General features: G+C 68.4%; 49 protein-coding genes and 7 pseudogenes (2 of these 56 running past the window's edge). 30 read left to right on the top strand and 26 right to left on the bottom strand.

The features are described from left to right. Positions 1–2,751 carry the 3' portion of a S8 family serine peptidase gene (locus tag OHS17_RS32600; protein WP_330315107.1) on the top strand. Its footprint begins 948 nt before the window's first position, so 2,751 of the gene's 3,699 nt are visible here — the last part of the coding sequence; its start codon lies beyond the left edge, outside the window; the stop codon is at positions 2,749–2,751. 37 nt (positions 2,752–2,788) lie between these two features. On the opposite strand, the gene OHS17_RS32595 is transcribed toward OHS17_RS32600, so the two are convergent. The 3 genes and pseudogenes from OHS17_RS32595 to OHS17_RS33960 all read right to left on the bottom strand — a co-directional run. After that, positions 2,789–3,736 carry a helix-turn-helix domain-containing protein gene (locus tag OHS17_RS32595; RefSeq protein ID WP_330315106.1) on the bottom strand — a complete coding sequence of 316 codons (948 nt, stop codon included), beginning with the start codon at positions 3,734–3,736 and terminating at the stop codon, positions 2,789–2,791. A 138-nt stretch (positions 3,737–3,874) separates the two neighbouring features. After that, positions 3,875–4,147 carry a hypothetical protein gene (locus tag OHS17_RS32590; protein WP_266540267.1) on the bottom strand — a complete coding sequence of 91 codons (273 nt, stop codon included), beginning with the start codon at positions 4,145–4,147 and terminating at the stop codon, positions 3,875–3,877. A gap of 54 nt (positions 4,148–4,201) precedes the next feature. Further along, a pseudogene (locus OHS17_RS33960) lies at positions 4,202–4,267 on the bottom strand (WapI family immunity protein); the annotation flags it as partial. Between the two features lie 298 nt (positions 4,268–4,565). Here OHS17_RS33960 and OHS17_RS32585 point away from each other — a divergent pair. Further along, positions 4,566–5,324, top strand: a complete 759-nt coding sequence (locus tag OHS17_RS32585; protein ID WP_330315105.1) for an alpha/beta fold hydrolase — start codon at positions 4,566–4,568, stop codon at positions 5,322–5,324. 561 nt (positions 5,325–5,885) lie between these two features. Continuing rightward, positions 5,886–6,059: pseudogene (locus tag OHS17_RS33955) on the top strand (hypothetical protein); the annotation flags it as partial. Positions 6,060–6,441: 382 nt separating this feature from the next. Here the strand turns inward: OHS17_RS33955 and OHS17_RS32575 are convergent. Beyond that, positions 6,442–7,683, bottom strand: a complete 1,242-nt coding sequence (locus OHS17_RS32575; RefSeq protein ID WP_330315104.1) for a PP2C family protein-serine/threonine phosphatase — start codon at positions 7,681–7,683, stop codon at positions 6,442–6,444. 306 nt (positions 7,684–7,989) lie between these two features. On the opposite strand from OHS17_RS32575, the gene OHS17_RS32570 reads away from it, so the two are divergent. The 6 genes from OHS17_RS32570 (at position 7,990) to OHS17_RS32545 (ending at position 12,641) form a co-directional block, all read left to right on the top strand. Beyond that, complete coding sequence (locus OHS17_RS32570) at positions 7,990–9,483, top strand: NF041680 family putative transposase (RefSeq protein WP_330315103.1); 1,494 nt, start codon at positions 7,990–7,992, stop codon at positions 9,481–9,483. Positions 9,484–9,528: 45 nt separating this feature from the next. Further along, on the top strand, positions 9,529–9,846 hold the full coding sequence (locus tag OHS17_RS32565) for a hypothetical protein (protein ID WP_330315102.1): 318 nt from the start codon (positions 9,529–9,531) through the stop codon (positions 9,844–9,846). A 288-nt stretch (positions 9,847–10,134) separates the two neighbouring features. Next, positions 10,135–11,004 carry an IS5 family transposase gene (locus tag OHS17_RS32560; protein WP_330315101.1) on the top strand — a complete coding sequence of 290 codons (870 nt, stop codon included), beginning with the start codon at positions 10,135–10,137 and terminating at the stop codon, positions 11,002–11,004. A gap of 62 nt (positions 11,005–11,066) precedes the next feature. Continuing rightward, positions 11,067–11,303, top strand: coding sequence for a hypothetical protein (locus OHS17_RS32555; protein WP_266540243.1), 237 nt, complete (start codon positions 11,067–11,069; stop codon positions 11,301–11,303). Between the two features lie 378 nt (positions 11,304–11,681). Further along, the gene (locus OHS17_RS32550; protein ID WP_330315100.1) at positions 11,682–12,059 is read left to right on the top strand and encodes a nuclear transport factor 2 family protein; all 378 of its coding nucleotides are present in this window, start codon (positions 11,682–11,684) and stop codon (positions 12,057–12,059) included. Positions 12,060–12,248: 189 nt separating this feature from the next. Next, the gene (locus OHS17_RS32545) at positions 12,249–12,641 is read left to right on the top strand and encodes a hypothetical protein (RefSeq protein ID WP_330315099.1); all 393 of its coding nucleotides are present in this window, start codon (positions 12,249–12,251) and stop codon (positions 12,639–12,641) included. A gap of 349 nt (positions 12,642–12,990) precedes the next feature. On the opposite strand, the gene OHS17_RS32540 is transcribed toward OHS17_RS32545, so the two are convergent. The 3 genes from OHS17_RS32540 to OHS17_RS32530 are packed head-to-tail and all read right to left on the bottom strand — an operon-like array spanning position 12,991 to position 14,572. Then, positions 12,991–13,440 (bottom strand): hypothetical protein, encoded by a 450-nt coding sequence (locus OHS17_RS32540; protein ID WP_330315098.1) that lies wholly within the window; start codon positions 13,438–13,440, stop codon positions 12,991–12,993. Positions 13,441–13,484: 44 nt separating this feature from the next. Further along, positions 13,485–13,889, bottom strand: coding sequence for a cupredoxin domain-containing protein (locus OHS17_RS32535; protein WP_330315097.1), 405 nt, complete (start codon positions 13,887–13,889; stop codon positions 13,485–13,487). Positions 13,890–13,927: 38 nt separating this feature from the next. Further along, the gene (locus OHS17_RS32530; protein WP_330315096.1) at positions 13,928–14,572 is read right to left on the bottom strand and encodes a COG4315 family predicted lipoprotein; all 645 of its coding nucleotides are present in this window, start codon (positions 14,570–14,572) and stop codon (positions 13,928–13,930) included. Positions 14,573–15,096: 524 nt separating this feature from the next. Here OHS17_RS32530 and OHS17_RS32525 point away from each other — a divergent pair. Both OHS17_RS32525 and OHS17_RS33950 read left to right on the top strand, forming a co-directional pair. After that, positions 15,097–17,013: pseudogene (locus OHS17_RS32525) on the top strand (APC family permease); the annotation flags it as partial. Then, positions 17,008–17,283: pseudogene (locus tag OHS17_RS33950) on the top strand (transposase); the annotation flags it as partial. The pseudogenes OHS17_RS32525 and OHS17_RS33950, both read left to right, overlap by 6 nt. Positions 17,284–17,483: 200 nt before the next feature. Here OHS17_RS33950 and OHS17_RS32515 read toward each other — a convergent pair. Both OHS17_RS32515 and OHS17_RS32510 read right to left on the bottom strand, forming a co-directional pair. After that, positions 17,484–18,236 (bottom strand): DUF6071 family protein, encoded by a 753-nt coding sequence (locus OHS17_RS32515; protein ID WP_330315095.1) that lies wholly within the window; start codon positions 18,234–18,236, stop codon positions 17,484–17,486. Continuing rightward, on the bottom strand, positions 18,233–19,648 hold the full coding sequence (locus OHS17_RS32510) for a carbamoyltransferase C-terminal domain-containing protein (protein WP_330315094.1): 1,416 nt from the start codon (positions 19,646–19,648) through the stop codon (positions 18,233–18,235). Before OHS17_RS32510 ends, OHS17_RS32515 begins: the two co-directional genes overlap by 4 nt. Before the next feature lie 155 nt (positions 19,649–19,803). Between OHS17_RS32510 and OHS17_RS32505 the strand changes: the two genes are divergently transcribed. From OHS17_RS32505 to OHS17_RS32475, 8 genes and pseudogenes are all read left to right on the top strand, one after another. Further along, entirely contained in the window at positions 19,804–21,615 is a 1,812-nt protein-coding gene (locus tag OHS17_RS32505) for an alpha-amylase family glycosyl hydrolase (RefSeq protein ID WP_330315093.1), read from the top strand. A 125-nt stretch (positions 21,616–21,740) separates the two neighbouring features. Continuing rightward, positions 21,741–21,875, top strand: coding sequence for a transposase (locus OHS17_RS32500; RefSeq protein ID WP_330315092.1), 135 nt, complete (start codon positions 21,741–21,743; stop codon positions 21,873–21,875). Between the two features lie 41 nt (positions 21,876–21,916). Beyond that, positions 21,917–22,039: a hypothetical protein gene (locus OHS17_RS32495; protein WP_330315091.1), complete on the top strand. Its 123-nt coding sequence runs from the start codon at positions 21,917–21,919 to the stop codon at positions 22,037–22,039. Continuing rightward, positions 22,036–22,683: an IS3 family transposase gene (locus OHS17_RS32490; RefSeq protein WP_330315090.1), complete on the top strand. Its 648-nt coding sequence runs from the start codon at positions 22,036–22,038 to the stop codon at positions 22,681–22,683. The genes OHS17_RS32495 and OHS17_RS32490 overlap by 4 nt, the downstream gene beginning before the upstream one ends. Next, positions 22,590–23,324: an IS3 family transposase gene (locus OHS17_RS32485; protein WP_330315089.1), complete on the top strand. Its 735-nt coding sequence runs from the start codon at positions 22,590–22,592 to the stop codon at positions 23,322–23,324. The genes OHS17_RS32490 and OHS17_RS32485 overlap by 94 nt, the downstream gene beginning before the upstream one ends. Beyond that, a pseudogene (locus OHS17_RS33945) lies at positions 23,321–23,515 on the top strand (transposase); the annotation flags it as partial. The gene OHS17_RS32485 and the pseudogene OHS17_RS33945, both read left to right, overlap by 4 nt. Beyond that, on the top strand, positions 23,428–24,480 hold the full coding sequence (locus tag OHS17_RS32480) for an IS3 family transposase (RefSeq protein ID WP_443066179.1): 1,053 nt from the start codon (positions 23,428–23,430) through the stop codon (positions 24,478–24,480). The pseudogene OHS17_RS33945 and the gene OHS17_RS32480, both read left to right, overlap by 88 nt. 168 nt (positions 24,481–24,648) lie before the next feature. Next, a complete protein-coding gene (locus tag OHS17_RS32475) occupies positions 24,649–25,278 on the top strand; it encodes an NUDIX hydrolase (protein WP_330315087.1) in 630 nt (209 codons plus the stop codon). Between the two features lie 419 nt (positions 25,279–25,697). Here the strand turns inward: OHS17_RS32475 and OHS17_RS32470 are convergent, their stop codons facing one another. The 4 genes from OHS17_RS32470 to OHS17_RS32455 are packed head-to-tail and all read right to left on the bottom strand — an operon-like array spanning position 25,698 to position 28,844. Next, positions 25,698–26,438: a coenzyme F420-0:L-glutamate ligase gene (locus tag OHS17_RS32470; protein ID WP_330315086.1), complete on the bottom strand. Its 741-nt coding sequence runs from the start codon at positions 26,436–26,438 to the stop codon at positions 25,698–25,700. Then, on the bottom strand, positions 26,435–27,493 hold the full coding sequence (locus tag OHS17_RS32465; RefSeq protein ID WP_330315085.1) for a hypothetical protein: 1,059 nt from the start codon (positions 27,491–27,493) through the stop codon (positions 26,435–26,437). Before OHS17_RS32465 ends, OHS17_RS32470 begins: the two co-directional genes overlap by 4 nt. Next, positions 27,490–28,380 carry a hypothetical protein gene (locus OHS17_RS32460; protein WP_330315084.1) on the bottom strand — a complete coding sequence of 297 codons (891 nt, stop codon included), beginning with the start codon at positions 28,378–28,380 and terminating at the stop codon, positions 27,490–27,492. Before OHS17_RS32460 ends, OHS17_RS32465 begins: the two co-directional genes overlap by 4 nt. Next, positions 28,377–28,844, bottom strand: coding sequence for a methionine adenosyltransferase (locus OHS17_RS32455; RefSeq protein ID WP_330315083.1), 468 nt, complete (start codon positions 28,842–28,844; stop codon positions 28,377–28,379). The genes OHS17_RS32460 and OHS17_RS32455 overlap by 4 nt, the downstream gene beginning before the upstream one ends. Here OHS17_RS32455 and OHS17_RS32450 point away from each other — a divergent pair. After that, entirely contained in the window at positions 28,831–29,469 is a 639-nt protein-coding gene (locus tag OHS17_RS32450; RefSeq protein WP_330315082.1) for a hypothetical protein, read from the top strand. The two genes, OHS17_RS32455 and OHS17_RS32450, sit on opposite strands and share 14 nt — an antisense overlap. Positions 29,470–29,593: 124 nt before the next feature. Here OHS17_RS32450 and OHS17_RS32445 read toward each other — a convergent pair. After that, positions 29,594–30,051, bottom strand: a pseudogene (locus OHS17_RS32445) (lamin tail domain-containing protein). A gap of 738 nt (positions 30,052–30,789) precedes the next feature. Further along, entirely contained in the window at positions 30,790–34,251 is a 3,462-nt protein-coding gene (locus tag OHS17_RS32440) for a DNA polymerase III subunit alpha (RefSeq protein WP_330315081.1), read from the bottom strand. Between the two features lie 408 nt (positions 34,252–34,659). Here OHS17_RS32440 and OHS17_RS32435 point away from each other — a divergent pair, with 408 nt between their 5' ends. After that, entirely contained in the window at positions 34,660–35,190 is a 531-nt protein-coding gene (locus tag OHS17_RS32435) for an EF-hand domain-containing protein (protein ID WP_330315080.1), read from the top strand. A 174-nt stretch (positions 35,191–35,364) separates the two neighbouring features. Here the strand turns inward: OHS17_RS32435 and ku are convergent, their stop codons facing one another. After that, positions 35,365–36,285: a non-homologous end joining protein Ku gene (gene ku, locus OHS17_RS32430; protein ID WP_330315079.1), complete on the bottom strand. Its 921-nt coding sequence runs from the start codon at positions 36,283–36,285 to the stop codon at positions 35,365–35,367. Positions 36,286–37,026: 741 nt separating this feature from the next. Here ku and OHS17_RS32425 point away from each other — a divergent pair. Together OHS17_RS32425 and OHS17_RS32420 are read left to right on the top strand one after the other, a co-directional pair. Further along, the gene (locus tag OHS17_RS32425) at positions 37,027–37,752 is read left to right on the top strand and encodes a helix-turn-helix domain-containing protein (RefSeq protein WP_330315078.1); all 726 of its coding nucleotides are present in this window, start codon (positions 37,027–37,029) and stop codon (positions 37,750–37,752) included. A gap of 338 nt (positions 37,753–38,090) precedes the next feature. Then, positions 38,091–39,194 (top strand): DUF4158 domain-containing protein, encoded by a 1,104-nt coding sequence (locus tag OHS17_RS32420; protein WP_330315077.1) that lies wholly within the window; start codon positions 38,091–38,093, stop codon positions 39,192–39,194. Here the strand turns inward: OHS17_RS32420 and OHS17_RS32415 are convergent. Both OHS17_RS32415 and OHS17_RS32410 read right to left on the bottom strand, forming a co-directional pair. Further along, positions 39,175–40,019: pseudogene (locus OHS17_RS32415) on the bottom strand (IS5 family transposase). The gene OHS17_RS32420 and the pseudogene OHS17_RS32415 sit on opposite strands and share 20 nt — an antisense overlap. A 36-nt stretch (positions 40,020–40,055) precedes the next feature. After that, complete coding sequence (locus OHS17_RS32410; protein WP_330315076.1) at positions 40,056–40,526, bottom strand: hypothetical protein; 471 nt, start codon at positions 40,524–40,526, stop codon at positions 40,056–40,058. Positions 40,527–40,665: 139 nt separating this feature from the next. On the opposite strand from OHS17_RS32410, the gene OHS17_RS32405 reads away from it, so the two are divergent. Then, complete coding sequence (locus OHS17_RS32405) at positions 40,666–42,204, top strand: transposase (protein ID WP_330315075.1); 1,539 nt, start codon at positions 40,666–40,668, stop codon at positions 42,202–42,204. Between the two features lie 110 nt (positions 42,205–42,314). Here OHS17_RS32405 and OHS17_RS32400 read toward each other — a convergent pair whose 3' ends face one another. Both OHS17_RS32400 and OHS17_RS32395 read right to left on the bottom strand, forming a co-directional pair. Beyond that, complete coding sequence (locus tag OHS17_RS32400) at positions 42,315–44,045, bottom strand: TCP-1/cpn60 chaperonin family protein (RefSeq protein ID WP_330315074.1); 1,731 nt, start codon at positions 44,043–44,045, stop codon at positions 42,315–42,317. Positions 44,046–44,056: 11 nt separating this feature from the next. Next, positions 44,057–44,476 carry a hypothetical protein gene (locus OHS17_RS32395; protein ID WP_330315073.1) on the bottom strand — a complete coding sequence of 140 codons (420 nt, stop codon included), beginning with the start codon at positions 44,474–44,476 and terminating at the stop codon, positions 44,057–44,059. Between the two features lie 267 nt (positions 44,477–44,743). On the opposite strand from OHS17_RS32395, the gene OHS17_RS32390 reads away from it, so the two are divergent. Both OHS17_RS32390 and OHS17_RS32385 read left to right on the top strand, forming a co-directional pair. After that, the gene (locus OHS17_RS32390) at positions 44,744–45,811 is read left to right on the top strand and encodes a tyrosine-type recombinase/integrase (RefSeq protein ID WP_330315072.1); all 1,068 of its coding nucleotides are present in this window, start codon (positions 44,744–44,746) and stop codon (positions 45,809–45,811) included. Positions 45,812–45,902: 91 nt separating this feature from the next. After that, positions 45,903–46,310 carry a hypothetical protein gene (locus OHS17_RS32385; RefSeq protein WP_330315071.1) on the top strand — a complete coding sequence of 136 codons (408 nt, stop codon included), beginning with the start codon at positions 45,903–45,905 and terminating at the stop codon, positions 46,308–46,310. A 291-nt stretch (positions 46,311–46,601) separates the two neighbouring features. On the opposite strand, the gene OHS17_RS32380 is transcribed toward OHS17_RS32385, so the two are convergent. The 3 genes from OHS17_RS32380 to OHS17_RS32370 all read right to left on the bottom strand — a co-directional run bounded on the left by OHS17_RS32380 (position 46,602) and on the right by OHS17_RS32370 (position 48,304). After that, positions 46,602–46,955: a hypothetical protein gene (locus OHS17_RS32380; RefSeq protein WP_330315070.1), complete on the bottom strand. Its 354-nt coding sequence runs from the start codon at positions 46,953–46,955 to the stop codon at positions 46,602–46,604. 388 nt (positions 46,956–47,343) lie between these two features. After that, on the bottom strand, positions 47,344–48,072 hold the full coding sequence (locus OHS17_RS32375) for a restriction endonuclease (RefSeq protein ID WP_443066160.1): 729 nt from the start codon (positions 48,070–48,072) through the stop codon (positions 47,344–47,346). Between the two features lie 19 nt (positions 48,073–48,091). Next, a complete protein-coding gene (locus tag OHS17_RS32370; RefSeq protein WP_330315069.1) occupies positions 48,092–48,304 on the bottom strand; it encodes a hypothetical protein in 213 nt (70 codons plus the stop codon). Between the two features lie 318 nt (positions 48,305–48,622). Between OHS17_RS32370 and OHS17_RS32365 the strand changes: the two genes are divergently transcribed. Further along, the gene (locus OHS17_RS32365) at positions 48,623–48,880 is read left to right on the top strand and encodes a DUF6308 family protein (protein WP_330315419.1); all 258 of its coding nucleotides are present in this window, start codon (positions 48,623–48,625) and stop codon (positions 48,878–48,880) included. A 403-nt stretch (positions 48,881–49,283) separates the two neighbouring features. Here the strand turns inward: OHS17_RS32365 and OHS17_RS32360 are convergent, their stop codons facing one another. From OHS17_RS32360 to OHS17_RS32350, 3 genes are all read right to left on the bottom strand, one after another. Beyond that, complete coding sequence (locus OHS17_RS32360; protein ID WP_330315068.1) at positions 49,284–51,209, bottom strand: acyl-CoA synthetase; 1,926 nt, start codon at positions 51,207–51,209, stop codon at positions 49,284–49,286. A gap of 92 nt (positions 51,210–51,301) precedes the next feature. Further along, positions 51,302–52,753 carry an amidase gene (locus tag OHS17_RS32355; RefSeq protein ID WP_330315067.1) on the bottom strand — a complete coding sequence of 484 codons (1,452 nt, stop codon included), beginning with the start codon at positions 52,751–52,753 and terminating at the stop codon, positions 51,302–51,304. Positions 52,754–52,981: 228 nt separating this feature from the next. Further along, complete coding sequence (locus OHS17_RS32350; RefSeq protein WP_330315066.1) at positions 52,982–54,049, bottom strand: Lrp/AsnC family transcriptional regulator; 1,068 nt, start codon at positions 54,047–54,049, stop codon at positions 52,982–52,984. Positions 54,050–54,252: 203 nt separating this feature from the next. Here OHS17_RS32350 and OHS17_RS32345 point away from each other — a divergent pair, with 203 nt between their 5' ends. The 3 genes in view from OHS17_RS32345 to OHS17_RS32335 are tightly spaced (each overlapping or abutting the next) and all read left to right on the top strand, a layout consistent with a single transcriptional unit that may run on beyond the window. Further along, positions 54,253–55,821 carry an ABC transporter substrate-binding protein gene (locus tag OHS17_RS32345; RefSeq protein WP_330315065.1) on the top strand — a complete coding sequence of 523 codons (1,569 nt, stop codon included), beginning with the start codon at positions 54,253–54,255 and terminating at the stop codon, positions 55,819–55,821. Continuing rightward, a complete protein-coding gene (locus OHS17_RS32340) occupies positions 55,821–56,816 on the top strand; it encodes an ABC transporter permease (protein WP_330315064.1) in 996 nt (331 codons plus the stop codon). The genes OHS17_RS32345 and OHS17_RS32340 overlap by 1 nt, the downstream gene beginning before the upstream one ends. Next, a protein-coding gene (locus tag OHS17_RS32335; protein WP_330315063.1) for a dipeptide/oligopeptide/nickel ABC transporter permease/ATP-binding protein crosses the window boundary here: on the top strand, positions 56,816–57,671 show its 5' portion. It continues 983 nt past the right edge of the window; 856 of the gene's 1,839 nt are visible here — the first part of the coding sequence; its start codon is at positions 56,816–56,818; its stop codon lies beyond the right edge, outside the window. The genes OHS17_RS32340 and OHS17_RS32335 overlap by 1 nt, the downstream gene beginning before the upstream one ends.

Here is a 57,671-nt window from a genome sequence, read left to right as displayed (position 1 = left end):
ATCGCGGGCATGGAGTGGGCCAAGGCGCAGGGCGCGGACATCGTGTCGATGAGCCTCGGCACCCCCGACGGGTCCGACGGCACGGACCCGACGTCGCAGGCCGTGAACGAGCTCTCCGCGGATGGCGGTCCGCTGTTCGTCATCGCGGCGGGCAACGCCTACGCCCCGGGCAGCATCGGCTCCCCGGGCGCCGCCGCCTCCGCGCTGACGGTGGCCGCGGTCGACAAGAACGACGAGCGCGCCGAGTTCTCCAGCCAGGGCCCGCTGATCCGCACGCACAGCCTCAAGCCGGACGTCTCCGCCCCCGGCGTGGAGGTGACCGCCGCCGCCTCGCAGTCGGTGCCGGGCTGGACGGGCGGCCTGTACCGGACGATGAGCGGTACGTCGATGGCGACGCCGCTCGTCGCGGGATCGGCCGCGATCCTCAAGGAGCGGCACCCCGACTGGAGCGGCGAGCGCATCAAGAACGCGCTGATGTCGACGTCGGACAAGACCGCCGAGACGCCGTACGCGGCGGGCACTGGCCGGGTGAACGTGACCTCGGCCGTCAGCTCCACCATCGAGGCGACGGGCTCCGTGGAGGCCGCCGCGTACGACTGGCCGAACGCCGACGCGAAGACGGAGACCCGCACGGTCGCCTACCGCAATGACGGCGACGCGGACGTCACGCTGGCCCTCGCCCTCGACACGGACGCCGACGCGTACACGCTGTCGCAGTCCTCGGTGACGGTCCCCGCGCACGGCACCGCCACGGTGACCCTGACCCTCGCCCCGTCGAAGGTCCCCGCGGGCACCACCTTCTCCGGCCATGTCGTCGCGACGGACCCCGCGACCGGCCAGGCGGTCGCGCACACCGGCTTCGCCCTCTTCAAGGAGGCGGAGATGTACGACTACACCATCAAGCTGACGGGCCGGGACGGCAAGCCGCTGTCGGGCAAGGTCGCGCTGCACACGTCGGACTCCAGCGAGTCCAGCCTCATCGCCGTCGACGGTGAGAAGACACTGCGTCTGCCGCCCGGCCGCTACACCACGACCGCTTACGTCGAGGTGCCCGGCGACACCGCCGACTCGCTCGGCCAGGCGCTGCTGATCTCGGACGAGGCCACGCTCGGTGAGGGTCACGCGTCCGGCACGGCCGACCTGGACGCGACGAAGGTGCGCAAGGCGTACGCGGTCCCGGAGCGGGAGAGCGAGGAGACGCAGGCCGTCTTCAACCTCCAGCGCACCTACGACGACGGCGCGGGCGTCAACTGGTCCACCTCCTGGATACTGGCCGCCAAGTACGACTCGCTGTACCTGGCGCCGACGGAGAAGGTGTCGGACGGTTCGATGCGTGCGTTCCTGCACTGGCGGCTGCGGCAGAAGGCGCTCGACGCCGAGACCGGCAGCGGGCGGGACATCGAGCTGACGGCGCAGCCGAACACCGCGTACCACGACGGCTCGTCGACCCTGCGCACTGTGTACGCGGGCCGGGGCACGGCGGCCGACTACACCGGCCTCGACGTCCGCGGCAAGGCCGTGATCGTCGACCGCACCGACGACGTCACCGCGGCCGAGCGGGCGCAGGCCGCCGCCGACGGGGGCGCGACGCTGCTGGTCGTCGTCAACAACACCCCGGGGCGCCTGTACCAGAGCTACGCCGGCGCCGACGGGCTCACCGTCGCCTCCGTGCGGCAGGGCGACGGCGCACGCCTGGTCTCCGAGGCGAAGTCGGGGAAGGGCCGGCTGCGGGTGAAGCAGCAGCAGTACCCGGACTACAGCTACGACCTGGTGCAGCAGTTCAAGGACGTCATCCCGGACAAGTCCCTGGCGTACAAGCCGGACGACCGTGATCTGGCCCGCGTGAACAACAGCGTGTACGCGGCGCCGGGCACTCTCGGCTACGGCGGGCGCTACTTCATCCCGGCGTGGGGCGCGGGTCTGGGCGGTGACGCCTACGAGAAGTGGTCGCGGACGACGACGGAGTACGTCACCGGCGACACCAGCGCCGTCGGGTTCTGGTACGAGCAGCACACCGGACTCGGAGCGGCGGACGGCTACTTCGAGCGCGGTTCGACGGACTCGTACGCCGCTGGCCGCCGCTATGACGGTGGCTGGTTCAAGCCGGTCCAGGCCGCGCGCCTGGGCAACACGTACGTCCCGTACCAGACGAGCAGCAACGCCCTGAACTGGAACGTCGCGATGTGGTCCGGCGGTGATGACGGCCACGTCGGGGCCGGCGGCGGCACCAAGCAGACCACGCTCTACCGGGGCGACACCCAGCTGGTCACGTCCAAGGCCCAGTCGGGCCGTGCCTCCAACATGACGGCGGGCTCGTACAGGCTCGTCTCGACCGGGCAGCGCACCACCGCCGCCTGGCCCGGCACCACGAGCACGAGCACCACGTGGGGCTTCGACTACAAGCCGCTGCCGACGGGCACGGCCCGCGCCAATGTGCCGATGCTGAACCTGAGCTACGACGTCGACACGGATCTGCAGGGCACGGCCAAGGCGGGCAAGCGCCTCACCCTGGGCCTGCACTCGGCGACGTACGACGGGGCGACCGCTGCCACGTCGGCCACCCTTCAGGTCTCGTACGACGACGGGGCGACCTGGCAGGACGCCAAGCTCAAGCGCGCCGGTGACGGCAGCTGGACGACGGTCCTGAACACGCCGCGCGACGCGAAGTCGGTGTCACTGCGGGCGACGGCCGGGGCGCCGGGCGGGCTGACGATCGGCCAGGACGTCATCCGGGCGATCACCCTGAAGTAAACAGGGCCTAGATCAGGGTGGGTGTGGCCCGAGGGGGTCACACCCACCCGTGCTGTCCGGCGTACCAGCCCAGCTGGAGCCGCGAGGTCGCGCCGGCGTGGGTCATCATCAGCTGGATGCGGCGCTGCACGGTCCGCGCCGAGAGCCCCACCTGCGTGGCCACGGCCGTGTCCGTGAGCCCGGCGAGCAGCAGCCGCAGAATGTGCACGTCGACCGGGTCGATACCGTCGCCCGCCGCCTCCTGGTAGGGGCTGCCGCGCTCCCACACCTGCTCGAACAGTTCCCGGGCCATGTGGGCGAGCCCGCCCCGCAGCACGACCGCCGGGTCGACGTCGGCGTCCCGCCCGTGCAGCGGCAGCATCGCCACGGATTCGTCGCAGAGGATCAGCTTGTACGGCACTTCGGTGACGGTCCGCACCTGGACCCCGTCGGCCAGGGACTGCCCGACGTGCTCGGCGGCACCCGGTTCGCGCAGGAATCCCTGGTCGATGACGGCCCGCACCCGCACGTCGCGGGCGATGGCCGTCACCTCCTCGCTGTCCGCCGGGGTGACTGCCTGGGGCCTGCCCGCCGAGAAGATGTCGATGGTGCGGCGTGCGGACAGCTGCAACTGCCGGTAGCGGGTGCCGATGGCCTCGCTGCCCTCGACGATCTCCACGAGTTCGCGCTGGGCACGGTCCGCGGTCGCCATGCGGTACGTCTCCGCGAGCCGCGCGACCGTCACCTCGGCGCGTTGCAGCCGCTCGCGGTGCGCGGCGAGCTCGGCGCCCAGCGCGACGGCGGGAGGTGCCGCGGAATACCGGAGGCCGTCGGCGGCGCGGACGACGAGGCCCCGGGCCGCCAGGGAGCGCAGTGTGGCGGTCGCCCTTTCGGCCGGCAGGCCAGCCGCGTCGCCGATCGCTTCCGCACGGACCGACGTCCGGCCGATGAGCATCCGGTAGACGGTCGCTTCGTCCGGCACGAGGCCGAGCTCGTCGAGTTCCATCCCATCGCCCTTCGCTTTCCGGTGGCCATCGGGCACCGAGTGCATGGTAAGCCCGAGCGTCTCAGCCGTCGGCGGTAGCCGTACCGTAGGCCGTGAGCAGCACCATTCCGTCCCCAGCCGATGCGCCCCCGGTCGACGTCACGATGCCGGACGGGCAGGACTTCTCTGGGGGAGCGACGGGCGGTGCGGGACGAGCATCACCGTCCGGCCGGCCACGTGGCCTGGCGCCGGGGAGACCAAAGCGCGCTCGCCTGCGATCTCTTCACTCACCCGCTCAAGGACTCTTTCGGCTACGGAGAGTTCATCCCGCTCGGATCGCACCGCGGCCAGCTGCTCGGTCAGCTGTGCTTCGAGGTCGTCCAGCTCTGCGCGTCGCACGGTTATCCGTTCCAGCACCTCGGGATCCACCATGCACCGGACCGCAGAGGGCCATCCGGCCCCAGCAAGTAGGAACCGGTGTACGGCCGCGCGCAGCCAAGCGGACACCTGGCAGGCTTCATCGGTGAGCAGACACGGGTCGGCGAAGGACCAGGGGGTAACCCCACCACCGTCGCTGGCCCCACCAGCACCACCAACAGACGTGCCAGCCGGATTCCGTGGGCAGCCAGGTTCCCGAAATGATCGGACAGGTACCACAGCGCCTCAAGCCGTCGAAGGATCACTCGTGTCCCGCACCCCCCGTATGAGCCGTTCCACGTCCCGTGTTCTGTCATCCCTCGCCTTGCTGGCTCTGGGGGCCGGTGGCATCACTGCCTGCAGCGACAACGATTCCGCCTCCAGCCCCACGGCCTCGTCGTCCGCCTCCCCGGGATCCGCCAAGGCGGCCGAAATGAAGCTGCACATGGTCGACAACGGGGGTCACCGTGTGGCCTTCTACGTCACGCAGGGCAACGGTTCCACCATCGTTCTGGACTCGGGCGGCGGGGAGTACTCCACGCAGTGGAAGGACATCGTCCCCAAGCTTCACGCGGCCACCGGTGCCACCGTCATCACGTATGACCGGGCCGGTCTGGGCAAGAGCGACGTGGTGCCCGGCGCGTGGAAGGTTCAGAGCGCCGTCAGCGACCTCAAGGCGGGACTCAAGCAAATGGGCATCGCCAAGGACGTGACCTTGGTATCTCACTCCCAGGCCGGAGAGATCGCGAACTACCTCGCCCAGGACAACCCGGAGATAATCTCCGGCGCGGTCCTGGTCGACGCCAATCTCCCGCAGTTCTTCACGGACGCGGAGATTCCCCGTCTCGTGGCCGGGACTCAGCCGGAGGTCGATGCGGCGAAGAAGGACCCCGAGAAGCCGGAGAACCGCCAGCTGATCTCCACAGCAGAGGGCTTCGCCGCAGCGCACAAGGCATTCCACAAGGTGACGTGGCCGACTTCGGTGCCGGCAACGGTCATGGTTTCGGAGAAGACTCCGTTCGCCGGGTCTCCTGAAGACGCCCAGCGCTGGCGCGACGCAGCCGCCTCGTTCGCCCGGCAGGCGCCGAACCGGACGCTCGTCACTGCCAAGGGCACTTCCCACGAGCTGCCGACGGACCGGCCCGACCTCGTACTCAAGGAGATCGAAGCGATGTTCGCCGCTCAACACTGATCTCTGGGACGCGATGTTCCCACAGGTCCGCAGTGGTCTCCTCTGCGAACAGAGAGCAATGCGCCTCATGAAGCTGCTGGTCATTGTTTGGTGCTGCGGGGATTCAAGATGCGCAAACTGTGGTCGCGCCCGCATAGCTCCGGTCAAGCCCGTCGGTCGGCGAGCGGCGGCCACCTCTCGCCAGTCCTGATGGACCTGAAGTGAATCGCTGGCAGATGATCTACACGACAGACAGCTGCCCACGATCAGCATGAGTGCCCCGGAAGGCTGTCACGCCAGCCCTTTGACCAGCGGCTTCAAGTTGGCTGAAGCTCATTGCAGCCCAACTTCGGCACCCCTCAGTAGCAGTGACCGTTGGGTCGTCACCCAGCTGACCGACACGACGGACGACGGACCGAATGAGACATTCTCCGTCTCCGGAATTGCCTCTCGTTTCGCGGCGCCGAGGACACTGTCCACATCGCATCGGCCCAGGTCCGGGCCTTCCTCATCGAGCAAGCTCCAGATAACGGACGCAAGCGGCACCTGGTCGTGGACACCAAGGGCCTGCCACTGTTCGTCATGGTCACCCCGGCCGACATGACCGACCGCAACGCGGCCAGCGAAGTGCTGTTCCGGCTGCGGCTGATGCACCCCGAGATCACCATCGTCTGGGCCGACTCCGCCTATGCCGGACAGCTCGTGACCTGGGCCAAGACCTACCTGGACCTGACCGATCAAGACCGTCAGCCGCCCGAAGAACGTCCCCGGGTTCGTCGTTCTGCCCCGACGTTGGGTCGTCGAACGCTCACACGCCTGGATCATGCACGCCCGCTGACACACGCGGGAATACGAACGGCTCATCCAGCACTCGGAATCGCTCATCACCTGGGCCGCGACAGCGCTCATGACCAGGCGAATCACCCGCAGAAGCTCTCGCAGAACCGGGCAGCCGGACGCTCGCGAAGCGCGACGGGACTGATCGGAACGGCGGTGACGGTCACCACCGCCACCCAGAAACCGCCCAATTCCTCGGGCCCTGGGCCGAATCCTCCCACCGCCACCGAAGCCTGTCAGTGGCGCCTTCGAGCCGGCTTGATCTTCAACACGGCCGGGTCGGATCGCACGGTGAGTGACGCTACCGCTTCGTGCGGCGGGGTGAGGCTTGCTGGATGTCCGCGCCGGAGCCGACGTGCCGCTTGGTCTCCTGGGGGCCGTGCCAGTCCAGGCACATCACTGTGGCGTCGTCTTCCAGGTGGCCGCCGGCCTCGTCCAGGACGGCGGTGCTCAGCGTCAGCACGGTCTCGCGAGGGTGCAGGTGGCGGGTGTCCTTCACAAGTGCGGACAGGTCCACCTTCTCCACGCCGCGTTCGAGCATGCCGTCGGTGAGCATGATCAGCCGGTCGCCGGGACGCAGGTCGAGCTGCTGGACTCGGTAAGAGTGGGAGATGGGCATGAGCAGTCCGAAGGGCTGGTCCGCTTCCAAGGCGATCTCCTCCACCTCTGCGTCGCGCACGCGCAGCGGCCGGGGGTGGCCTGCGTTGACCATCTCGGCTCGGCCGGTGTGGAGGTCGATGCGCACCAGTTGCCCGGTGGCGTGACCGTGTGGCCTGTGGTCGGCCAGGGCCTGATCGGCCTGGCGGGCCTGTTCCATGAGGTCGGTCCCTTGGCGGCGGGCGCCGCGCAGGGCCCCCACCAGGACCGTCGCCGACAGCGCGGCCTGAAGGTTGTGGCCCATGGTGTCGGTCAAGGACAGATGGAGGGTGTCACGGTCGAGGGTGTAGTCGAAGGTGTCGCCGCTGATGTCTTCGGAGGGCTCCAGACTTCCGCACAGCGCGAACTGCGCCGCCTCACAGGTGAGCGAGAGGGGCAGCAACTGGTGCTGGATCTCCGCGGCCAGGCTCAGGGGCCTGCTGCGCTTCCCCCAGGTGTAGAGGTCGGTGAAACGCTGGTTGGCGATCACGATGTAGGCCAGGATGTGCGCGGCCTCACCCGCCGCGTCGAGAACCTCCTGACCTGGGCCTGCCGGCAGCAGGAGTTCCAGCAGCCCGATGGCATCGCCGCGGTTGGTGACCGGAAAGATCACCCGCTCGCCCTCGTGGGTCGTCTCCTGGTATGGCCGCTGGGTGCGTACCACATGCTCGTAGACGCTGCCGAACAGGTCGATTTTGGCAGCGTGCCGCCCGGCCCCTGCCTTCGCCCGCGAGGCCGTGGACAGCGGCACCACCGCTTTCCCGGTCAGGTCCACGATGAGGAACGAGACCCGCGTGGCGCCGAAACGCCGCAGAAGGTCCTCGGCGACCACGTCGACCGCCTCCACCGGCGCCGCCGTCTCCGCTGCCGTCAGCAGCCGGGGAAGATCACCTTGCCCATCCACCACACACCGCTCCCATTGGTGACCCCCACTTACCAGAGTGAGGAGTACCACGGAGAGCGTCAACCGGGCACTGCCCACATCGCAGAACACGTCACTCACTGTCACCGTACCGGTTCACCGCAGGCGACCCACCGCCCATTCCTTGATCACAAAGGTCGGAGGTTGAGAAACAGGCACTGAGCTTGCCGTTTATCCACCGGCGTCGAACTGGGCTCGAACTCGTTCGGAGTTTCCCCAGTTCACCGGACGTGCGAGAGGCCGGGCCCCGATCCTGTGCTCAGGGGTTGATTCTGCACGGAGGCCGGGATCGTGGGACTGGTCGAGCACAGCGTCCACCGTGACGCTTTGACGAAGTTGTCGGAGTTCCGGTCGGAGCTGTACGCATGCCTGACGTCGCGGGCGGATGCCCTGTTCGACTTGTCTGATGCTCTGCTGTGCACCGACGGGCCGGTCCGCACCCTCGTGGACCTGGCGCTCGCGCCGGAACACCGACGCGGGCACGGGGCCTTGTACTCCGGAATCAACCGGGGCCGGATCGACGTCGCCCGGCTGCGGCGGGCCCTGGCTGGTGTGCCGTTGCCCCGGGCCGCCGACGGGCGCCTGGTGTTGGCGGTGGACGTGTCCCCGTGGCTGAGGCCGGACGCCGACACCTGCTCGGACCGCTCCTTCTGCCACACCTTCGGCCGGGGCCTGGGCAAGCACCAGATGGTCCCCGGCTGGCCTTACTCGATCGTGGCCGCGCTGGAGACAGGCCGGACCTCGTGGACCGCGCTGCTGGATGCGATCAGGCTGGAGCCCGGCGCCGACTTGGCCGCGGTGACCGCCGACCAGGTCCGCGACGTCATCGAGCGCCTTGTCGCGGCCACCCAGTGGCGGGACGGTGACCTGGACGTCCTGGTCGTGCTGGATGCCGGATACGACGCTCCTCGCATCGCCCACCTCCTCGCGGACCTGCCGGTCGAGGTGCTGGGCCGGCTTCGTTCGGACCGGGTGATGCGCAAGCCGGTCCCGGTGCCATGGATCTGCCCGCCGCAGGGCGGGCGCCCGCCCAAGCACGGCGGCGAGTTCGTCTTCGGCCGACCCGAGACCTGGGGCGAGGCGTCGGCGGTGACCGTGACCAACACCGACCGGTACGGCACGGCGACCGCGCAGGCGTGGGACAGGCTTCATCCCAGGCTGACCCGCCGGGCGGCGTGGCTCGACCACGAGGGGCCGCTGCCGATCATCGAAGGCACCGTCATCCGCCTGACGGTCGAGAAACTGCCCAGCGGCGGGGTGAACAAGCCCGTCTGGCTGTGGTGGTCGGGCACCGGTGCCACCACTGGCGACGTTGACCGGTGCTGGCAGGCGTTTCTGCGCCGCTTCGACGTGGAGCACACGTTCCGCCTCCTCAAGCAGACCCTCGGCTGGACCCGACCGAAGCTCCGGGACTCCCAGGCCGCCGACCGCTGGACCTGGATCGTCCTGGCCGCGCATGCTCAGCTCCGCCTTGCCCGCCCCCTCGCACGGGATCTGCGTCGGCCGTGGGAACGGCCGGCGGAACCGAACAGACTCACCCCCGCCCGGGTCCGCCGCGGGTTCAGGAACCTGCACGCGAAGACCGGCATACCAGCCGGTGCACCAAAACCCACCCGCCCCGGCCCCGGCCGCCCGCCCGGCTCGAAGAACCGGCGGCCCGCCACCCGCTACGAGGTCGGGCGGGTCCTCGCCACCGGCGAGTCCTACACCCGACCCGCACACCACAAGAAGGGGACGAAGCCCCGGCGGACGACCGACGATGGCCGTGGTCACTGCACGGAATAGGCTGCTCTGGTTGCGGTCGCAGCTGGATCTACAGGGGGGCTACTCATGGAGCACAGCTCTGAGCGGGAGAGCGCCGAAGGCTCGGCTTCTCGGCACACCCGGGACATGCAGGAAGAACGCCACTCCGTGCGCGAGGCACTGCGATCCGATCTGCCCGCCGCCCACCTGGGCTTGGGCGTGACCGTCATCGCTTTGATCGTGGTCGCCAGCTTCTCCGGCCCTCGATGGACCATGATCGTTGCTGGCGCCTTCGCAGCCTGGTTCCTTCTTGCGCTGGCAGTGATTCACATCGGCAGCGGCCGTGGTTGGGACGCCGTCCGACGGGCCTACATCGCCACGTTCGGCTGGGGCAACTGGATCTGAACGTCCGCAACTGCCCGCCCATCCACCGAAGCCGGACGATAAACGGCAAGCTGAGAGGTCGTTTTCACCCTATTTGCCTGCATATCAGCTGGTTCTTGAGGCGCCGGACGGTGGTGCGGGTGAGGCCGTGGGAATCGTCGGTGTCTGCGGGGCTCGCGGGGTTGCAGGTGGGGCGGAAGGCGACGTAATCCTGTTTCATCCCAAGGTGCCCGACCTTCGTAGTCGCATGCTTCCACTGCCGCTGCAGTGCGCCTGGGCGCATTCGGCTCGTGGCGGTACGCCGGAGGCATGCCGAAGCGACGCCCGTATCCGAGTGACCTGTCCGATGCGCGCTGGGAGTTGATCGAGCCGGTCCTGTCCGCGTGGCGTTTGGAGCGCCGACGCACGGCTCTGCACTTTGGCCGGCCGCCCGAGCATGACCTGCGCGACATCATGGACGCGATCTTGTATGTGGACCGCACCGGGGTCCAGTGGCGCTATCTCCCGCACGACTTCCCGCATTGGAACACGGTCTACGGCTACTTCGCCAAATGGGCCGATGAGGGTGTGTTCGCGCAGCTCAACGGCTTACTGCGGCAGCTGTTGAGGGAGAAGGAGGGCAGGGAGGGTGAACCATCCGCGTGTGTGATCGACGCCCAGAGCGTCAAGACCTCCACCAGCGTGCCGGCCTCGAGCCAGGGCATCGACGCCGGGAAAGAGATCGTCGGCAGGAAGCGGAGCATTGCCACCGACACGCTCGGACTCCTCCTCGCCGTGCTGGTGACCGCGGCCGGCGTGCAGGACTCCGTTGCCGGCACCCACCTCCTGGACCAGGTCGCCGCCGAACACCCGAGCATCGGCAAGGTCTGGGTCGACGGCGGCTACCGCCAGTACCTCGTCGAGCACGCCGCGACCCTCGGCATCGACATGGAGATCACCGCCCGCAAGTCCGGGACCAGGGGCTTCACCCCGATACCGAAACGGTGGGCGGTGGAGCGGACCTACGGCTGGCTCATGCTGAACCGCCGCCTGGCCCGCGACTACGAAACCCTGCCCACCCGCTCAGAAGCCCTGATCCACCTCGCCATGACCAGTCTCATGACCCGCCGCCTCACCGGCGAGAACACCATCTCCTGGCGCGACCCGAAGAAGACCACAGAACATCCCATCTCGGGATGAAACATTGGACGAAAACGACCTCTGAGTACAATCCATCGGCTCAGCATGGGAAGGAAGCAGTCGTGTTTGACCACGTCGTCGGGCTAAGCCCCGAGCAGGCCGCATGCTGGACCGCCATGGTCGAGGAGTCCCGACCAGTCCTGCAGAGCGACGGAATGGAAGCCGTCCAGACCTTCCTTGCCGAGCGCGGCATGAGCGTCATCCAGGCGATCGCAATCACCCGGGCACTACTGGGACATGCGGAAACACCACTCCAAGTCGCCATTGAGATCGTGACTACGAGCAAGGCTCGGCAGTAAGTTCAGAGCAGCCTGCATCAGGTGCCCGGCCCTACGGCCCGGCCCAGCGCAGGCCGGGCGCCTGCGCGAGAGCATCGACAACCTCCCGACCGCGTCGCCGAGGCCAAGCAACAGGGCTGGCTCGGCGACGCGGCGTGGAGGTGAGCCTCGCCACGGCGCACGAGAAGCTGGCCGCGATGAACCGCGTCACCCAACGGCACGACTCTGTCCAGCTCGGAATGCCCGACTTTCGGCCCAGCACCGGCCGCGAGGGCTGAACCATCCCGACCGCTACGAAGCCCGGCCCCGCGGCATCTAGTGCTGTGACCGGGATGGTTCACCGTGATCGGAGTGCGGCTCGTGGGACGAGCGCCGCGAAGCGGCTGGTATTACTGGGGCATGCAGGAAGAGACCGCACGCTCCGCGATCGACATGTTCATCTCCGCGTTCAACGCCTCGGACGACAGCTATGTGACTGCCCTGCTCTCCCAGGCCCTGACCTCAGACGTGGTCTTCTGGGGACCGTTGGGTCGCAGCGACGGAATCGCGGCGGTCGAGCGGTTCGTGCTGGACATCCGGCGCCACCCGGCGGGAACCGGCACGATGGTGCGCTGCTCAGCGGTGGACATGCCTGACGAATGGGCCCGGTACCAGTGGGTCTTCACCACACCTGACGGAGGCCCCCGGCTCGCGGGAACGGACGTCGTCCATCTGCGGCGGAGCCTCATCGACCAGATCATCGTCTTCGCGGGCGAGATCGAGCCGTCCGCCTCCTGAATCGTCCTCCCCGTCGCGACACCAACCCGGCGAACCGTCCCGGTCAGAGCACTAGCTAGGCGTTGAAGGAGCAGCACCAGCAGGAGGCCGGGGCACGGCAAGGACGAGCGATGCACTGAGTGCAGATGGTTGCCAAGGGCGGGCCATCTGACGGCGGCCGTCCAGGTGAGTACACCTGGCGGGATCGGCGTGGCCTCGCAAAGCAAATTCGAACATTCGCACTATTCAGGTATATCCACGTACGCCTTCCCCCAGGACCTGCGCGACGCGCAGCTCGCCCTCCATCGCACTCGTGCCGCCTACGACGAGTACGCCAAGAGCTTGCCGTGGTCGGCCGAGCTGCTCCCCGGCTGGGAGACAGATGCGCAGCCGCAGTCCGGGTACCGCTCCGCCAAGCCCGACAGCCCCGGTTACTCCCCTGAGCAGCGCGAGCAGGTCACGCGGTACCGGGCCGAGCTCCTGGAGCTGAGCGCGACCGTGTCGATGCACCCGTACTGGGCGCAGCTCGGCGAGGGCGTGGTCGCGGCGCGGATGGCGCTCAAGCATGCCCACGAAGAGCAGTCCGGTACCGAAGCGGGCTGACGTTGAGCATGTCCACCTCGCGGAGAGTGCGGCCAGCGTCCTGACCTGGATGTTTCGAGGCGGACGGCATCATGCCGGGCCACCGGGCTTGCCGCGGCGAACTCTCACTACTGAAGACCAATTGATTGGCCGGATTCTTGTGAAGGCCGGCTATGAGGCGCCGATCTGCGGTTTCGTGGCCGCCCTGCCCGTGGCCGTCATGACTTACCGTCACCACCGAATGTGAGACAGAGCCGAACGGTTTGCCGTCCCCTGCCTCGCCGAGACCAGCCTGACCATCCGACCCGCGCCTGGGTACCCCGCGACTCCACGAATTCAACCTCAGTAACGGGGGCCGCGTAACAGCCGTTCAGTATGCGCTTCTGCGGAACCGGCGGGTGAGCAGTAGGTACAGCATGGCGAGCGCGGCTACGGCCTGGGCAACTGCGGCGGTCTGCTTCTCCTCGTACCAGAGGGGTTCGTACATGTCCGGGATCGGTCCCAGCTCGCCGACGTTCACGTAGCGGTAGACGAGTAGCAGCGCGAGTCCGCCGGTCGCAACCGCCGCGGCGAAGAGGTCCCCCGGCAGCCGGCGCCAGAACAGGACGAGCAGTGCGGCAAGGGCCGCGAGGGACGCCTCAAGGCGGAAGAGGGTGCCCTGGCTTATGTCTGATGTGATGGTGTCGAAGCGGTCGGCCAGGTGCGCGTGAAGGTAGGCGTCCACGGCGAGACCGGCTGTGGCGAGTACCCGTGCGGCAGCCCTCACGAAACGGCCGCCACCACCTCGGTGTGTGGGCGGGTCGGACGGCTGTGTGGTCATGGCGGGTCTCCATTCACGCCGCGGGTGGCGCGACGGCCGAGGGCTCACTTGGCGGTGAGCATGCCCTTCATGAACGGGTGGATCGTGCAGGTGTAGGGGAAATCGCCCGACCGCACCGGTGCCGTGATGATGACGCTCTTGCCGGGGGCGATGTCTCCGGTGTCGAAGAGGCTCCCCTTGGACGCTGTCAGAGTGTGCGTGGTGGTGTCGCTATTGATGACGGTGACCTTCGACCCGGGCGGGACGGTCAGAGAGGCCGGCCGGAACTTGAAGTCCTTGATCGTGATCTTCGCTCCGCCGCCGTTCGTGGCCGCACTGGTGGCCGACTCGGTCGGTCGGTCGCCGCCTTCCCCTCCCCCGTTCGAGCATCCGGCGGAGGCTGCCAGGACGAGGACGCAGACGGTGGCCGCGATGAACCGGGCCGCGCCGGCAGGAAGGGAGCGGGGCATGGAGTCTCCAAGCGGTTCTTGGCCGGACGGGACGGAGGTCAGTAGCCGCTATCGTTCGTCCGGGGCTTGGTAGTGATCTTCTTGCCGTCGGGACCGACGACGAACCACTTGGCGCCGAAAGCGTCCACGTCCTGCCCGTTGGTGTCACCGGCCTTCTGGTCGTCGGCGAACCGGTACAGCGGATGCCCGTTGTACGTCACCTGCTTGGAGGCGTCGTCCCGCTTGGTGGTCTTGAGCAGGTCCTTCTTCAGCCCGTCACCGGCGGTCGGGGCCGTCTTCGCGATGAAGGGTGGCCATGCCTTGGCGCAGTCGCCCTTGCACTGCGACTTGTTCTTCGTGTCCTTTTCGAAGAGGTAGAGCGTCCTGCCCTTCTGGTCGACCAGCATCTTGCCGTAGGTGCCGTTCTTGACGTCGACCGCGGGATCGGCCGACGAGCTCGCCGCCGGCACCACGCCAGTATCGACCTTGTCCGCGGCGTCATGGGTCTTCGCGGCACTGACACCGGCTTCACCGCGGTCGTCCGAACACCCGGCCGCCGCAGTGGTGATCAGCAGGGCGGAAGCAAACGTGGCAACAGTCCTGATGTGCCGCTTCACGAGGTTCTCCATGATCGTCTGCTGCTTCGTGAGCAGCCCGCGGTCCGCCGAACGGGGCCGCTCGTTCCAGTGCACATCCGGTCGCACGGACCGACCATCCGACCGCGTCCGTTCGGAGTGCGGCAGCGTCCGCAGGTGCCCTCCATTACCCCAGTCCAGGCCCAGTTCACCGCTCAGCGCGATCCAGAACCGGCATCCGCCACACTGCTCGTCGAACGCCGGCCTGCTGCTTGCCTGCGCAGCCGGAACTGGCGACGGAGCCGCTGCAGGGCTCGTGAGTCGGCATCACAACGTGGAGATCGCCCAGGGCGAAGTGCAGGATGGCTGACCGGGCGGCGGCCGCAGCTCGACCGCCGCCGCGTTCTGCTCGCCCTCCTCCACGCCGCCGCACTCTCAGCCATCCGTAATCGGGGCTTCGGACGGCCTGGCCTCGTTCCCCGCCGAGCTCGTCCACGCGTACACCCGCAACACAGCCTCGCCGCCCGGACCGGCGTGTCCCAGAACGCCGGCCTCGTGCTTCTGACCGAGCAGGCATGGCGGAAACCGGGAGTCGGACCTGCCGGCCCGTCGTGTCTGCCCGGTCCCGGGCCCGCCGCGCGTTCAATGAACGCATGACCCTTGATCGGCCGATGTACCGCGTCAAGCGGCGGCTTCTCGGAAAGCCGCTCACCACGGAAAGTGCCGGTGAGGAAAAGCTCGGGAACCGGACGGCGCTCGGTGTACTCGCCTCCGACTGCATCAGTTCGTCGGCGTACGGCTCCGAGGAGATGCTCCGGGTTCTGGTACCGGTGGTCGGAACAGCGGCCTTCACGCTGGTTATGCCGGTGACCGGTGCGATTCTGCTGGTGCTGCTCCTTCTGACGCTCTCCTACAGCGATGTCGTCACGATCTACACCCGGGCCGGGGGCTCTTATGTGGTGGCCCGGGAGAACTTCGGGCCGAACGTCGCTCAGGTCGCCGCCGTGGCGCTGCTGGTCGACTACGTGGTCACGGTCGCCGTCCAGGTATCGGCCGGCACGAATGCGCTGATCTCGCTCGCCCATCTGGCCGGCAACGGCTGGACGGGGCTGGACCATCTGCAGTTGCCGGTCTCCGTAGTGGTGATCGCGCTGCTCGCGTACGGCAACCTGCGCGGGGTCCGCGAGGCGGGCCGGATGTTCGCCCTGCCCGCGTACCTCTTCATCGCCGCGATGGGCCTGGTCTTCCTCGTCGCGGCGGTGCGGGCGCTGACGGGCGGGCTGCCGCACGCCGACCTGCGTGCTCCCGGGGTGGTTCCGCCGGGGACTCCCGGCGACGGCTGGCTCTACGGTGCGTCGCTGTTCATCGTGCTGCGTTCCTTCGCCAACGGCGGCTCGTCCCTCACCGGGATCGAAGCGATCTCGAACGGTATCTCCGCCTTCCGTGAACCACAGGGCAGAAACGCCCGGCACACCCTCATCGCCATGAGCTGCGTGCTCGCGTTCCTGGTCCTGGGCGTCTCCACGCTCGCGCATTTCACCCACGCCGTCCCGTACACTGACGGAACCCCGACCGTCATCGCTCAGGAGGCACGGCTCGCCTTCGGAAGCGGGACGCTCGGCACCATGGGGTTGGTCCTCGTCCAGCTCGCGACCGCTCTCATCCTCTACACCGGTGCCAACACCCCCTTCACCGGGTTCCCGTTCCTGGCCAGCTTCGTCGCACAGGACCGGTTCCTGCCACGGGTGCTCACCCGGCGCGGGCACCGGCTGGCCTTCTCCAACGGCATCGTCACCCTGGCCGCTCTCTCGCTGGCCCTGCTGCTCGTCACGGGCGCCAGCGTCGACAAGCTCGTTGCCCTCTACGCGATCGGCGTGTTCACCGCCTTCACCATGGCCGGGGCCGGCCTCACCGCCTATCACCTGCGCAGGCGAGGGCGCCTGCGCCGGGTGAAGATCACGGTCAACGCGCTCGCGGCGGTCGTCTCCGCCGCCGTCGTACTGATCTTCGCCGTCACGAAATTCACCGAAGGCGCTTGGCTGGTGGTCGTGGTCTTCCCGCTCGGGGTCTGGGTACTGATTCGGATCAACCGCGAGTACCGGCGCGAAGCCGCCGCCCTGGAGCGACTGCCCACGGGTGCGGACCGGCCGCGTACGCGCAGCCACCAGGTGTTCGTCCTCGTCGAGACGCTTGACCTGGCCTCGCTGAAAGCCTTGCGGTACGCCCACGAGCTGCGGCCGGACACCGTCCGGGCCATCCACTTCTCCATCGACGACGCACACGCACGCCGGCTGTCGGCCCTCTGGGCATCGACGTCCGCGACCTCGGTCGAACTGGAACTGGTGGCCTGCCCCGACCGACGGCTGCGTCACGCGATGCGGAAACTCGCCGTCCGGACCACAAAGGACGGAAACACGTCCCTGACGGTGCTCGTGCCCCGGCGGATGTACGCCAACGCCCTCGGCAAACTCCTCCACCGGGGCACCGGCGAGAAAATGGCGAAGACGCTGGAGCAACTGCCGCACGTCGCGGTCACGATTCTGCCGTTCAACGCATCGCATGCCATGCGCGTACAGGCATGCGCCCGGGCGCATGGCAGGCGACGGTGGCTGTCGAGTGAGGGGGTGTACTTAGAGTCCGTGAACGCGCGTATCCGGCGGGCGGTCAAGGCCCGCGGACACTTCCCCAACGAGACCGCCGCCCTGAAGTGCGCCTACACGGCGATCACGTCGCTCGACCCCACCGGCCGTGGTCAGGCCCGCTGGACCATGCGCTGGAAGACAGCCCTGAACGCCTTCGACATCACCTTCGACGGCCGACTCTCCGCCGCCCGTCAGTGGCCCCAACCACCCTCGTTACACCGTTCGATTGACAGACCCCACTCTCGCGAGGCTCGCCCACGCTTTCTGGCTGTGGTTCGCGCCGACGAACACGCTCACTTCCCCCGTCCGCACCGGTCGGGCTGATCCCGCGTCTCGCGAAGAGATCCAGCGCCTGTTCATCACCCTCATCAATCCAGCCCGGATATGCATGCGAAGGGCTACCAGGGCTTCGGGGTGGTATCCCTGATGCCGTGGTCCCGCAGCCAGTCGGTGAGGGAGGAGCTGAAGGAAGCGTGGGCCTCCTCGAGCGGGTGTTGCATATCCCCGGTCGGGAATCGGCCGATGATGTCCGTATAGAACGATGTTCGCGAGTTCGTCACCGAACCGCCGTAGACGGTTGCCGGGTCCAGGCCGCTGAGAAGCCTTCGAGTCTGCTCGTCCTGCCGGAATCGCAGAACGTCCCATGCGAAGACGTACTTGCCCTGAACGCCTCTGGAGCGCAGGTATCCGTCGAGCATGAGCCAGTCCAGCGCGAAGTTGGTCATGGCCCCTTGAGCGCTCCACAGGTGCCGGTAGTAGGCCTCGGAGAGTTGGTCCTCGATCTGGATCCGCCATCTGCTCAAACGGTGCCAGCGCAACTCGTCGGGGAGGTTCGGTCGGTAGCCGTGCCCTTTGTCCCGCCGCCGCGTGAAGCACTCGTGACGGGAGAGGCCGGTCCACATACAGATCACCAAAACTTCCTCGACGGACACCCGGTGTTCTGCGGCCAGGCGGTCTAGTTGGCCAACGGTGGTGCGAACGACCCGCCGGTTCGAGCCTCCGTCGCAGCCCAGGTTGACCCAAGGCACATCCAGTGCATTGGCTACGAGGGTCGGCCACGCATCCTGTGCCCGCCCCAGTTCTGCTCCACGGGTGTAGCTGCACCCGTTGGCGACGAGAAGGCGGACGGGGTGAGACGTCAGGGGGGTCAATGGACGCGCACTCCTTCCCTGTCGCCGAAGGCTTTGGCTTCCCGCCAGGTATTCACCAGTGGCTCCCCACGGGAGTTCAGACTCGTGTTGAGGAGGACGGGGCAGCCTGACGCGTCCTCCCATTGCCGGAGCAGTTCGTACAGGACCGGATGCTCGCTCTGGGAGACGCTTTGGACCCGGCTGCTGCCGTCTACGTGCACAACGGCGGGAAATGCTTCTGGTCTGTGGCACCGAGCGGTGAACTGCATGTACGGGGTGCTCGGCACGGGGACGTCGAAGTAGTCGTGGAGCAGCTCCTCGCGGATCATGGGCGCGAACGGCCGGAACTTCTCACGCCCCTTCACCCCGTTGACGCGGTCCTTCATGTCCGCCGACCGGGGGTCGGCGAGGAGAGACCGGTTACCCAGCGCTCGCGGCCCGAATTCCGCAGGGCCGTTGGCGACGGCAGCCATGCCATCCGTCCTCAGACTGCTCACCACCGCCGGGATGTCAAGGTCACGCTGGATAGATGTTCCCAGGTATGGCCCGCTCCATCGCAACGGCTTCCGCAGATGGGCGGCGGCGGCGCCGAGGCTCGAACCGGCATCCCCTGGGTTGGGGAAGATCCACAGGCGGGAGAAGCCGGCTTCGCGGGCGATGGCGGAGTTGGCGACGCAGTTCAGCGCCACACCGCCCATGAGGATCAGGTTGGGAGCACCGATTTCCTTGCGCGCCCAGGACGCGGCCTCGACGAGCACCCTCTCGGTTACTACTTGCATGCTGGCAGCGAGGTCCTCGGGGCGCGCGTCGGGTAGCCACCCTCCGATGCCCCGGTGGACGTTAGACGTCAGCGAGTAGCCCGGCGTGTCCAGGGATATCCATGTGTCGAGGATGTCATCGGCGTAGCGAGGCCGCCCATAGGCGGCCATGCCCATGAGTATGTACTCGTCCTCGTTGGGCTTGAAACCGCACCGTCGGGTGAAGGCGCTGTACAGCAGCCCGAGACTGTGCGGATAGCGGCGCCGGTAGCGAAGTTTAAGGCCTGATTCCGGGGAGTAGGAGAAGACGGTGAAGCAATCGAACTCCCCTATGGCGTCGGCGACGATGACGGCTGCAGAGTCGAATCCGCTTGTGGCGATTCCGGCCCAGGCGTGCGCTTCGTGATGCCTCACGTAGGAGACGGGCGTCCTGTGTGGCAGGCCGATCGACCGCAGATACCGACTGGGTAGGTCGGAATTCGACAGCGCGTGATGCCATTGACCCGCTCGCATGTGTCGCAGTTTCTTAAGCAACGGGCGTTCGTACCAGACAACCTCGTCCGGCGCGCCGAAAGTTCTGGCTTCTCGGATCAGCTCGGGATGGAGTAAAGCATCGTTCTTGATCCGGGAATAGCGTTCTGAATGCGCTGCGAAAACAAATTTCTCATCCTGCACAACGGCCAGGGACGCGTCGTGGGAAAGTGCAGATACCCCCCATGTGATCACAGCATCGGCCGATTCACTTGTACATGAACGGATCGGTGCGCCGCAGGCGCCATCGTTTGACCGTCCACGCCACTCGATGAAATAAGGAGCGCACAGTTCTGATCATGATCCCCCAGTCCTGGCCGGCCGAGTTCGCGTTCGAGTACAGCACGGATCTAGCAGCGGGACAAGACCGGCTGAAGTGCACGGTCTGGACCGGTCGGCCGGATATGTCTATGGTCCCGACCATGATTCCTGCCGCAGACCAGTCGCCGCGTCTACGATCGGAGGGCCCCGTTCCGGAAGTCGGGGCGCCGGAGAGTACCGCCGAGATCTCACTCGCGAAGTCTGATGCGCGCCAGTATCACGCCTCACCGGATGACTGGCGCAAAGAGATCCTCTATTCCATTGTCGTGGACCGCTTCCAGACCGATACACCAGCGACTGTTGAGGGAGATCCGGGCGATGGTCGTTCACGGCACGGAGGAAATCTCCGAGGGCTCTCAAAACGACTCGACTACATTCGCGATCTTGGTGGCACGGCGATTCATCTCACTCCAGTCGTACTCAACGGCCCCGGCTCATATCATGGATATGCGCCCCGACATTTCATGGCAGTGGATCCTCGGCTCGGCACCATGGAGGATTTCCGGCAGGTTGTTTCCGGAGCCCACGACCGCGGCATCCGTGTCGTGCTCGACCTCGTACTGAACCACGCCGGTCCTGTGTTCGAGTATTCCGACGGGAGTAATCTCTGGAGGGGCAGGGGGGAGGCTGCAAGCATTCGTGACAACGAGATCTGGATCCGTCCGCTTGAACTTGCCTCGCCACAACACTTCTCGCGGCACGGCGTCATTGACGATTGGAACGACACCGAGCAGGAGACTCTGGGGGATTTCCCACCGGACTATCGCAGACTCGCGACGGAGAACCCGGATACGCAGCGCATCCTTCAGTCCATCGCGTGCTGGTGGATCCGGGAGTCCGATATCGATGGAATCCGTCTTGATGCGGTCCGACACATGGACCGCTCCTTTGTGGCGAGACTGTGTGACACCGTCAGGAATTATGCCGATCGCCTGGGGAAGAACAACTTCCTGATCATCGGGGAGCACGCAAGCGACGACGACACGTTGATTGCTTCATGCTTCGACTCCGGAATGGGCGCCGTCTATAACTACGGTGAATACCGACGCCAGAGTTGGGCTCTCCACGGCCAGGCACCCGCGAGAGAACTGGAGGAGAGCTTCGATATCGCGTCGAAGGCATTCAGCCGCGATCACGGATTCACGATCAGATTCATCGACAACCATGACGTCTACCGATTCCTCCGGGACGCCGAGCCTGTGGGGCGCCTCCGGGTAGCCCTCGCCCATCTGATCCTCTCGATCGGCATCCCCATGCTCTACTACGGAACCGAGCAGGGATTCCGCCAATCTACACAGCGGCTGGAACCTGAGCATCTTCAGGATCCTGCTGATCCGGGGAACAGAGAGGATATGTTCCCCGAGGGAAGGTTCACGTCGCCCAGCTCCTATGGCGACAGGTTCGACAGATCCTCGCCGATCTTTCGGTGGACCAGGCGGCTCATCGAGCTTCGCCGACGGCATACGGCGCTGCACCTCGGGGAAGAGAAGATCCTGTTCTCGGAACTCGACCGACCAGGAATCTACGCCTTCGTTCGCCACCGCGATGGCGAACGTGTTCTGGTCGTGCTGAATACCAGCTCTCGCCCGCTCACCCGCGAGCTGCCCGTCCACGCGCTTTTCGAACCAGATGCCCCCATCAGCCACAACCACCTTCCCTGGAACCTCTCCCTGCAGGACCTTCTCTACTTTCGCGCAGCGATCTCGGTACGCCGGGCGCCTGGTGGACAGCTCGTCGCGGATGTCACGCTCCCGGCGCTCGGAGTTGGCGTTTTTGGCCCCTCAGCGTGAGGGCGAGGCACCCAAGACGGAGGCTCGGAAGACGCCTCCCTTGGGGAAGTCCAACTTGTGAACCTTCCCCTTGATCGTGGGCACCTGGAGACTGGGACTTGAGGTTCCAGAGGAAGTAGCACCAGGTGGGAAGCACGTACACGAAGCGGTACACCGAGGAGTTCAAGCGGGACGCGATCGCGATCGTCGACTCCTCGGGCAAGACGGTCACCGCGGTGGCCCGGGAGCTCGGCATCAGCTCGGAGTCTTTGCGCGGCTGATGCCGCCAGGCGAAGGCCGACCGTGGCGAGGGCCCCCGGGAGTGCTCACGACTGCTGAGCGTGAGGAGCTCATGCGGCTGCGCCGGCAGAACGCCGAGCAGGCCAAGACGATCGAGGTGCTGCGAAAAGCCGCGGTCTTCTTCGCGAAGGAAAGCGATCGGTGAACGCAACGTATGCGTTCACCGAGACGGAGAAGACCACCCACCGCGTCGCTTTCCTCTGCCGCCTGCTGCAGGTGGCCCCTTCCTCGTTCTATGGCTGGCTCGCCGCGGCGCAGACCCGCTCGGCCCGCCAGGCCGCCGACCAGGCCCTGGTGCACGAGATCACCGTGGTCCACGTCGGCTCGCGCCAGACCTACGGCGTCCCGCGCGTCCATGCTGAACTGCGGCGTCTGGGACGGCGGGTGAACCGCAAACGGGTCGCCCGCCTCATGCACGAGCACGGCATCCAGGGTGTCACCCGCCGCAGGCGCCGCTCGCTGACCAGGCCGGACAAGAAGGCCAGGCCGGCCCCGGACCTGATCGGCCGCGACTTCCACGCCGAGATGCCCGGCACGAAGCTGGTCGGCGACATCACCGCGCTGCCGACCGCCGAGGGCTGGCTCTACCTCGGTTGCTGGCTGGACCTGGCCACCCGCGAGGTCGTTGGGTACTCAATGGCTGGCTCGCCGCGGCGCAGACCCGCTCGGCCCGCCAGGCCGCCGACCAGGCCCTGGTGCACGAGATCACCGTGGTCCACGTCGGCTCGCGCCAGACCTACGGCGTCCCGCGCGTCCATGCTGAACTGCGGCGTCTGGGACGGCGGGTGAACCGCAAACGGGTCGCCCGCCTCATGCACGAGCACGGCATCCAGGGTGTCACCCGCCGCAGGCGCCGCTCGCTGACCAGGCCGGACAAGAAGGCCAGGCCGGCCCCGGACCTGATCGGCCGCGACTTCCACGCCGAGATGCCCGGCACGAAGCTGGTCGGCGACATCACCGCGCTGCCGACCGCCGAGGGCTGGCTCTACCTCGGTTGCTGGCTGGACCTGGCCACCCGCGAGGTCGTTGGGTACTCAATGGCCGACCACCACCGCACCGACCTCGTCGTGGACGCCCTGGACATGGCCCGCGGCCGCGGTGGACTGCAGACCGGCTGCGTGATCCACAGCGATCGTGGCAGCGAATACACCTCGACCCGATTCCGCGCTCGGATACGGAAGTTCGGTCTTCGTCAAAGCTGCGGGCGCACCGGATCATGCTTCGATAACGCCGCCACAGAGAGCTTCCGGGCCCTGCTCAAAGAAGAGATCGGCACCCGTGCCTGGCCCGACCGGGCCACTGCACGCGCCGACGTCTTCGACTTCATCGAGGCGTTCTACAACCGCCGCCGTCTACGCAGACACAAGGTCTTCGGCTACCTCACCCCGGCCGAGACCAGGCAGCGGCACCGACACGCCCTCGCGGCATAACCATCGAGTGTCCAAGATCACGGGGAAGCTTCATCGACTCCACGGGCAAGACGGTCACCGCCGTCGCCCGGGAGCTCGGCATCAGCTCGGAGTCCCTGCGCGGCTGGTACCGCCAGGCCAAGGCCGACCGTGGCGAGGGCGCCCCGGGAGAACTCACGACCGCCGAGCGCGAGGAGCTCAAGCGCCTGCGTCGGCAGAACGCCGAGCAGGCCAAGACGATCGAGGTCCTGCGAAAAGCCGCGGTCTTCTTCGCGAAGGAGAGCGATCGGTGAACGACACGTACGCGTTCATCGAGGCGGAGAAGACCACCCACGGCGTCGCTTTCCTCTGCCGCCTGCTCAAGGTGGCCCGTTCCTCGTTCTATGCCTGGCTCGCCGCGGCAAAGCCCCGGGCCGCCCGCCGGGCCGCCGACCAGGCCCTGGTGCACGAGATCACCGTGATCCACGTCGGCTCGCGCCAGACTTATGGCGTCCCGCGCGTCCATGCCGAACTGCGGCGTCTGGGACGGGCAGTGAACCGTAAGCGGGTCGCCCGTCTCATGCGCGAGCACGACATCCAGGGCGTGACCCGCCGCAAGCGCCGTTCGCTGACACGAGCGGACAGGAAGGCCAGGCCGGCACCGGACCTGATCGGCCGCGAATTCCACGCCGAGACGCCCGGCACGAAACTGGTCGGCGACATCACCGCCCTGCCCACCGGCGAGGGTTGGCTCTACCTCGCCTGCTGGCTCGACCTGGCCACCCGCGAGGTCGTCGGTTACTCGATGGCCGATCACCACCGGGCCGATCTCGTCGTCGATGCACTCGGCATGGCCCACGGCCGCGGTGGACTGCAACCCGGCTGCGTGATCCACAGCGACCGCGGCAGCGAGTACACCTCGACCCGATTCCAGAACCGAATAAGGGAGTTGGAACTCCGCCAGAGCTGCGGACGCACCGGGTCCTGCTTCGACAACGCCGCCGCGGAGAGTTTCTGGGCCCTGCTCAAAGAAGAGATCGGCACCCGCGTCTGGCCTGACCGGGCCACCGCCCGTGCCGACGTTTTCGATTTCATCGAGACGTTCTACAACCGGCGCCGACTGCGCAGACACAAGTTCTTCGGCTACCTCACCCCGGCCGAGACCCGCCAACGGCACCGACACACCCTCGCGGCATAGCCATCGAGTGTCCAAGATCACGGGGAAGCTTCACCCGCCCGTAGCGAATGTGCGTGCGGTTCGTCGCTGGTGTGGACGTGGGCTGCGGTGAAGAGCCTGGTGGGGTCGGCGTCGGGCCCGGGGTGGTATCCGCTGGCCAGGCGTGTTCCGAGGCGCTGGCTGACGTCCTTGTCGGTCAGGCTGGTCACGCGTGCCGTGGTCCTGGATGACGGCAGCGGCGATCAGCCCGCCCGGCCATACGATGCGCTGGGCCTCGCGCACTGCGGTGACGCGGTCGTCGCGGTCGGAAACTGGCTGGTCGGAGGAGGAGCCGTGAGGTATTCGGTCAACGTGGACGTGGCGCTGCGTCGGGATGAGACGTGGCTGCTGATCGTGCGCGGGCTGGGCGAGGAACATGCGGCGGGAACCTTGTCCCTGGTCGGGGGGACCGTTGATGCGGACTCGCCCGGCGGGGACGTGATCACCGACACCGGCCGCCGGGAGGTCCTGGAGGAGATCGGTGTAGACCTGGATGGAGTGGAACTGGCCTACGCGGACAGTACGTTCTTCGTCTCGGACACCGGCAGCCCGGTCATCAACGTGGTTCTCGCCGGGGAGCTCCCCGAAGGCGCTGAACCGGTGATCGCGTCGCCCCAGGAAGTCGCGGACATCCGGTGGGAGCGGGTGGGCGCTCTGGAAACGGATCCGGCGTGTCCTCCGTGGACCCTGCGCAGCGTGCGGCTGGCTACGGCAGCACTCGACCGGGCGGGCGCGGCCGTCTCGGGCACTCAGCAGCGCGGCCATTTCTCGGCCGGGTAGTTCGCAAGAATCTGTTCACGAGGCCACGGGGCGCCCCGGCTGGTGGCCGACCCCGAACGGTGGGGAGGCGGCGCAGGTGTTCGGCCTGTAGTGCTGGATCGTCTTCATCGCGTACCGCGAACGGATCGAGGTAAGCGAAGTCCGCTGGCTGTACCGACCGTGCCTGGCCCGCTGACGCGACGAGCTGCCTTAACCGCGCGACCAAGATGCCGTCCGCTCCGTCCGGACTCCACATGGCAGATGACACCGTCCTCGTCCGACCGGGGCGGATGAGGGTGGGGTCCCGTGTGATGACGTCGGAGGGACGCCGTTTCTCCAGCCCATCATGCGCTGGCTCCGGGCAGGCACACGGTCGCCTGGCCACGGGGCTCTCGACGAGTGACTGCGGCAGTCTGGAGGACAACAGTCCGTTCGTAGCGCTACCCAGCAGGGCTGTGGTGGAGCATTGTCGTCACCCCTTCGTCCGAGGGGGTGTAGCCGATGCCCCGCAGGACGACGACGGGGGCTCCGCGGCCCCGCTGACCGAGGATGATTCCGGCTGCGGCGGCGAGCATGTCGGTGAACGTCTCCTCCTGCCGCTTCCCGCCGTGCTCGGTAACCCGCAGGGGGGCTGTTCCGGCAGCGCCGATGGAGATACACGTGGCGCCCCGGCGGTCGGCGCGGCCGTCGGAGTCGGCGATGACCACCGCGATCTCCGCCCCGGTCTCCGCGACCAGAGCGTCGCGCAGGGCACGGGCGGAAGCGTCGGGCTCCTCGGGAAGCAGCCAGGCGCCATCAGTGCCGGCGCGATCGATTCCGGCGGAGGTGAGCTGGTGGCCGAGGGTGTGGCGGGCGATGATCGGGCCGCGTTCGGTGGCGAGAAAGTGCTCGGTGGAGTGGTCCAGGATGAGCTGGACCACAGCAGCCGGCTTGCCCGTACGCGCTGACAGATCGACGGCTTCGGCGGAGGGCGTCACGTCGGCCAGGTTGACGTAGCGCTTCTCGGCGATCGAAACGACCTTGCTGGCGACCACCACGACGTCTCCGTCCAGCAGTTCGGTGCCGGTACTGGCAAGGACCTCGGAGATCGCGCCAGCGAGGTCGTCGCCGGGCTGGAGTTCGGGAAAGGGTTCCAGGGAGAACGATGAGAACGCGGAGGTGGGGGGCGGTGCGGTGGTCATGGTGCTCCTGTCGCAAGGTCGGTACGAAGGCGGTCGTGGACGGTGGTGAGGATCTGGGCCCGGTGCTGGGGGGAGGCGTGCTGCGCGGTGGTGAGCCAGTCGCAGACGCGGTGCAGGTAGGAAGGCCACAGTCGGCCGGCTGCTTCGATCGGTGGCGTACCGGAGGCGACGGCCCGCCAGGCACCGGCAAGGTGCGCCGGCCAGGGCCCACCATCGTATCCGGCGGGCCCCGTGCCGAGGTCGGTGAGCGCGGTGACCATGGACCGGACACGGCCGGGCGGCAGGGTGCGGTCGGTCGCCCGGTACACGGGCGCGCCCGTGCGGGCCGGTGCGGGTGGGAGCGGCCCTGTCGCGGTCAGGTGCAGCAGGACCGGAACGGCCTGGTGGAAGATCGCCGGGAGGTGGTCGAAGGACCCGGCGTGGGCCTTGGGCTCCTCGAACCGCACGGAGGCGACCGGTCCGGTCGTGGCGGCGGCCAGCAGCAGGAATGCGTCGATCCCGTACCCGCGGACGCATTGCGCGAGTTCGTCCGGCAGTTCTGCTGCGGCCTCCTGGGCGGCGTTGAGCGCCTGGCGGGAGACGGCGAGGTCTCCGGCGAGCGGCTGCGGGACGTCGAGCCCGGTGGTGGCGGCGATCAGGGGCCGGGCCACGTGGTTGGTCAGATTGGCCTCGTCCCAGTGCCGGGGGTAGTCGGCGATGGCGAGGGCTGCGCCGGCGTGGACCTGGTCCAGGAGCGCGCGGTAGACGGCCGGGTCCGGGTTGCGGGTGTCGGTGTCCGCGATCAGTGCCACCTCGGCGTCGGTGAACTCCGGCCGTCGGAGGGCGGCCAGGATCTGCGCGCCCTTGCCGCGTGGCAGTCCGGCCAGCCCGGACTTGGCCGCCCGGGTGGGCGTGGCCGCGAACTGTGTCGCTGTGTCGGGGGTGTCAGATGAGTCGGCGTGGATGATCACGGCGTGCTCGTCGCGCAGGGCGTGGTCGACGGCGGTGGTGACGGTGAAGATCGTCGAGGGTTCGTTGCGGCTGGGAAGGATCGCGGCGGTGCGGGACGGGCTCATGGGTACCTCGTGGTGATCAGGTCGGCGGCGGTCTGCGGGTCGGGGGCGTACAGGTAGCTGTACGGGTGCTGTTCAAGACGGCCGATGAGGTGGGTGCGCCAGCGGGCGAGCGCCGGATCGTCCAGTGGCCAGACCGCCCCGTACGGGGCGCCAGCGGGGCCGGTCAGGGGGGTGGGGAGCCCGCTGATGTAGCGGGCCAGCGCTTCGTGGAGGCGCAGCTGCTCGTTCGCGGAGAACGGGGTGGCGTCGGTGATCAGCGGGTGGGGGACGGCGGGGTGGACGGTCAGGCGGATGACGCCCGCGAGCCGCACCGGCGTGCGGAGGAACGGGGCCAGAGCGACGAGCGGCTTCGGGGCCTGCCACAGGCCGGGGTCGTCCGGGCGGACCGCAGCGGTCGGCTTCCCGGGCAGGAGCAGCAGGTCCGGCCCGGCTTCGGCCAGGACGGCCAGGTCGTCGCCAGCGTGTGTCCAGCCCCTCGCGCCGAGGGCAAGGCCCACGCTGGTCTTGCCCGCGCCCTTGTTCCCCAGCAGGAGGATGCCCCGTCCGCTCGGTGTGACTGCGGCGTTGGCGTGGAGGGTGAGCATTTGCCGCTGCTGGCGGGCTCGTTCCATCGCGGTGTAGGTGACGTACGCGAGGGTCGAGGTGCGGGCGGCTTGGTGGGGAAGGTTCAGGTGCACGGTCTGCCCGTGGACGCGGACGGCCGGCTCGGGGCCGGTGTCGGACACGGTGAGCACCGGGCTGTCGTGGAGTCCGGCGGCCGGTGGTGGGGTGGGGTGCCAGCCGCCGGGGAGCCGGTCGGCCGCCGTGACGGCCGGGCCCGTGTCCAGCCCCGGCGGGAGTTTCAGCGTGGCGGTGAGGTGGCCGGTCGTCACGGCGGCCCGGGTCATGACAGCGTCGGTGCGTCGAGTTCGGCCAGCAGTTCGGGCACCGGCAGCAGGGCGGGCCGGTAGCGCTGGTGCTCGACGAGGTCGGGCACCCAGTCCGTGCGCTGGAGCACCTCGCGGACCACGTCGGCGTGCGCCGGGTCGGTGTGCGCGGCCGCGATGTCGAGGGAGGCCGGTTCGGGGTAGGGGTCGCCGTTGCGCCACATCACCGCGACGCGGCACGGGGCTCCGGTCTTCTCGGCCAGCGCACGGGCGGCCTCGTCGACGAGCCAGCCGCCGACCTTCCCGACGTGGTAGGCGGGGTTTTTCCCGAACAGGGCCTCGTTGCCGGCCTGCTGGCCCGGCGTGATCAGACCGGACCGGGCGTTGCCGCGGCCGACGAGTCCGTCCTCGCCGTAGTCGATGGCCGACAAGCCCGTCGTCGTGGGTACGACGAACGAGCAGGTCGTCCCTATGTCTTTCCGCATCAACCTGCCTTCGGGGTCGTCCACGGCCCACCCCGGAACCTATGAGGCGACGCCGTATCTCTATAACGGCACCTCGGCCACCAAGGGCGCCCAGTACAACGGGCCGTATGTCACCGACGCCCTGTGCCACGCAGTGACTGACAGAATCGCGGACTGCACCGCCGTCATGCGGTTCTGGCCGGATCAGATGCGCTCGAACGGCGACGCCACAACCTGGAAGATCGGCGTCGTCACCAGGCTCTACGGCCCCCACGCCGAGATCAAGGCGGAGGAGATCAAGACGGTTTTCGGAGGTGTGCAGGTCAGGCGGTGGGCGAAAGCCATCGTGAACGCTGCTCCGGAGCCGGTCAAGAAGGGCAGAACCCTCACAGTCACCGGTACCCTCACTCGCGCCGACTGGGTCAAGCGCAAGTACACGGGTGTTGCCGAGGCATCCGTCCAGCTCCAGTTCCGCAAGAAGGGTGCCGCGGCCTACTCCACCGTGAAGACGGTGAAGTCCAGCTCGACGGGATCGCTGAAGACGACGGTGACAGCGTCGGCCGATGGTTACTGGCGGTGGAACTTCGGCGGCTGGCACACCACCGGCGCCGCCATTTCTCCCGTCGACTACATCGACGTGAACTGAACCAGCGCTCTGGCTCGAAGGCCTGCTGTGTATGGCACTTTTGGGCGCCACACACAGCAGGCTCAGTGGGGGGGGCTGCGGCGCCCGCGTAGCAGCCACCCCTGCGAGAGTTGTGGGCCTGGGATCAGCGGCGGTGTCCGCGGCCCCAGGACTCGGAGTCGACCGTGCGGCCCCGGTTGTCACGGAGGGTCGCGGTGTCGGCGTAGTTGTTCCGCGGGCCTGGTACAGGTCGGTGCGGGTGTCGCGGCCGACGCCGGTGTGGATGCGGACGGTCGCTCGGCCGGAGAGACGGACGTCGTCGAAGCGGTAGCGGTGACCGTCGCTGTCGCGCAGGGTCCAGCCGTCGAGGTTCACCCCGTGGCGGCTCTGGTTCGTGATCTCGACCCATTCCCGGTTCAGCGACCGGTTGGAGCCGTTGTCGCGGCCGGGGCTGTCGGCCTGGATGTCGCTGATGACCACGCGGGCCTGGTGGCGGTTGCGGTCGTGGTCCTGGGCGGTGGCCGGCAGGGCGACAGCCGAGAGGAGTGCACCGGCCGTGAGGACGGTCGCGGCGATGCGGCGGGAAGCCGAAGAAGCAGACAAGGTGATGTCCCCTCAGAGCAGTCCGCCGACCAGCTCATTCGTGCTGGTCGGCGCGATGGGTCCCGGCCCGTCATGGGCCGAGAGCCAGAACGGTGCGGCCATTGGGCCGGTCAGCGAAGAGCTTTCGCACCTGGTTACACATCAGGGACATTTCCGTAACTGTCGGCTGCATCCGGCATGCATAGGGAATGAGCGTGGCCCTGACATTCACTGACTGCTACATCCACCCGTTCAACCCTCAACAGAAAGCCCTTCCTTACGCCGGCGCACATTCCGAGGCGCCAACCGGCGCACCACCCGAACGGTCGGCGCGAATTTGGTAATGGTTGATCTACGCGTTTCCCCGCATATAGGACCTCATCTCGCACGCATGTGGCGAACGTGATTGCGAGGCTTGGGAAGTCATCACGCCCCTGCCGCGGGGACCGAGGGCCGGATCGTGGCGAAACTGCACGCGACGAGGGATTCGAGCCGGCCAAGGCGGCCTTTCGACTGTCGGCTTTGAGCTGAGGATCCGCCTGAACCAAGGGAGCCGAATCCGCCGGCCGAATCCGCACACCGGGGCCGCTGGGCGCCCCTTGTCTTCGCGAAGATCGCTGCACCGTACTCGTGCAGGAGTCACTCACTGCGTCTGTCGCGCACCATGAGGTGGCCGGGAGGGGGTAAGCCTGTTGGCAGCTGTCGGGCCGCCGAATTCATGGGGGTGGGACGGAGCCGTGGCGTGGCCTGATAGCGGTGTCAGCCTGGCGAACCGGGACTGGTGTGACCGAGGCGAGTGAGGTCGGCAGAGCGGGTACCGGCGGGCTGGAGGTCGGCGTAGGGGTGCAGTTTCGCACCGGCGGTGCCATTGGGCAGTGTCCGGGCCGCAGGTCGGACCTCGGAGGGGACGGCCTGGGCGGGAGTGGGTGCAGGGGCAGTGTGGCCGAGAAGGTCGAGCACCTTCTGGAGACCGTGGTCACGGCGGGCCTCGGCGAGTTCCTCGAGGTCCCAGACCATGTTCCCGACGACGGTCCGGCGGGGCCCGCGGGCTTCGATGGTGCCACGGACCAGGAGCAGTCCGTTGTGGAAGATCGTGTGGGCGCAGTCGTTGTGGCTGTCCTCGAAGAAGGCGATGTCGACGAGGCCGTAGCCGTCCTCGAGGGTGACGAAGATGACGCGTTTGCCGGAGGGGATGGGGGGTGTCTGGGTGGATGCGCGGACGCCGGCGACCAAGACCTGCTGGCCGGGGTGCATTTTCTTGAGGTGGGCGGCGTCGGTGGCGCCGATTTCGCGCAGGAGGCGGTGGTGGTGGGTCATCAGGTGCTGGGAGACGTCGATCTTCAGGACGCCGAGTTCGGCGTTCATGATTTCGCGGCTGGTCATTTCCCGCAGTCCGGAGGGTCCGGCTGTGAGGAGGGTGTCGTCGAGTGGGAGCTGCCCGGTTCCGGGGCGGCTGTGGGTGGCGCGGTGGAGTTCGGCGACCTGCAGCAGCAGGTCGCGGCGGCTCAGGTTCTCCTTCAGCGGGTCCACGGCGCCTATCTGGATGAGGCGTTCGGCGATGGGCAGCGCCGGGCGGGCTCTGTGCCAGAAGTCCTGAAGGGAGTGGTAGGGCTGCCCGGCCGTGATCCGCGCGACCTGGTCCTCACTGATGCCTTTCACCGAGGACAGCGACAGCCGCACGCCCCATCCGGCCGGGGTTTCCTCCACGGTGTGGGAGGGGCGGGAGCGGTTGATGTCGACGGGCAGGACGGGCACGTGGTGTCTGCGGGCGTCGGCGACGATCACGCGAGGCGGCCACATGCCGGGGTCGTGTTCGAGCAGGCCGGCGTACAGGGCTGCTGGGTGGTGGGCCTTGAGCCAGGCGGACTGCAGGGCGGGGACGGCGAACGCTACGGCGTGGGCGCGGCAGAACCCGTAGGCACCGAAGCTCGCGACGGTCTCCCATACCTCGTCCAGTACCCCGGTGTCGTAGCCGCGGGCGCCGGCTTCCTGGCGGAACCATGCCTCGAGTTTCGGAAGGCGTTGTTCGTCGGCGAGGGCGCGGCGGGCGACTTCGGCCAGGGCGCGGTCGCAGCCGGTCATCACGGCGAGGATGTCGATGATCTGTTCGTGCCAGATCGTCACGCCGTAGGTGTCGCTCAGGACGGGTTCGAGGTCGGGGTGGGGGTAGGTGGGGGCGGCGCCGTGGCGGGCGGCGATGTAGAGGGCGGGCATGCCGCCCTGGACCGGGCCGGGACGGAAGAGACTGATGTCGGCGATGACGTCCTGCGGGTCGCGGGGCTGGAGCCGGCCGACGAGGTCCTGCTGGCCGGGTGATTCCAGCTGGAACATGCCGACCGTGTCGGAGTCCTGGATGAGGGCGAAGGCGAACTGGTCGTCCAGGGGGACATGGTCGGGGTTGTCGAGGTCGATCTGCCGGCCTGTGGTGCGGCGGATCTCGGCGACGGCATGCGCCATCGCCGACTGCATCCGCACCCCCAGCACGTCGAGCTTGAGCAGGCCCAGGTCCTCGACGTCCTCCTTGTCCGCCTGGACCATCGGGTAGCCGCCCGGGGTGGGCTGTACCGGCAGCCGCTCCAGCAGAGTGCTGTTGGACAGGATCACGCCGCAGGGGTGCATGGCGATGCCGCGCGGCAGCTTGTCGAGGCATTCGGCGAGCTCCCACAGAGGCCCGTAGGAGGCGGCGTCGGCAGCCAGGTGCCGCAGTTCGGGCAGCGTGCCGAGCGCGTCACGGATGTCGCAGGCCCTGATGTGCGGAAACGCCTTGGCGACCTTGTCGACGACAGGTGGGGCCATGCCCAGAGCGAGGCCGGCATCCCGCAGGGCGTGCCGGGCTCGGTAGGTCTCGGGCATGCCGGTGACCGCGACCCGGTCGGTGCCGAAGCGTTCGATGATGCGGTCGTACACCTCGAGCCTGCGGGCGGATTCGACGTCGATGTCGATGTCGGGCAGTGAGGCGCGCCGCTCGGAGAGGAACCGTTCGAACAGGAGCCGGTGCTCGAGCGGGTTGGCTGTGGCGACGAACAGGGCGTGGTTGACCATGGACCCGGCGCCGGAACCGCGGGCGGCGACCCGGATGCCCATGTTGCGCACGTCCGAGACCACTTGGGCCACTGCCAGGAAATAGGGTTCGTAGCGCAGCCGGCCGATGATGCCGAGCTCGTAGTCGAGCTGCCCCATCGCCTCCGGGTCGCGGTCCAGGCCGCGGGCAATCATCCCTGCCTCGCACCGCTGCTTCAGCAGCCGCATCGCCCCGTCCTCCCCCGGGTCGGCGCCGACTACTGACGGCTCGGGAAAGTGCGGGCGTCCCAGCCCGAGGCCCGTGACCGGATCGATCACGCACTGCTCACCGGTCCGGGCGGTCTCGGCGAGAAGGGCGGCCGCCCGCCCCTGCCCTGCGCCCGCGGCACGGCAGATCGCCTCGGCGGCCGCGGCCATCGCTTCCGGATCCTTCAGCCAGCGCTCTCCGCAGTCCAGACGGCGCCGGTCGATGGGGCGCAGCAGCCGGGCGGAGTCCAGGACGTCGGCGATCCGGTGCTGGGCGGGGTCGGCGTAGCGGACGGCGTTGGTCAGTACGGCCCGGATCCCGAGCCGGTCCGCCAGGCCCAGGGTGTGAGCTGCCAGCCGGAGCGATCCGGGCCCGAGCCCGGGCAGCCCCCACCACAGGATTTCCAGGCGCAGATTCGCCCCGGCCACCTCACGCCACGGGGCCAGGAGCTGCTCGGCTATGTCCGGGCGGCCGGCCGACAGGGCCCGCACGGGTTGCGATGCCGGTCCGAGCAGCATGGTCAGACCCTGGCCGGCGTGCGCGTGCAGCACCGGCCACGGTACGACCGGCGGCGCTCCGGGTGCGGCGTCGGCGTGGGCGGCGGACACCAGATGGCACAGCCGTCCCCAGCCCGTCGTGTCCTGCGCGAGGAGGGTGATCCGCAGTGGCGCCTGCGGGACGTGCGCTCCCCCGCGGACCGGGGCCCGTCTCCGTCGCATGGCGGGTTCGGGGGTGTTTGGGGCGACCGCGATGTCGACACCGAAGACGGGCTGGACGCCGGCCGCTGCGGCGGCCTTCGCGAAGCGGACCGTGCCGGTGACGGTGTCCCGGTCGGTCAGAGCGAGTGTCCTGATTCCCCTCTCGGCAGCACGGGCGACGAGGTCATGGGGATGGGAGGCGCCATAGCGGGCCGAGTAGCCGCTGGCGACATGCAGATGCACTCCGCCACTCATCACATCCTCCGACCCATAACCCCCAAAAGGACTCAAACATCCTGCTAGACCCTCACAGTACTCGAACATAAATCGAACATGCGACCTTGGTGGGCTGCAGCACTTTTATGCCGTAAGCATCACCGAAAGTGACAGACGTTCCGTGCGCGCACCGGTCGGGCGGCCACGCAGAGGTGCTCACTCACCAGGGAGGCGCTGGGATCCGAGAGCCCCTCGCAGCCATGGCCGGGGGGCGGCCAGGCCCTCGCGACAACCCGCCGTCGGCCAATGCCGAGCGGGGCTCTGTATGCCCGCAAAGCTGGTGCGGGCCACTCCTTCGCATGAACGCCCGGCATTACACCGAGGTCGGGATGCACCCCCTTCTAGGGTGCGCAGTGCAACATCTGAACCGGAAGAAGCGAGATGTCCATGCGGAAAGAAGCGATCGCACGGGTCCAGCTGGTATTCACGTTGTTCGACGCAGATGGGAACGGAGTCATCGAAGCGGACGACTTCGAGCTCATGGCGGAAAGAGTCGTGGCGTCAGTTCCGGAAGCCGACGCAGGCAGGCACGAAGCGATGGTGAATGCCTTCCGGACCTACTGGCAGACACTGGCCGCAGAACTGGACACCAACCGTGACGGCCGCGTCGACTGGGCCGAGTTCCAGGACATCGTCCTCACACCGGAGCATTTCTCCGCAGCGGTCACCGAATTCGCCGACGCCCTCACTGCGGTCGCGGACCCGGACGGGGACGGAATGGTCGAACGACCTACCTTCGTCGCCGTCATGAAGGCCATCGGCTTCGCCCCGCACAACATCCACGCCCTCTTCGACGCCCTGGAACCTGCCGGCACGGAGCATGCCTCGGTACCTGCTTGGACCGAGGCAATCAAGGACTACTACCGGCCGGACAAGGCAGGCATCGCGGATCACCTGGTTGCAGCACCAGCCAGCTGAGCACCCGCGCCGGCGCAGGCGACGACTTCATAAGGGCCTTGTTCTGTATGCGCTCTCCCGCCTGCAAACAGATGACTGAACGCTCAGAAGGCACTGCCCTGCCGCTGACCCCGCACTGCACCGCCGGGCGGCGGGGCCTTGTGGTCCCTTGCTCTGCCGCCCGCCGATGTTCGTTCAGGACGCGGAGCGCTTCCTCTCGGGCTTCGAGGCCATGATCTTCTTCGTCGCGGTCTTCTTGGCAGCCGGCTTCTTCGCGGGGCTCTTCCTGCGAGGCCGGATCTCGTGAACGGTGCCGCCCTCCCCACTCCCGCCCCGCTTCTCCTTCGCCGCGGTGACGGAGGCGTTCAGAGCGGCCATCAGGTCCATGACCTTGCCGGACTCCCCCACCCCGCCCGCTTCGGGCGGGGCGGGCCGCTCCTTGCCCTCGGACTTCGCCTCGATGAGCTCTTCCAGGGCGTCGCGGTAGTGCTCCCGGAACTGGGCGATGTCGTCGGTGGTCATGGACTCGGCGAGCTGGACGGCCTGCTCGATCTCCGCCTCGTCCAGCTCCACCGGCTTCGGCACGAGGGATTCGGGGCTGCGGACCTCGTCGGGCCAGTGCATCGCGTGCAGCACGATCGCACCTCCCTTCACCTGCAGGAGCCCCAGCCGCTCACGGCCGTGCCACGCCCATTTCGCGATGGCAACCTTCGCGGAGCGCTCCAGGGCCTTGCGCAGGAGCGTGTAGGGCTTGGCAGCGACCTGGCCGTCCGCGCCAAGGTAGTAGCTCTCGCCGATCCGTACCGGGTCGATGGTGTCGGCATCGACGAACGCGACGATCTCAATAGCCTTGGCGGTGGGCAGCGGCATCTCCTGCAGCTCGCGGTCCGTCACCGGCACGACCTCGTCCTTGGAGACCTCGTAGCCCGTGCCGATCTCCTCCTGCGACAGCTCCTTCTCATCGAGCTCGCAGATCTTGCGCGTACGGACCCGGCCCATGTCCTTCAGGTGCACCCGCCGGAAATGGATCGAGTGATCCTCCCTCGCACTGATGATCTTCGTGGGGATCGTAACCAGCCCAAAGCTGATCGCACCCGACCAAAGCGGCCGCGGCATACGCACACACCTCCAGCCCTCCGGCGGTCAGAGACAGCAACAGGCCGCGCGCCGGACACATCGCCCAGCGGCCGCCATCCGCATCTCGATCCTCGCGCCGCGCACGGACCGCCGCATCCCAAATCCCGCCCGGGCCTGCGCTTGTCAGCAGTCGCTTGCGGTTCGAATAGCAGTGGAATCCCACCAGTACGTGCAGTGGTAGGGCACGGGCCATCGATCCTCGGCCAGAGCGATGCGGACGGCGAGAGCGCGGGGAAACGGCCCCGCCCGAGAGCATGGGCGGGGTTCTACCAGCCGCTGACCCTGATCATCAGCCGGGCCTGCCCTAGAAGTCCAAGATGCTCCCGCCCGCCGGGAAGGGCGATGGCCACATCCACGGCGAGCACCATGATGACGACAGCTTCTCCTCGGCGCGGCTGCGGGCCCCGGTACGACGGCAGAGTCGAAAAAGGACGGCGAGCAGCGCTCCCACATCGATTGTCGGCGAACACCCGCAAGGCCATGTCGGCACCGCGCCCCGCCACCCTGGCCGGATCCCGACCGGGCCATGGAGCCGCGCCGTCGCCCAGCCTCACCAAGCTCTCGAGCCCTTCCACGCTCCCCTCGTCCCACGAGCAGCGGCGGCCGGTGTGCTGTGAGTCACCTTCGAGCGTGGCGGGGTACGCCCCTGCCACGCAGCTCAGGCATTCTCTCTCGGCGGCCGTGCGCAGGGGCACGGCGCGGTGACCGACAGGGGGAGAGATGTCGCGAGACGGGGGCGGGGAACGGGAGCGGGGTACAAACCGCGGACGGGGCGTAACCGAGGGGGCTTTCGCGCTCCTGGACGCATTGCGCAGGTGCGGCGGGGAGGCAGGGCTCACTGACATCGCCGCTGCCTGCGCCCTGCCGAAAGGGAGCGCGCACCGGCTGTTGGAGCAGCTGCTTCTGGTGGGCGCCGTGGAGCGGCGGGGCAGCCGTTACCGTGTCGGCTCGCAGCTCTACCGCCTCGGGCAGGTCTGGGAGCCGCATCCCGGCTTACGAGTGGCGGCTCGCCACCCGCTGCACCGGCTGCGGGCGGTCACCGGGGCCAGTGCCCTGCTGACCGTCCTGCACGATGGCCGGGCCCTGACTGTGGCATCCGTGCCGGGCGAGGTGGAGCCGCTGGTGCCGGTGCGAAACGGGATGAGCTTCCTGTTGGACACTGCGGCCGGCCAGGTGCTCAGCGCTCGGGGCGGGGCCGGTTCCGGGGGCCGGCTGGCGGGGGCGGTGCTGGAGTGCTCGGAGGTGATGGACGGGGTGTGCTGCGCGGCGCTTCCGGTGCGGGGGCGCGACGAGCGGACCATTGCCGCGATCGCCGTCATGACGTTATCCGCACAAGGGCTGCAGCGGGCGGCCCACGAGGCGGCGCTGGCGGCCGCGGCCGTCACAGCGGCCCTCGCCCGTGCAGGCACCCCCTCGCCCTGCCTGCCTCCGGTCCTGCACTACTGACTCAGCGTCACCTATGAGCCCGTCAGGCAACTGCTTCCCCTTTCGCGCGGGTTCCGCTCAGCGGAACGCGCGTAGAACGGCGGGCAGCGGCTTCGGCAGTCTGTTCCTCGAGCCGGTCGGGGGACCGGCAAAATCCTGAGACCAGGGGGACAACATGACCATCCGACGGCTGACCACCTTCGCCCTCACAGGCGCACTCGGCCTCACCTGGGGGATCGCCGAGGTAAGCGCAGAAGCCGCCAGTAGTTGATCTTGGGCTTCGGCCATTGTCGGCCGTCACCCATTCAGCTCAGTGTCGTTGGTGGTGATGTTGACCATCGTCTGGGCCGGGGTGGGCTGTGACCTCGATCGAACGGACCGCGTATCCGCGGTTCAAGCGGCTGATCACCGCGCATGAGCTGTATCTGTTCTTCGCGCCGACCCGGGAGGAGGCGGCGTGGGCGGCTGAGCGGATGGATTCCGACGGCCATCAGCTCGCGCTGCTGCTGGCGCTGAAGTCGTATCAGCGGATGGGCCGGTTCCCGAAGCCGGACGAGTACCCGGAGATGGTGGTCGACTTCGTCCGCCGCGCGGTGGAGCTGCCGGAGGGGACCGCGCCGTTGTGGGAGACGGGTCGGACGGCCGAGCGGCAGCGTACGGAGGTGCGCCGCCGGGTGGGGGCGACGTATGACCAGGCCGAGGCCCGCCGGATCGGGGAGGGATCGATCCGGAAGGAGGCCGCGGCGAAGAACCGCCCGGCAGACCTGATCAACATCGCGTTGGAGAAGGTGGTGGGGGCCGGGCTGGAGCTGCCGGCGTTCTCCACGCTCGACGCGATGGCCTCGACAGTCCGCAAAGAGGTGAACTCGTCGATCTGCACGGGCATCCATGACCGGATGAGTGCGGTCGAGCGAGCGAGGCTGCTGCGGCTGCTGGAGGAACGCGACGCGGACGGCACCACGCAGTACAACCGGTTGAAGAAGTCTGCGCAGAGCCCGACCTGGTCGCACTTCAAGCGGCTGATCACGCATCTGGACTGGGTGGACGCGCTGGGCGACACCGAGGTGTGGATGGACGGTGTCGCCTCGCGGAAGGTCACGGACTTCGCCGGGGAGGCGGACGCAGCGGACGCCTCCGAGCTGAAGGCGTACGTGCCGGTCAAGCGGGTCGCGCTGATGGCGTGCCTGGCGCACAAGTCGAGGATGCGGGTCCGTGACGAGCTGGCGCTGATGTTCTGCAAGCGGATCGCGACGAAGGCCAAGAAGGCGAAGGAGGAGCTGGAAAAGATCCGGCTCGCCGAGCGGGAGATGACCGAGGCGCTGATCGGCAACTACCGCAGCGTGCTCAAGGACATCGACGACGGCGGCCCGGCTCAGGCCGCGCTCGCGAAGGCCGCCGAGATGACCGCCGAGGCCGTGGCCGCACTAGGCCGTTTCTTTCGGATCACCTCGCCGACCAGATGAAGATGGCGGCGAGGTGCAGTCCGGCCAGGTAGATGGTTGCGGTCTTGTCGTACCGAGTGGCCAAACCGCGCCATTGCTTGAGCTTGTTGATGCACCGCTCGACGGTGTTGCGCTGCTTGTAGGTCTCGCGGTCGAAGGCCGGGGGACGGCCGCCGAGCCGACCGCGCCGCTTGCGGTTGGCTGCCTGGTCCGCCGGCTGCGGGATCACCGTCCGGATCCTCCGCTGTCGAAGATGGAGGCGGATCGCCCGGGACGAATACGCCTTGTCGGCCAGGACCGCGTCCGGCGTGACCCTGGGGCGGCCGATCCGTCTGGGCACCCGTAACCGGGCCATGACCTGCTCGAATACGGGTGCGTCACCTGCCTGGCCCGGCGTGATGACGAACGCCAGCGGTCGGCAAACGCCATCTGCGACCAGGTGGATCTTCGTGGTCAGCCCACCCCGGGATCGACCGAGGGCATGGTCTGCCGGCTCGCCGGCCGGGCCCCCTTTTGACGGGCCCCGGCGGCGTGCTGGTGGGCACGGACGACGGTCGAGTCGACCGCGACGACCCAGTCCAGGTCACCTTCGGCATCAGCCTGGGCCAGCAGGGCGGTGAAGACTTTCTCCCAGGTGCCGTCGATGGCCCACTTTCGCAGTCGGTTGTGGGCGCCCTTCCACGACCCGAACCGCTCGGGCAGGTCCATCCACGGTGTCCCGGTGCGGTACTTGAACGCGATCGCGTCGATCACCTGCCGGTGATCCCGCCACCGCCCACCCCGCCTCGGCGTCCGATCCGGCAGCAACGGCTCGATGCGTGCCCACTGGGCGTCAGTCAACGACACACCAGACCAACGATCAGATGATCTGAAAGAAACGGCCTAAAGGGGCTGGACGAACAGGCGTCGGTCGAGGAGGTCGCCCGGCGTCTGAGCGGCGAGGTCTCTCCGGCCTTCCTCGCCCTGATGAAGGCCCTGCTGGTGCAGGCCAGCGGGCTTGGAACGGTCACGAAGACCGTGGAGAGTCTCGGCGGGTTCGCCAAGCAGTACGAGCAGATCGAGAAGGTCTCCGCCCACCACGGCAACTTCTGGGAGGTGCTGCTGTACGGGCAGATCGGCCGGGACCGGGCGCTGATGTTCGACCTGGCCGAAAAACTGGAGTTCACCGCCACCTCGGAGGACGGGCGGGTGCTGGACGCGCTCGCGCACGCGCAGCGTAACGAGGCCGCCCGCGGCGAGTACATCAGCGCGATCGGGGAGGACGGCAGGCGCATCGACATCTCCTTCGCCACGCAGAACTGGCAGAAGGCCGTGGTCGACAAGAGCAGGCCGGGGCAGTTCGTCCGCAAGCACTTCGAGGCGATGGTCTTCACCTGCCTCGCCGAGGAACTGCGCACGGGGGACGTGGCCGTGGTCCGCTCCGAGAAGTACGCTCTGGTCGGATCAGCTGCTGCCGTGGGAGGTCGTCGAGGAGAAGCTGCCCGCCTACCTGGTGGAGATCGGGCTTGCCGAGGAGGGCGAGGCCGCCAGCTTCGGAGCCGCTTCCTTCCGCCGCCAGCTGGAGGACCGGCTGCGAGCTGCCGCCGCGGCGGCGGACGCCGGGTACCCGGACAACGAGAGCCTGGTGATCGACCCGGCCACCGGCATCCCGTCGCTCAAGGCGCATCGCTCGGAGGGGCAACGGCCGTCGGCGAAGCGGCTGGAGCAGGCGATCAAGGCGAGGATGCCGGAGCGCACGCTGATCGGGATCTGCGCGCGGACCGCGTACTGGGTGGAGTGGTGGCGCCGCTTCGGGCCGCCCTCGGGCAACGATCCCAAGCTCACCGACCCGTTCGGCCGGTACGTGCTCACCACTTTCGTCAAGGGCACCAACATGGGCCCGTACGAGGCGGCCCGCCACATCCCCGGCGTGAGCGGGCATGAGCTGGCGTACACGGCGAACCGGCACTTCTCCCTGGTGCTGCTGAACGAGGCCATCGCCGACCTGGTCAACGCGCACGCCCGCCTGGACATCTCGCAGGCGTGGGGTGACGGGACCGCGGTGGCCGCGGACGGCACGCACATGGACACCTACCTCGACAACCTGCTCGCCGAGACGTCCGTCCGGTACGGGAAGCCGGGAGGCATCGCGTACCACCACATCTCGGACACCTACATCGCGTTGTTCACGCACTTCATCCCGTGCGGGGTGTGGGAGGCCGTCTACATCATTGAGGGCCTGCTCAAGAACGCCTCCGAGGTCAAGCCCACCACCGTGCACGCGGACACCCAAGGCCAGTCGCTGCCTGTCTTCACCTTGGCGCACCTGCTGGGCTTCGACCTGATGCCCAGGATCAGGAACTGGAAGGGCCTGACCTTCTACCGGCCCAGCAAGCAGAGCGAGTACGTGCACATCGACGCCCTGTTCGGCGAGGCCGGGAAGAACGTCATCGACTTCAACCTGATCGAGTCCCAGTTCCGGCACCTGATGCGGGTGGCCGTCTCCGTGCGCGAGGGCGCCATCTCCTCGGCGACGCTGCTCAAGAGACTGCGGTCCGGGTCGCACAAGAACGCCACGTACGTAGCCTTCCGCGAGGTCGGCCGCGTCATCCGCACCGTCCAACTCCTGCGGTATCTGACGGACGCACCGCTGCGCCGGCGGGTGACCGCGGCGACCAACAAGGTCGAGTCGTTCAACCGGTTCTCCCAGTGGGTCGGGTTCGGCAACCAGGGCGTCATCGCCGACAACGACCCCGTCGAGCAGGAGAAGGCGATGAAATTCAACTCTTTGCTCACGAACGCCGTGATTTTCCACAACGCCCTGGACATCGCCGAGATCGTCCGCCAGCTGCTGGAAGAAGGGTGGGAGATCGACCCCGAGGACTTGGCCCACATCTCGCCGTACCTGACCGAACACATCAAACGCTTCGGCGAGTACAGCACGCATGAACTCGGCATCGAGCCGGAGGCGTACGACCCGAAGCTCGACGTCGACTTCACACCGCTGCGCGAGCAGGACCTCACCACCGTCGGCCTTAGCCAAGCCGCCTGACCGCCGTCAGCGTATGAGCGCGTGACGTACAGTCGAAAGGGTGCCCGAAGCCACCTCCTATGGCTTCGGACACCCCTTGTACTGACCCGATATCCGTCAGTCTTCAGCCATCAGAGTAGGTCGAGAAATCGAATCGTGGTGTCCACGGCCGCCGACATTGCGGTTTCCACGACGCGGGCGGAATCAGCGACGCCAGCGGCGACGTCGCCATACCGGTGCGCAACGAGGTCGAAGCACTGACCGACGCTGGCTTGGATCTCCAGCTCTTCCAGCGACGGTGCCTGACCCGAGTTCTCGCACAATTGCCGGGCAGGGTCCGCAAGAGCTGCGAGAAGGATTCGCCACCCGGGCGAGTCCAGTTCTCCGTGATTCAGAGAGGACTCGGCCACAGAACTCAGCTGCATCAAGCCGGCGCCTCCGCCTGGCAGGAGTCCTCGCTCGGCAGCGGCGCGGGAAACCGCCAGCCCCTTCTCCGCCTGGCCGATACGGTGCTCCGTCTCACGCTTGGTGAAACCACCGATCTTCAGCACTGCGGCTCCGCCTTCAAGCCGGGCCAACCGCTCCCGAAGCCTCGCTCGGTCGTCCTCTGAGGACAGCCGATCCATGGCAGATCTGATCTCCTGGGCTCTGTGTGTGACCTGCTGACCTTCGCCGCCGGTACCGATGAGAACCGTTGAAGTGGCTGTTACGACAGCCCGTCGAGCACGGCCGAAGAAGCGGTCCAGATCCTCCCCGTAAACGCCCGAGTCTGATCCGGCCGTTACTACCTGGCCGCCGGTCGCAATAGCGATGTCTTGTAGGCGCGACCTGCGTTCCTGCTCAGAACCGGGAGCCTTGACTGCTGCGGACGGGAAGTTGCCGCGCTCGACGTTCACGATGAGCATCGACAGGACATCGTCAGGGATATGATCGGCAATCAGGAGCAGTGGTCTCTTTGTTGGGAAGAGCCGTTCGATGTAAGGAAGTAGCTCGTTCAGGCTCGGGGTCCAATCGTCAATGATCAGGAGAGCCGCGTCGTCCAAAATCGCTTGACCGCGCTCCTCGCTTGTCATGAATCGACCGGACGACAGGCCCCACGGAAAGCTCATCCCATCCGACAGTTCCAGGGAACAGTCGGTGCCGCTGTTGTCCTCAAGGAGGACGGCATCCAAAGAGCCAGCGCGTTTCCACACATGTGCGATCATGTCGCTGATGAGCGCGTCCTTAGTAGCCGTGAAAACTACCGCACGGAGCTGCTCCTCGGACTGAGCGGGCACCGCGATCTGCCCCAGAAGCTCACGCGCTCTGACTACCGCAGTTTGAAGACTACTGGCGACTTGCGCAGCCGGCGTACCGGCCGAAAGTTCCCTAATCGATGCAAGGACCATTGCGTGGGCAAGGACCACGGCGGTCGCACTGCCGTCTGAGGCTTCCGTACTGACCTTTTGGACCAGGTCCTGGATTATCCCAGCACCAAGCCGCTCCCTTGCATCCTCCGGGTGGAATACTGTTGCGACGCCACGTGCATCGAAGACCTCCAGGTCTCCACCGTGGACCCCGCGTACCCGCGCTGTCCGAGCAGCCGGGCCGAGCGTCCTGCGCACGTGTTTGGCCGCCGCAACGATCCCCGAAGCGACGACCAACGGATGCACGTCCACGGAGTCGATGCCGCTCGCAGCAAGTTGCCCCGCAACCAGAGTCGTCTGCCCCAGAGCAACGTTGTAGACGATCTGCTCAATGCTGATCTTCGGCTGGTTGATCTGCGTGCCCTGGCCGAGCGCATTCGTCGAGGCGAAGTCACTCGTGTCGATCTTCAAATTAATCCGCGCCGCTTCAGCGGCCGCTGTGTCCTCCGCCGCCATGCCAGCCCCCGTCAGTTGTTGATCTGGGTGCCCTTGCCGAGCACATTCGCCTTGCCGTGGTCGTGGACGTTCGTACTGATGGTGATGTTGTCAGCTGCGGCGCGGTCTTCAGGGGAGAGCGCGGGCTTGATGTCCTCGTTGAGCACCCGCTCCACCTCTGGAAGCAGCTCCGGATGGGCATCGAGGAACCTGCGGAACTGCCGGCGCCAGAGTGCCGTCAGCTCGGCGCGGGTCTCCTCTTCGCCGGCCTCGCTCGCCGCAAGTGCGTCTTCTCGGGTCTGCGCTAGTTCAGCTGCAACGGTCTCCGCCCCGGACTCCTGATGCCTTTGCCAGAGCCCCACTACGGCTGAGCGCACGCTCTGCCAAGTATCCGTCGCCATAGCCGACACGACTGCCGAACTTGCCGCTGCTGCCAACGTGATCGGGTCCACAACTCCCCCTGCTCTTCTCCGTCTGTCTTCGTGTAGCTCACCGTATTGACCTTGGAGGCCGTCTGCTGGCGAGACTCGAAGACTGGCCAGGACGAGTGCTCTCCACACCAAGAAGCTGCGGCGAGTTGAAGCTCCTGCCGCAGTAAATGCCGGATTTACTGCGGCAGAGCCTCTACCGTGATCATCGTGACCTGCGGCGGACGATTCCGGCCGCCGGGGTGAGGTGTACGCATTTACTGCGGCAGCAGGTAGGGGGGCGGGGCGGGCGTGACGATCGAACCAGTGACCGAGCCCGGGGCGGGGGGCGTGTTGCGTCTGCCGCGTGTCCGGGTGGTGCCCCTGTCCGCCCCGCCGGCCACGTACACCGCGGCGGTCGAGCGGTACCTCACCGGCGCGGGCATCGCGAAGTCCTCCGCGCGGATCTACCGGATCTCGCTGACGACGTGGGGATGGATGCTCGCCGGCGAACCGGCGCCGACCGGACCCGCCCGTCGGGGGGCGAAACCGCCCGTCTTCCCCGTCGTCGCGATCGACGGCCCGGCGCTGCCGGAGGTCCTGGCCGAACTGGCGGCGGCGCGGGCGGACGAGATGGACGCCGACACCGTCAACCGGGAGCTGTCCATCGCGCGCAAGGCGATCGGCTGGTGGCAGCGCCAGGGCTGGATCGAGCACGATCCGACGATCGGCATCGAGCGGCGGCCGGCACCGCCGGACCGCACCAAGGCCCTGGCCGAGAACCAGATCGCCGCCCTGTGGCGCCTGGACGTCGGGCTCAGGGAGAGGACGTTCTGGAAGCTCCTCTACGAAAGCGCCGCACGGGCCGATGAGGTGCTGTGCCTGAACGTGGAAGACCTGTACCCGCAGGACAAGCGCGGCAGGACCACCGCCAAGGGCGGGGCGACGGAGTGGATTCACTGGCAGTCCGGCACCGCCCAGCTCCTGCCCCGACTGATCGCCCGCCGCACCCGCGGCCCACTGTTCCTCACCGACCGCAAGGCCCCAGCAGGGACGCCGACGCTCGACGTGTGCCCGGAGACCGGCCGGGCCCGGCTCTCCTACCGGCGGGCCGAGGAGATCTTCGAGGAGAACACCCGGCTGCTGGCCAACCCGCTCGCCTCACCCGAGGACATCGAGGACCTGGACGGCTGGACCCTGCACCGGCTGCGGCACTCCGCGCTCACGCACGACGCGGAGGGCGGCACCTCCACCCCGATGCTGCTGGCCCGCTCCCGCCACGCTTCTGTCCGCTCCCTGGAGCGTTACGCCCGCCCCGGCGTCGACGCAGTCGCCCGACACGTCGCCGAGCGGGACCCTGCTGCCCGCCGACGGGGTTAAACCGGGTTGTCTCGGCGTCGGCCCGCCAGAGACTCCAAGATCAACTATTGGCGGCTTCTGGGCTCACCTCGGCGTCACCCCCACCTCGCTGGTGGGCGCCGCGGGCGCCGCGCAGGCCGATCCGGTCGACTACGTCCAGATCCGACTCGTCGACCTGTACTGCGGCGATGAAAGCGAGGGCGACCACGACGAGGCCTACCTCAACATCGCGGCGAACGGCGGCAAGGCCGTGAAGCTCTGGCCCGCCAAGGCGTCCTACCAGACCATGGGCACCGGCTACCGCCGCACTCTGGACGAGAGCAACGGCAACGCGCTGCTGGTCCTGGGCAAGACGGAGTCCCGCACCCTCTCGCTGTGGGACTACGACAGCACCAGCAGCGACGACCGGCTCGGCTCGGTGACCATTACGGGCAACGAGTTCGGCGCGGAGACGCAGTACCGGGTCCTGGAGGGCTCCGGCGGCGTCTACACCATCGCCTACCAGGTCATCGACATCTGATCCACCCTCCGGCCGGACCCGTTGCGGTCCGGCCGGACCGCAACGGAAGCACGTGACGCAGGCACAGCCGGCACCAAACCACACATCGCCAATTGCACAAGGGGCCACACAAGTCTCCACCCGCGCCCCGTGATGCAGCGCGCACCGGGAAGCCAGCCTGCGCAGCCGGTTGACCCCGGGGTTCCTGATGGGGACAGACACCGAGCACGGTTCGCCCGTGCCCGCGCTGGAGATCATGTCAAGACGTGGGTCTACCGATCCAAGACTTCCAGTCGGCGCTGGCAGGCTGGGTCAGAGATCCACGACGGCCCAGACACGGCGGCCGTCCGGGCCCGTGTCCATCCCGCACTCGGTAACCGAGCGGTGCGCCGTCACCTGGTGCAGCACCTCCGGGCCGGCATCGTCGTCCAAGTCGGCGAGACCAGGATGATGGGACAGGGCAAGGATGCAGGCCTGCCCGTCCTGGTCGGACAGATGCACGGACACCCGATGCCCCTGGTCCGCGACCGTTGTCGCGACAAGGAGCACCGTGACCGCCTCGACCGCGTCCAACACGCTCTGACCGGGACGGAAATCCCACGCCGCAAGCTGAGTGAGGACAGCTTCCTTGGCCTTGTTGGGCGCCCACCGGTTCGCCGCGTACACCCAGTTCGCGCCACGCCGGCCCCGCATCACCACCCCACACCGCGCCGACCTGACAAGCCCGCCCGAGCCGCCGTCCGCAGTCTCGGGGCGAGGCGGGGAGGCCGGCTTCTTCGGCGGCGGAGGCGTCTTCGGTGGATACGACGGCGGGGTCGGCTGCTCGATTGGCGCTGCTGGCATGGGGCCCTCCCGACATGGACAGGCGCAGAGGGGTACGCCCTGTAGTCAGGGTAGGACGGATGGCGATGTGACCGGAGGAATTGCGCGGAAGACCCTGGTCCACCGGGCAGAGACTGGTCAGCCCCGAAGAGGAACGGGGTCCTGCGGCGAAACACCCCGCGCCGGCCGGGAGGACCAACACGTATGGGGCCGGACTCGGACGTTCACTTCGTCAGTTTCCTGCCCGGGGCCCCGGCACTCTCGGCAGGAGCTCCCACAACGGCCGGCTCCCAGCGGCCCAGGCGGCGAGCATGCGCCGGTCGGCCAGGTGCATGTGCAGCTGCTCGGCGAGCGGTGCGCAGCGACTGGAGAATCGCCCGTTCGTGACGACGAGGACGATGTCGGCGCCGTAGAGCTGGCGGGCGGTGCCGTTGACGCGCTGGAGGTCGGGGGTGCCGACGGCGGAGCCACGGTCGCCGGCGCGGCGGTGCTTACACTGGATGACCCAGACGCGGCCCTGGGGGTCGGTGGCCAGGACGTCGGCGCCGTTGTCGCCGGCTCCTCCGACCTGGCGGGCGTCGGTACATCCGTCGCGGCGCATCAAATCCCGGACCGCGTACTCGAAATCACGGTGGGCCAGCGCGTCGAGCTGCGGCAGTGCGTAGCGCAGTGCCTGTTGCTGGACCCGGTTCCAGGCGTGCCGCTGGCGGCGTTGGTTGACGAACCAGGTCGCGGCCACGACCGCGACCGCCCCGAGCATGACCACGGCCCACAGATGGGTGACCAGCCAGGCGACGGCGGCCCAGAGTGCAGCGACGCCCAGGACGCCGGCGCCGAGGACGAGGACCTGGCGGTCGCGCTGCCGCTGCCGGCGGGTGCGTGCGTAGCGGCGGCGCTGGCGCGTTCGGCGTGCGGGCCGTCGCGTGCCGGGGCGGGGACGTCGCGGGTGGCGGGTGGGCATCGGCTGGGCTCCGGGGTTGTCAGTGGCTGGACTTGGTGATGCCGGAGGCGAGCTGGCCCAGGGCGTCGAGGATGCTCTCGCCCACCGGGGTGGGGGCGATGACCACGCCCAGGGCGAGCACGATGACGACGGTCAGCTTCTCGTCGTTGCGGCTGCGGGCCTCAGTACGGCGGCGCAGCCTGAGGAGGACGATGACGGCGAGCAGCACACCCACATTGATCGTCAACCTCATGCTCGCAACCCCCCAATAGCCCTGCCTGACCCCTCAGCGCCCTGTCTACCGACACAGATGACTCCATGGCGCTCGGTTACGTCCATTTGACGCAATGTCATCGGTTGGCTTGATCAGAGGGCGAGTTGGTGAAGGCAGGGCTTCAGCGCCCGAGGCGACTTGGTTCGTTACTCAGCAGAGCTCGTGTGATGAGCCGTTCCATCACTCGCTCGGGTAGCGCCGGGTTTGTCGCGGCGTCTTGGGCGAGGAAACCGTCGGGGGCGTCAATGAGGCTTTCCAGGACGGGGAGGCCCAAGCGGCCCGGTTGTCGCAGGCAAACTGCTGGCACGCAAGCGTCCCCACCTCATCCCCATCTACGACCTCCGCATCAAGCAGCTCTTTGAACGACCGAAGACAGACCACTCCTTCTGGGCAGCGCTGGCTGCAGCCCTGCGGGCGGACAACGGCGCCTTCTACGATCAGTTGGCCCGTCTCCGCGACAAGGCGGGGATGGGTGAGGACATCGGCGTCCTGCGCGTGTTCGACCTTATCGCCTGGATGCATCAAGGACGGCAAGGGCAGGTCCCGACGAGTTGAGCTCTCGGGTGGAGTGGGGCGGGAGGCGTATACGGAGGTCACCGAGCTGGCAGTCTGATCGACTGCCCCCAAAGTCGATGTGCTTTCGATGACGCATCATGTGGAGTGCGTGGCCATTCTCGAACCGGCTACAAAGGGCGTCTGACCTGCACTTTCTACGAGATCTCGTAGATGGGTCGGTCGACCTGTACTCGTGGATGCAGCGGGTCGCGTGGGTACATCGACCCCTCTGGGTTGCCCGACCTGCGATTTCTGAGGGATGCGGTCCATTCGGCAGTGCTTCCTGGGTTCTTTCGAGGAATCCTGACGCTCATATGACGCTCGATTCCTGGATGGGGACGTGGCGAGGAGACCGGCGCGCGGCGGGCCGGGGTCGCCTCGGGGAAGGGACAGCAGGGCGGCCTCACGACGTGCCGTGGTCGGTGAATGCCCAGCTCACGTCGTACGGGGCGAGTTGGGCGATGATCCGGCGGCGCTGGTCGGGGTCGGCGACGGGCGGCAGGGAAACCATGGGGCGACCGTCTGCCAGTTCGCATCGGATCTGTTCGTCGACGCCGGCGATGCCGAGGCCGGCCAGGGCTGTGGAGATCGCGCGCCGGGTGGCGTCGAGGCGCAGAGGAACCTTGGAGGGTTTGCCGATGTCGGTCAGAGGCAGAGCCGACAAGACGATGACCTCCTTGGGGGCCGCGGCTCGCTCGGGTACGTGCTGCGCGGCGAAGGCGATCAATTCCTCGGGGCCGGTGCCGGTCGTGCCGGGCCTGAGGGTGACGTAGGCGATGGGGACCTCGCCGGAGTGAGGGTCGGGGCGTCCGACGGCGCTTGCGCCGGTGACGGCCGGGTGGGTGAGGAGGGCGTCCTCGATGACGGCGGGGTCCATGTTGTGGCCGCCGCGGATGATCAGGTCCTTCGCGCGGCCGAGCAGGTGGATGAATCCGTCGGAATCCACGCGCGCGAGGTCGCCGGTGTTGAGCCAGCCGTCGCGCACACTGCCGAGGGTCTCCAGGCGCGGTCCGGTGTCGTCGTGGCCGACTACGTAGCCGGGGAAGACCGTGGGGCCGCTGATGGCGAGAATGCCGGGTTCACCCTGCGGGAGGTCGTGCCAGGTCCCGTCGCTGTCGATCCCTACCGTCTTCACGTGCTGGTAGGGCATGCGCTGGCCCGCGGCCTCCGGGCGCCGGTGTTCGTGCAGGAAGCTCCGAGCGCTGCCGCAGGTGGCCTCGGTCAGTCCGTACCCCTGGCAGAGCGGGACGCCGGTGTGGTGCTCGAACGCCGCGCGTACCGCCGGCGGCAGAGGGGACGCGCCGACTATCGCGAAGCGCAGCGAGGTGATGTCCGCGTCGACCGGAATCCGGGCGAGGGCGGCATAGACGGTCGGGACCGCGGACAGGGTGGCGATCCGGAAATGCGCGACGATCTTCCAGAAGACTGCGAACAGCGCAGGTTCGCGGTAGCCGAGGGGGCCGGTCCACACGCCGTGCTGACCGCGGAACAGTGGTGCGAGCAGGGTGACGACCAAGGCGTTGACGTGGAACAACGGCAGTCCGGCAAAGAGTACGGAATCGGGGTCCAACGTGCTGTTGGCCGCGATCATCCAGGCGTCGGTCACCTCGTTGGCGTGGGTGTGAGCGGCCAGCTTGGGGGCGCCGGTGGTGCCGCCGGTGTGGAAGTACGCGGCCAGGTCGCCGGCCTTGGGAGGCACCACACCAGGATGGAGCTCGGCCGGCTGGGCGGCAGCCTCGACGTGCAGATAGGCGACGTGGACCCCCTCGATCGGTTCCAGTTCGGGCGTGGGCTCGGGTGCGCCGACCGGGCGCAGGGCGAACAGCGCCGAGCAGCGGAGTGAGGCCGCCGCCGTGCGGGCCGTCCGCCATGCGGCGGCATCGAGTTCGGGTCCGGCCGCGACCAGGACCCTTGCCCCGGCCAGGGCCAGCAGCCGTTCGGCGTGATCGGCGGCGAGCGCCGGGTTGACCGGTGCGGCACAGCCGGCGAGCTGGGCGGCCAGGAGGGTGGCGGGCAGCAGCCCGGCGTTGGGGGACAGCAGGCCCACGGCGGTGGTACGGCGAACGCCGTGTCGGTGGAAGAGGTTGGCGATGCGGTGTGTTTGATCGCGCAGTTGCCCGAAGGACACGGTTTCGCCATGTGTCCACTGCCCCGCGCTGGGCAGCATGGTGAGAGCCGGCCGGTCGGGCCACAGCACGGCGGCGCGTGCCAGTAGGTCGTACGTGGAACCGGGCAGGCCGCGGTCCTCGAGCGCGATGGACTCGATCGTCGCCAGGGCGCCCGGGTGGTCGTAGGCCGGCCAGAGCAGATCGGGTTCGGGGGCATGCACAGGAGCTGCCTTTCGATGGGGCTGGTTGGTGGTGGAAGTCGGGGCCGACCGCGCGTTCCTGCGGGGGCGGGGCGTCAGCAAGGCTCGCCGGGCTACCGCAGGCCGTCCTTGATCTGGGCGAACGACCAGGGGCGGAGGGTCTCCAGCGCCTTGCCGATGCGGAAGACGGCGGGGTCGTCGTAGGGGTGTCCGACGATCTGGAGGCCGGTGGGGACTCCCCAACTCGACATGCCGGACGGAACGTTGAGCACGGGGCAGCGGTTGTTGATGTTGAAGGGCGTGGTCATGGCACTCCACAGGGTGTCCGCCACTTCCTGGCCGTGCACCACGACCTTGTCGCCCGCGAGGTCGTCGCCCGCGTGCCAGCCGGGCACGGCGGTGGTGGGGCAGATCAGTGCGTCGAATCCGTCCATGGCTGCGGCGAGGGCTCGTTGCAACCGGTGTTCGGCGCGCACGGAGTCGAGGTAACTCACCTTGGTGCGCGCGTAGTTCATTGTGTCGGCGAAGGAGACCGTATACGGGCTGAGAAGGTCGCGGTGGCTTTCGGCCACCTCGACGACGAGGGCGCCGAAAAGCGTCGAGAAGTGACCGGCGACCGCGGTCAACAGGTCGAGGCGCGTCCAGGGGAGGGTGATCTCCTCCACGTGTGCGCCGGCATCGGCGAGGGCCTGGGCGGCGGCGCGCGTGTGCGCCTCGATTTCCGGATGGACGTCGTACTCGCCGAGTCGGACGCACAGGGCGATACGTGCGCCGGTCACGTCCTCGTAAGCGGTGGGCAGGGTCAGCTTGGGGCGGATCGAGGCGTGGTCGCGGGGATCGGGGCCGGCCAGGACGTTCTGGAAGGCGATGACGTCGTCCACGGTGCGGGCCATGGGACCGTCGCCGCGGTAGTGGTCGGCGGTGAGCACGCCGAGGCCGGGGTTGCGTCCGTAAGGGGCCTTGAAGCCGACGGTTCCGGTGAAGGCGGCCGGGATGCGGGTGGAGCCCCCGATGTCGGAGGCCGAGGCGAGCAGGGTCGTACCGGCGGCGAGGGAGGCGCCCGCGCCGCCGGAGGAGCCGCCGGGGGTGAAGTCGGGGTTCCAGGGGTTGCGGGTGATGCCCCACATACGGGAGTGCGTGTACGTGCTGAGCGAGAACTCCGGTGTCGCCGTGCGAGCGTGGATGATGCCGCCCGCACCGAGGATGCGGTCGATCACGGGGGCGTTCTCCGTGGAGATGCGGCCCCTGTGGGCGAGGGAGCCTTCGGTCAGGGTGCGGCCCAGGATGGCGTGCTTCTCCTTGGCCGCGACTGGGATTCCCTCCAGTGGACGGGGAACCAGGCCGTCCTTGCCGAGGTAGCGGGCCTCAGCGTGCCGGGCCTGTTCCAGGGCCTCGTCGAAGAGCCGCTCCGTGAAGGCGTTGATACGCGGTTCGGCCTTCTCCGCACGCTCGATGACGGCCCGCATGAGTTCGACGGGCGACAGCGCGCGGCGGGCGAAGAGCCGGAGGGCGTCGGTGGCGCTGAGGTGGGCGAGGTCATCGCCGGCGGAGGTGCGGCTGGACATGGGTGTGGCGTCCTTCCCGTGCGGAGGCTGAGCCGGGCGGTCGGTAGGCCGGTCGGTCGGCTGTCGTCCGGCGGTGGTGTCAGCCTCAGGGACCGGCCCCACCCGGCCTGCGGATTGCATGAATCCGCCAGGACCGGGGGCGGGGTGCGGGAAAGCGCAGATCGGAGGGCTTGGGAAGGGGCGACTCGGACGGGACCCGGCGGGAGGGGCGGTTCGGGCGCGGGCGGTTCAGACGACCGGGTGCCACGGGTCGGCCGGGACGCAGCCGGTGCTGCGGCCGTCGTCACCGAGCAGGCGGCCCATGCGCTTGACCCAGCGCAGGTTTACGGCCCGGTTGAGCACCCGCACGGAGGTGATCCGTGCGGCGGCCTGGACCTCGTAGCGGCCGAGGTCGTCCAGGGCATGCAGCCACACCACGCTCAGCAGGTTCGCCTCGGCGGACACCGACGCCGCCATGCGAGTGTTCCGCAGGCGGCTCAGTTCGTCGCCCGCCGCCATGAGCTGGGCGGGCGGTACGGACATCCAGAGCGTCGCCGAGCTGCGCCACCCCGCGTACAGGTGGGCGGCGTCGCAGCGCAGTACCGCTCTGCCGCCTTGGAGCAGAGAGTTCAGCGACCTTCGCACCGTCGACTCCGGACGGCCCAGTTCGGCGGCGATCGAGGTGACGGAGCGGCGGCCGTCCTCGGCGAGGACGCGCAGCAGGACGCGGTCCTCGGGCGTGAGCGTGGCCGCAACGGCGGTGTGGGCGCCACCGTCCTCGGTCTCCGCGAGGTCGCGCCTCTGGTCGCGGGAGAGGGAGTCCATGCGCCACTCGCTGCCGTCCCGGTGTACGTGCTGCACCAGGTGGGTGCGGGTGGCGGTCACCGCCTCGATACGGCCGAGGGCCAGTACGTACCCGCTCATCAACGACATGGTCGCCGTAGCCACCGTCAGGAGCAGGTCGCAGGATCCCGCCACCAGTTCCACGCTCATCGCCTGCGGGTGCCGGGCGAGCTGGTCCGCCAGGGTTTCCCGGGCCTGCGGCACGCACGACACCTCGATCAGGGCGAGGGCACCGTAGGTGACTTGGGAGGGAGAGGCGTAGCAGGTGACCCAAGCCTCACCGGAGTCCCGCAGCCGGGACCAGCGACGGGAGAGCGTCGCGGCGTCCACGCCGAGCGGACGGGCCAACTGCGCCCAGGGGGCGCGGGGCGCCATCTGCAGGGCGTTGACGAGGGCGAGATCGAGTTCATCGAGTGTTCCCCGGGACGGGGTGGTGGCGGCCCTGAGGCCGATGGCCCCTGCGGATTCATGCATGCGATCACCTTTCCGATGCGGATTCTTGCAATTGCGGGGCCGCGGGGGAAGTGGCCTGTTCTGTATGCCGCAACAGACCGCAGCACTGCCCGCGCTCCCTGACCTCGGCCCGGCCCGGCCCCGAGCAAGTCCCCTTCCCGACCAGTTCTTCGCCTGCCCCAGCCCTCGGCTCCTTCTCAGTTCTCAGTCCTGGAGAGTCCTCCATGCCCCGTTTGCGGTTCCTCTCCGGCGCCATCACGGTCGCCGCCACCTCCCTCCTGGCCTCCGCCTGCACCGCCGGCCCGACCGGCGGTCCTGCATCGAGCGGCGACGAGGGCCGGCCCACCGTCAAGGTGGGATTCACCTCCGACGTCACCTCGTTCGACCCGGCGAAGGGCGCGGGTTCGACGGATTACGCCCTCACGTCGTTGCTGTACCAGCCGCTGATCGGCCAAGACGAGGGCGGTACGTTCGCCGCCGGTCTCGCCGACACCTGGACGACCACGCCGACGAAGACCTCGCTGACTCTGAAGAAGGGTCTGACCTGCTCCGACGGGTCGGCGCTCACCGCCTCGCAGGTCGTCGCCTCGCTGAAGCGCTACCGGGCGAACTCGGCCAGTGCCCTGCTCACGTTCGGCGCCGCGAACACAGGGAAGAGGACCACGATCACCGGCGACGACGCGGCCGGCACCGTCACCATCACCACCGCCACTCCGTGGGGCGAGGTCCTCGCCGGCCTGTCCGGCACCGCCGCCGGGATCGTCTGCAAGGCCGGCCTCGACGCGGGCACCACCGCGCTCGCCCAGGGCGCTGTCCAGGGCGCGGCCACCGGACCGTACGAAATGGTGACGGCACGGCGTGGCGCCTCGTATGAACTGCGGCTGCGCAAGGGATTCAAGGCGTATCCGCGGTACGCCTCGATGCCCGCGGGGGAACCGGCCGACCGGCTGCGCGTCCAGATATCGAAGAACGAGTCGACCCTCGCCAACCAGCTGCAGACCGGCGCCCTCGACCTGGCCCCCCTCACCGGCACGGACGCCACCCGGTTCACGGGCAACGAGACGTTCACGGTCGAATCCGCGCCGTTCATCCGCAACTACATAGCCTTCAACCAGCGCCCCGGGCACCCGGGCGCTGACCCGAAGGTCCGCAAGGCGATCGCGCAGGCGGTCAGCGTCAAGGCGTTCAACAACGTCTTCGGCGGCACCGGACAGCCCCTCACCTCGTATGTGGACGAGAAGGCGGCGTGCGTCTCCACCGACGGCTCCCTGCTGACCAGGACGGACACGGCTGCGGCGAAGCAGGTCCTGAAGGGCGTCAGCATCAAGCTGGAGGGATCCAACGCGGTCGCCGGCGGCGCGGGCAACTCCTACGTCGCCGAGGCCCTGCGCGCCACCGGCGCCGAGGTGAAGCTCACCAACGCCGACAACGCCGCCTGGGCCACCGACGTCACCGCCAACCAGGGCGACTGGGACGTCACCGTCTTTCCGCTGATCAGCGGCACCCTCGCGCGCGGTGGCACCTACTTCCTGGGCCCCGAGCCGGCCAAGGGCGGCCTCAACTACGGCGCGGTGAAGAACGCGGCTTACGCCGAGAACTATGTCGCCGCCACTTCCACCACGGACCGCAACGCCAAGTGCGCCGCCTGGCAGAAGGCCCAGGAGGCGCTGCTCAAGGCCAACGACGTGATCCCGCTGGCCACGGTCGACGTGCACTACGTCGCGCGCGAGGGCGTCTCCTTCGCGATGCCGGGCGGGTCCCTTTCCGTCTCCACGCTCCGGGTCACCGGCTGATGTCGGCGGTACCGGCCGTCGGGGCGGCCGCGGGGGCCGGGCGCTCGGTGCGGCTCGGCCCCTGGGGCGCCTTTCTCGTCCGGCGTCTCGTCGGGCTCACCGCCGTCGTGATCACGCTCGTCGCCGGAACGTTCCTGATGGTGCAGCTCATCCCCGGCGACCCGGCACGCGTGGTCGCCGGCGCCGAGGCAGCCCCCGCCGACGTGGAGCGGGCACGCCACGACCTCGGCCTGGACCAGCCGCTGCTCGTACGGTTCGGTACGTACACGAGCGGTCTGCTCCGCGGCGACATGGGTACCTCGTTCCAGACGCAGGAGCCCGTGGCCCAGATCATCGGAGGCCGCCTGCCGTTCACCGCCGAGATCGCGCTCCTCTCCGTCCTCGTGGTACTCGTGCTCGCCGTGCCGATCGGACTGGCCGCCGCAGCCCGCGGAGGCCGCCGCACCGACATCTCGTACACCTTCGTCACTGGGACGGTCGGCGCCACCCCCGAGTACATCATCGGCACCCTCCTCGTCCTCGGCTTCGCCATCCGACTGGGCTGGTTCCCGGCGGCGGGTGCGGAGACTCTTGTGTCGATGGTGCTCCCCATCGCCGCCCTGGTGCTGCCGGCCACCTGCGTCATGGCCCGCATCGTGCGCAGCGAGGCCACCCACGTCCTCGCCCAGGACTACATGCGGACCGCGCGGGGCCGCCGCCTGCGGCCCCTGCGCCTGTACGCCCGGCACGCCCTGCCCAACCTGCTGACCGCCACGCTCACCCTCGGAGGGCTGATCCTCGCCGGGCTGCTCGGCGGCACGGTCGTCGTCGAGTCCATCTTCGCCTGGCCAGGCATCGGGCAACGCGTCGTGGAGGCGCTCCTCGTCCGCGACTACCCCGTCATCCAGGGCTGCGTCCTGATCCTGGGGTTGCTCGCCGCCCTGCTCAACCTGCTCGTCGACGTCGTCCTCGCGCTGCTCGACCCCCGCACCCTGGCTGGAAAGGGAGGCCGCTGATGCGCCGTATCCGGTGGAACGCACCCCTGGTCGTATCCCTCGCCGGCCTCGGACTGATCGTCGTCCTCGGTATCGTCGCGCCCCTTCTGATGGAGGAGGAGGCGACCGCGCTGAGCGGTGCCGCCCGCGCGCACGTGAGCGCCGGACACTGGCTCGGCACCGACGCGCTCGGCCGCGACGTACTGGCACGGACGCTGGTCGCCACCCGTCTCACCCTGGAGATGACGCTCGCCGCGACCGCGATCGCCGCGACCGCCGGCGTCCTGCTCGGCACCGGCGTCTGGGTCTCGGGACGGCGCGTCCGGGAGCTGGGCCTGCGCCTGATCGACGTGATGATCTCCTACCCGGCCCTCATCCTCGCACTGGTGATCGCCACGGTCCTCGGCACCGGGCCCGTGGCCTCCGTCCTGGCGATCGGCCTGGGCGGCGCCCCTGCCTTCGCCCGCCTCACGGCGAACATGGCGGCCTCCGTGGCGCAGCGCGACTTCGTGACGCAGGCGCGCCTGATGGGGGTACCGCCGTACCGCGTGCTCGTCCGGCACCTCCTGCCGAACATCTCGGGGCCGCTGCTGGTACTGCTGTCGGTGGCTTTCGCGAACGTGCTCGTCGCGCTGTCCGGCCTCTCCTTCCTGGGAGTCGGCGTGCAGGCGCCTGACTACGACTGGGGCGCGTTGCTCAACTCCGGCCTGCAGTCCCTCTACACCAACCCCGCCGAGGCGATCGGTCCGGCGGTGGCCATCACCGTCACCGGCGTCCTCGTGGGCTTCGTCGGCGACGGCCTCGCCGCGGGGCTCGACCCGCGCGGTGGGAGGGCGAGGGCCGCGGCGGTACGTCCCACCGGCGTGGCCATGCCCT

Source organism: Streptomyces sp. NBC_00523, assembly GCF_036346615.1.
Taxonomy (GTDB): Bacteria; Actinomycetota; Actinomycetes; order Streptomycetales; family Streptomycetaceae; genus Streptomyces.
The sequence above is the reverse complement of the archived record's forward strand: the minus strand, read 5'-3'. Positions and strand labels throughout refer to the sequence as shown.

Coding starts and splice junctions, on each gene's coding strand:
- OHS17_RS32595 (WP_330315106.1), bottom strand. CDS start 3,736: ATGGAACTCGACGAGCTCGGCCTCGTGCCGGACGAAGCGACCGTCTAC.
- OHS17_RS32590 (WP_266540267.1), bottom strand. CDS start 4,147: ATGGTGGATCCCGAGGTGCTGGAACGGATAACCGTGCGACGCGCAGAG.
- OHS17_RS32585 (WP_330315105.1), top strand. CDS start 4,566: ATGAAGCTGCACATGGTCGACAACGGGGGTCACCGTGTGGCCTTCTAC.
- OHS17_RS32565 (WP_330315102.1), top strand. CDS start 9,529: ATGGAGCACAGCTCTGAGCGGGAGAGCGCCGAAGGCTCGGCTTCTCGG.
- OHS17_RS32560 (WP_330315101.1), top strand. CDS start 10,135: ATGCCGAAGCGACGCCCGTATCCGAGTGACCTGTCCGATGCGCGCTGG.
- OHS17_RS32550 (WP_330315100.1), top strand. CDS start 11,682: ATGCAGGAAGAGACCGCACGCTCCGCGATCGACATGTTCATCTCCGCG.
- OHS17_RS32540 (WP_330315098.1), bottom strand. CDS start 13,440: ATGACCACACAGCCGTCCGACCCGCCCACACACCGAGGTGGTGGCGGC.
- OHS17_RS32535 (WP_330315097.1), bottom strand. CDS start 13,889: ATGCCCCGCTCCCTTCCTGCCGGCGCGGCCCGGTTCATCGCGGCCACC.
- OHS17_RS32505 (WP_330315093.1), top strand. CDS start 19,804: ATGATCCCCCAGTCCTGGCCGGCCGAGTTCGCGTTCGAGTACAGCACG.
- OHS17_RS32470 (WP_330315086.1), bottom strand. CDS start 26,438: ATGACCACCGCACCGCCCCCCACCTCCGCGTTCTCATCGTTCTCCCTG.
- OHS17_RS32465 (WP_330315085.1), bottom strand. CDS start 27,493: ATGAGCCCGTCCCGCACCGCCGCGATCCTTCCCAGCCGCAACGAACCC.
- OHS17_RS32460 (WP_330315084.1), bottom strand. CDS start 28,380: ATGACCCGGGCCGCCGTGACGACCGGCCACCTCACCGCCACGCTGAAA.
- OHS17_RS32450 (WP_330315082.1), top strand. CDS start 28,831: ATGTCTTTCCGCATCAACCTGCCTTCGGGGTCGTCCACGGCCCACCCC.
- OHS17_RS32455 (WP_330315083.1), bottom strand. CDS start 28,844: ATGCGGAAAGACATAGGGACGACCTGCTCGTTCGTCGTACCCACGACG.
- OHS17_RS32440 (WP_330315081.1), bottom strand. CDS start 34,251: ATGAGTGGCGGAGTGCATCTGCATGTCGCCAGCGGCTACTCGGCCCGC.
- OHS17_RS32435 (WP_330315080.1), top strand. CDS start 34,660: ATGCGGAAAGAAGCGATCGCACGGGTCCAGCTGGTATTCACGTTGTTC.
- ku (WP_330315079.1), bottom strand. CDS start 36,285: ATGCCGCGGCCGCTTTGGTCGGGTGCGATCAGCTTTGGGCTGGTTACG.
- OHS17_RS32425 (WP_330315078.1), top strand. CDS start 37,027: ATGTCGCGAGACGGGGGCGGGGAACGGGAGCGGGGTACAAACCGCGGA.
- OHS17_RS32400 (WP_330315074.1), bottom strand. CDS start 44,045: ATGGCGGCGGAGGACACAGCGGCCGCTGAAGCGGCGCGGATTAATTTG.
- OHS17_RS32375 (WP_443066160.1), bottom strand. CDS start 48,072: ATGCCCACCCGCCACCCGCGACGTCCCCGCCCCGGCACGCGACGGCCC.
- OHS17_RS32370 (WP_330315069.1), bottom strand. CDS start 48,304: ATGAGGTTGACGATCAATGTGGGTGTGCTGCTCGCCGTCATCGTCCTC.
- OHS17_RS32355 (WP_330315067.1), bottom strand. CDS start 52,753: ATGTCCAGCCGCACCTCCGCCGGCGATGACCTCGCCCACCTCAGCGCC.
- OHS17_RS32350 (WP_330315066.1), bottom strand. CDS start 54,049: ATGCATGAATCCGCAGGGGCCATCGGCCTCAGGGCCGCCACCACCCCG.
- OHS17_RS32345 (WP_330315065.1), top strand. CDS start 54,253: ATGCCCCGTTTGCGGTTCCTCTCCGGCGCCATCACGGTCGCCGCCACC.
- OHS17_RS32340 (WP_330315064.1), top strand. CDS start 55,821: ATGTCGGCGGTACCGGCCGTCGGGGCGGCCGCGGGGGCCGGGCGCTCG.